The sequence below is a fragment of the Allokutzneria sp. NRRL B-24872 genome (assembly GCF_002155965.1).
Lineage (GTDB): Bacteria > Actinomycetota > Actinomycetes > Mycobacteriales > Pseudonocardiaceae > Allokutzneria.
In genome coordinates, this window is sequence record NZ_MUMH01000110.1 from 1 (window position 1) to 42,595 (window position 42,595).

The window sequence follows — 42,595 nt, forward strand, 5'->3', positions numbered from 1 at the left end:
GTACGCACAGCGCGATTGCTGATTTGCTGTCGTCGGTCAATAATTTTTCAGGCTTGAGGCAAGCCACGTTAGCCTCCGACGCGGTGCGAAATCTTGGAATGTTCGAGCCGTTTGGGCAGCTGGCTCACTTGCCAAATTCGACGACGAGCCCCGTTCAGCCTCGACGTCCTTTGCAGGTTTTTGATGCTCGCAGGGTTCCCGAGCTGATTGACGATCTCCTGGGTACACAAATGCGACCTGGTGTCGCCGACGAGACTGAAGAAGAAGTGCTTGAACTTGCATCCCTTAAGGGGGGAGGGGTCAGCACCTCTCAGGCGGTCGCGATTATTGTCGGGATACTGCTACTTGAACTGTCGATTGTCATGTACCTTAGTGGCCCTGCTGAGCAGCGCTTCATAAGCGATACCTTCGGATTCCCTGCAAATGTCGCTGGGTGGCTGATGTTCACTTTCTTTTCCTTTTCTCGTCGCAAGTGAGAGTGTTCTCCCGGTTTGTAGGCATGACGTCTTTTAGGAGGCGCGTTCCCTCCGTAGGCTGCTGGGCGTGACTGAGGAACATGGCGCGTGGAAGACGTTTGGCGAGCGGCTGGTCTACGACAACCGTTGGGTACAGGTGGGGCTGGTCGACGTCGAGGCCCCGAACGGCGAGCGGTGGGACTACCACGTGGTCCATCTCGCCCGCATCGCCATCGCCTTGATCGTCGATGACCAGGACCGGGCGCTGATGCTGTGGCGCTACCGCTTCGCCACCGAGCAGTGGGGCTACGAACTGCTTGGCGGCATGGTCGATGACGGCGAAGACGCGGCCATCACGGCGGCGCGTGAGGCGGCCGAGGAGAGCGGTTGGGAGCCGGTCGGCGAGCCGGAGCACCTGATCAGCTTCGAGCCGTTGCCCGGTCAGGTCACCGCGCCGGTGGACGTGTATTTGTGGCGTGCGGCGAAGCACATTGGCGACCCGACAGACACAGAGGAAGCCGGTCGCGTCGAGTGGGTTCCACTCAGCCGCGTCCCGGAATTGGCTCAACGGCAAGAACTTCTCGGCTCCGGGACTCTCGTTGCCTTGCTGCACTACCTCGCTTCACGCGGCGCCGGGCAGGACAAGGCTGCGGAGTCGCCGTAGCTCACGGTCGGACTTGATCTCCTTGCAGAGTTGTCGCGCCTGCCTGGCGTAGCTGTGTGCGGCGTCGCGGTCGCCTGCTGCGGCGTACGCGAACGCAAGGTCGACCAAGATCCGTGACTTGGCGCGAGCGAACTCCTTTGGCAAGCGAGACATGGCGTCGGTGAGCCGGTCGATCGCGTCCGGCTCACCGAGCTTTGCAAGCGCGTTGCCGCGCCAGCGGTCGAGGTGCGCTCCGCCGAGGAACAGGAACGGCAACTTCGGGTGCACGACTTCGTTGGGCAGCAACGAACTTGCGGTGTCGAACGCACGCAATGCGTCGACTCGCAGGCCGATCGTGGCGAGCCCTTCGCCATGCGCCGCCGCGAGCCATGCCCGAAAGCAGGGGAGGCGCGCCGCGTTCGGCGAGCGCACGCGCTTCGGCAAGCTGGTCGACGGCAAGGGCTGTCTCCCCGATGTCCACCAAGACGAAGGACTGTTCGGCGATCGCGTGTGCGAGCAGTTCTGTTGAACCGGCCTCGCGGGCGGCTGACTTCGCCCGCTCGTAGTGCGCCCACGCCTGGTTTGCGGCGTCGCGGTCCAGAGCTTCCCAACCGGCCAATGTGGACGCTTCGACGAGGACCCCGGCGAGCGCTTCGCGCTGCCCGCTGAGCGTGCCGAAGGTGAGCAGATCCTCAACCTGCTTGATGTGGCTGCGAAGCTAGTCGAGCAGCGAGGCGGCGCCGAACCTGCGGTCGACGTGCCGCGCATGGTCGACCTGGCGGCGGAACAGCTTGACGGTCTCAGCGTCGATGCTGCGCGCGACTTTGAGTCGCGTGCGCAGCTCGGTCGCTTCCTCGGTCTCCGGCTCGTCCGGGAACCCGAGTTCGGCGTTCGTCCGGCCGTAGATGTCGCGGAACAGCCGCCGGTAATGGGGAAGGCTGACCTGTTCGTGGCCGTTCTCCCAGCGCGACAGCTTCGTTTTCAGGCTCGTTGGCGACATCACCGACAAGCCGAGCGTTTCAGCTCGGCCGCGAAGCAAGCGGATCACAGAGTCGGCCGAGTAGCCGAGCTGCTTGCGCACTGCCTGAAGCCTGGTCTGGCCCATCATTTTTCTCCGGCTGGATAACCGTCCTGACCTGCGAGGTTATTCCTGGTTAACGGAGATGGGGTTAACCGCGGCCAACTGTAGAACTGCCCGCGGCTGCCGTTTCCTTGAGTCATGAACGGAAACGCAGTCAACCCGGAAACGGGCATCAAAGGACCACAGGCGTTGCCGCCTGCAAGGCGTCTACTGCCGCTTGCGGTCGGGGCGCGCATGGTCGATCACCATCGCAAGGTTGGCGTTCATCTGGTCGAGCCGCTCAGCAAGCTCGTCGATGCTGTCCTGGATGGCCGCCAAGCGGTCCGCCACGGGATCGCTGGTCTCATCCGCAGAGGGCGGCTGGTGGCCGCGCAGCAGCGATGCGAGGTGCTGCGGGTGCCAGTCGAGCGCGAGCGACAGCGCTTCAAGCGTCCGGGAGCCGCGTCGTCGCTGAGCGGTGTTGTACTGGATTTCGCGGATCATCGCTTGGGATACACCCGAGCGTTCCGCGAGTTCGCGCTGACGCAACCCGAGTTCCGTCAATCGCTCGTTGATCGCCTTCGCGACCGCCGTCCAGTCCTGCGACACGTATTCCTCCGCGCTCCGCCTCAGCGTCGAGATTAGCCGGATCACGCGATTCCGGGGGTCCGTGCGGCGCTAGCGCGCTGTTTTGGGACTCCTCTGCCTAAGAGTGCGCTTATATAAGCGCGCATACCCGTTAAATAAGCTTTCTCTTCATTGTTGGGAATCCTGACATGAGCACAGCCATGCCCAACGCCGGTCCTCCGGCGTTCTACACAGTCCGGGAAGCCGCGCGGATTCTGCGCGTGGACCCCGCGACCCTCTACCGAGCGATCCGGGAGGACGCCTTCCCCGCAGTGCGCGTGCGCACTCGCTACGTGGTGCCCGCTGCCGTGTTCGAGAAGCTGATTGCTGACGCCGCCGAGTCGGGTGGCTGCGTGGACGTCGCACGCATCGCCGCTGAGCGGCGAATGGCGCGTGAGGTTGCGCGTGTGACCGGGGGTGCACCGTGGTGAACCCGGACGACTTCTTCGAGGTGTTGGCGGCCGAACTGGACCGCTACGCCGATGTTCCTACCGATGTGCTGGCGGAGATCATGACTCGCGACGGGGCGTGCATGTGGCTCTACGCCAACGATTCCGAGCCGAAGTGGACCGGCGACGACCTGACGGACCGGGAGTTGGCCGCGCGGATCTGCGCGGGGTGCCCGGTGCGTCGCGAGTGCTTGGAGTTGGAGTTCCGCACTGCCGGGGAGTTCTCGCTCGGGGTGTGGGGAGCGCTGTGTGAGGACGACCGGCGCGCGGTGTATCCGATCTGGCTCGCGCGGCGGGCAAACTCGCCGGAGCGCGACGGGGGGCGGTCGTCATGACGTTCACCTTGACGCCGTTGGAGTTGTGCGCCGGATTGAGTGTCGTGTTGGCGCTGTTTCTGGTGTGGCGCAGTGGTTCTCGCAAGGCCAAGGCAGCGGCGGAAAAGGCCCGCAAGGGTGCTCGCTTGCTGTCGCTGACAGGTCGGGTTTTGGCGATGGCGGGGGTGATCGTGGGCGTGCAGTGGCTCGCGATCACGTACAAGGCGGACACGGTGCTGTTGCTGGTCGTGCTCGGGCTGCCCGCGTTGTTCTCCGCGTACACGCTCACCCGTGCTCTGACAGTGACCACTGTGGACAGTCGGAGCCGGAAGGGTGATCGGTGATGACCAGCCCGGGTCCTCGGGTGTGGGAGAGGGTGGCCGCCTTCGGGCGGCCACCCGCCACCCCCGCGAATGCGCTCGCCCGCGAAGCGGCCGAAGCAGCCGAACTGCGAGCCCACCAGTCCGATCCCGACGTAGTTGCCCTGCGAGTTGAGCGAGTGCGGACACAGGTTGACCGTCTGTGCTGGGCCGGAATCGTGCTTGGCTTGGCGTTCACGATGACCAACGTTCAGCAGTTCGCTGCCGCAGGGGCAGCAGCGTGGTCGCTTCCGTGGCTAGCGGCGTGGTTGTTGGACCCCACGGTTTCCCTTGTACTGCTTGCGATTCTGCGGGCAGAGCAGGTTACTGCTCGCTACCAGATCCGTACCGACGTGTGGGTGCGGCGCGCGAAGTGGTTCACGTTGGCCGCGACCTACGTCATGAACACCTGGGCGTCGTACGCGTCCGGGTCTCTCTCCGGGGTGGTGCTGCACTCGGTGCCGCCGTTGGTGGTGTTCGTCGCCGCTGAAGCGGTCACGGACCTGCGAGACAAGCTCACCGACGCGGTGACGGCAGCGTTCACGGAAGCCCACCGCCGTGCGGTGCCGCGCGCCGTGGTGAACGTCGGAGTGGAGGTTCATGAACCCGCGAGGCGTCCGGCACGCCGGGGGCGCGGTGATCGCCGCCGGACATCGTTCGGCGAGTACCTAACCGCCGCTCGGGACGCGTGGGCTCCGGGTGTAGCGGTGACTCCGGCGTGGGTCCGTGAGGTCACAGGCTGCTCGCGTGGCTTGTCGTCTCGGTTGGCCGCAGTTCTAGCTGCCGAGGTTGGCGAGCGCGCGGAGGGCGGTGACGTCCCATGAACGCGCACAACGGTCCCACCGTGAACGCGGGTGCACAGGGCTCGTTGCCGGTACGCGCTGTGCTCGACGGCGAGTTCGTGAACGACACCGTCCCGCCTGCAAGCGGTTCGTGGAAGGTGCGGTTGCGGACATGGTGGCTGCACTCGCCGCGTGTCCCGATGGCGTTGAAGAACCGCAGTTACGCCAAGGCCGCCGTGAAGGCGGGCGTGGTGGCCACGTTGCGGTCACCGTTCCGCTTCCTCGGTGCCGTTGTTCGGGGCGTGGTGGTCGCGGCGCGATGGTGGCGTTCGTGGGTGAAGGTGGCCGACTACCGGCACGCAGCCGAAGAGTCGGAGAAGTTGGCGGACAAAGTTCACCGAGATCCGCGAGCTGACGTTGTTTCGGTGGAAGGTCACCGCTGCACTCGTGGTGGCGGTTCTGGTTCTGGGGGCGGTCGCGGTGCTCGTCTACGGCCCCTCCGTGCTCTGGGCAGCGGCCGGAGTTCTCTCGGTCAGTCTGGCGATCCTGGGGCGACGGAAGGACGGCAGCCCGGGGCGCAAGGCAGTGTTGGCAGGTCCCCGGACGCTCACCTGGACGATGGACCCGCAAGTGTTGGTCGATGCGTTCCGGGACTCGAAGCTGATCGGCAAAGACGAAACCCTCCGCTTGGTCGAGCGCGCGACGCGCGTCGGCGACGGCTGGGCGGTCACGATGGATCTGCCCGCGACCCGCAAGGCCACCGACGTGATCAAGAACCGGGAAGCCCTGGCGTCCGCGCTCGCGGTCGACGAAGTTCAGCTGATCGTCGACCGGGTACGCGGCAAGGGTGGGCACGCGGGCAGGGTGGCTATGTGGGTTGCTGACGAAGACCCCTACGCCGCGCCGCCGTTGCGGACCCCGTTGTTGGGCGTAGAGCACTGGGATTCCTGGCGTCCGGTCCCGTTCGGGCGGGACGCGAGGGATCGGCGAATCGACCTTCCGCTGATCTGGACGTCGCTTTTGGTGGGGGCGATTCCTAGGCAGGGCAAGACATTCGCGACGCGGTTGGCAGCCGCGGCCTTGATCTTGGACACTCACGTGCGGCTCTATGTCGCGGATTTCAAGGCGGGAAAGGATTGGAGCGCCGCCGAGCAGGTCGCACACCGCTTCCTTGCCGGTGACGACGCCGAACACGTCCTGGCCCTGAAGGACTGGTTGGAAGAACTCGTCAGCGAAGTGCAGGGACGCTACGCGCGGATGCGTGAGTTGGACGATGTGGTGTGCCCGGAGTCGAAGATCACCCCGGCGATCTCCCGCGACACGTCGTTGAACATGCCCGTGACGGCGATCTTCATCGACGAAGTCCAAGTGCCCCTAGAGGATCGCACACTTGTTGTGGTGCAAGGGAAAAAGCTCACAGCCGGGGAGTACATCGGCGAGCTGCTGACCTGGCTGGCTAAGAAGGGGCCAGCGGCCGGGATCATCCTCGTGCTCGCAACGCAACGCCCGGACAGCAAGACCATCCCGTCCGGGTTGCGGGCGGTGCTGGGGTCGCGGTTCGCGCTGCGGGTGATGGACTGGCGAGACAGCAACATCGTCTTGGGCGAGCAGATGAACACCCGGGGCTATGACAGCAGCCGCCTACTCCCATCCCACAAGGGCGTGGGCATCCTGCGCCCGGACGGCGACACCCAAGCCGGAGCCGATGTGCTCGCGATGACGGTGCGCACCTACTACATGCCGAACGAGGACTGGCAGGCCATATGTCAGCGTGGGCGGGTACTTCGGGATGCGGCGGGGACACTGTCCGGGCACGCCGCTGGACAGGACTCCGTCCCGGTGCTCGATCGCGCTGCCGTGGCCAAGGTTCTCGGTGCCGCAACGGTCACCAACACCGAAGCGGCGAACGTGGTCGAGCTGCCGGAGCCGTTGGCGTCTGTTGTGGACTATCTGTCCGATGACCTCGAAGCCGGTGGGCGTGCGTTCGTGCCCACGGCTGAACTCGTCGAGGCGTTGGAGATTGAGGCGACCGGGTTCGGGCGGCAGATGGGTGAACTCGGCTGCCGCCCCACCCGCGAGCGGATCACCACCGAGCAAGGGACACGCCAGGTACGCGGCTACCTCACCGCCGAGATCCGCGCCGCAGTCCGGTCGTGCCGGGATGGAGTGATCCTCGACGGGGAGGTGGTCGACGATGACCTGTGACCTGTCACCAGCCGCCCCGGGAACCCGTCACCCCGTCTCAGGCGGTGTGACAGGTGAGAAAACGGGCTCGAACTGGGGAAATGACTCGTCGTGACGGGTGGGCCAGGTGACAGCCAACCCGTCACCATCGCCGGAACCACGCTCGTCCGCCCCGTTCGCCGAGACCTCCGGCGGACGGGGCGACGTGTCACCAGTCGAGTCCTCTGCGGTCGTCCTGGGCGGCTGTGCTTCGTCGTAGCGCAGCAACGTCCACAGCACGACGGCCTTCTCGCCCTTGGGCAACACCGCTTCCGGCGCGCTCATCCTGGCGACCAGGAACAGCAACACGAAGAACGGGATCTCGTAGAACTCCGCGATCTTCACCAGCACTGGCATCGGAGGCTTCCTCGACCCGAGTTCGTAACGACTCAACGAGCTGTAGTCGACCCCGGCAGCCGACGCAGTCTCACGGAGAGGCACGCCTCGCAGAGCACGCAGATCCCGTAGCAGCCCGCCTAGAACCGCGCAGTACGAACCGGGCTCGTCCGATGGCTGCTCAGGACTGTTGTCCGTCAAGGCCGACATGACTCCCTCTCACGTAGCTCGACAGCGATAGCCAGAAGCGCCCCATTGGCCCGGTACGGCGGTGCCGTGGCGCAGCCTCAAGGCTGGGCACCGCAGTGCCTAGACGAACGAACACCGCGCAACGCGGGCACTTGGGAAGCGGCTCACACGTCAACGGGGCCGCGAACATCCGCGCGTCGCACAGGGTCGTGTATTCGCCGGTGTGTGCCATCCCAGCGGCCATCTCTTCATCCGTGACCGCATGGTCAACGCCGTCATCGAGCGACGTCACCCACACCGAGTACAGGCGAGGCGGCATGACGTTCCTCCCGGACACGTTGGCGTTGGCCACGGTCGGGGACGAGCTGCCCGTTACGCAGTTCGTCCCCGACCGCGAGAGGTCCGGCGACGCGGGGCGGCGCGGATGACTTCGCCGGACCGGTCCGTGACGGCTGCGCGCAGCCATGACAGACTTAAATAAGCTTGTTGTAAGCGCAGTCGGGCCGTACACGACCTGCGCACGACATAGCGGCGACGCAGGCACGACCTGTCCACAGCGGAGGGCGACGCGATGCACCAGGAGAGCGGGTCGACGAAGCCGCCGCGCACGATGCTCGAACTGTTGATCAGACAGCGTCGGCAGACGTTCGAAGAGTTCGTCGAGTACGCCGAGACTTTCGCCCGCGAGCACGCAGAGCCCGGAACGCTCAGCGTCCGGCACCTACAACGCCTCGCGGCCGGACGACGGCCGGACGGAAAGCCACTCGGCCCGGTTCGACCCGCGACAGCTCGGCTTCTGGAACGCATCTTTGATATGGGCATCGGAGAACTGCTCGCCCCGCCTGCTCTGGCCAAGCAGGAAGACGACTCCAGTGTTGAACTGCGCCAGATGCTGAACGCCTCACGACGAGTGGACAGCCGCGTAGTTGAGCTGCTTCACGAGCAGCTGGCCGCGATTCGTCGCCTTGACCGACAGATGGGCGCGCTCGTCGCTCACGATGAAGTCCGGGTGAAGGTCGAGCAGGTCTCACGCCTGATGTCACACAGCCTTGCCCCCGACGTTCGTGCTCAACTGGCTGTGCTGATGGCTGAGTTGTCGACGTTGGCAGGCTGGCAAGCACTCGATCTCGGGAACGTGGTTGCTTCTTGGCAGTACTACGAGCGTGGTCGTGTGGCTGCTACCGAGTCGGCAAACGCGGCGTTCGAAGCGCACGTCATCGCGGAGCAAGCTTTCGTGCTTCTCGATGTCGGCAGGACAGCTGACGCCGTCGAGCTGTTGAGCGCTGTGCGGGTCAAGGCGAAGAACTCGGCTCCGCCGCTACTGCGATCCTGGCTCGCCGCCGCTCACGGTGAAGCACTCGCGGCCAGCGGTCAAAAGGGTGAGAGCCTTCGAGCCTTTGACAAGGCAGCGGCTTTACTGCCCTGCGAGACGATGAATGCCGACGGTCCGTATGTGGTGCTCGACCCCGTACACCTCGCTCGCTGGCGTGGACATGCGCTCGCACGTTTCGCTGATCCCGACGCGGTTGATGTGTTGACCGGAGCACTCGAACAACTCGATTCTTCATTCACGCGAGCAGAGACAGCGCTACGAGTCGACCTCGCAAATGCTCTTGTCGCCATCGGCGAACCTCGCGAGGCGTGTCGGCAAGCGAGCCGTGCGGGCGAGCTAGCGGCCGAGATCGGATCCGTTCGCCAGCAGCGCCGGATGCGTGATCTCACGGGCGCGATTGCTTAGTTCCTGCTGTCTACTGTGGACTCGCCCGGGTGCGAAATTCCTTTAGCCCATCGCGCAGCGGAGGCGAGAATGATCTACGTAGATATGTACAACGGCATGGTTTGCCTTCTTTGAAGGTAATGATTTCGCTCTATCGGCCGAGTACGCCGAATGCGCCAAGATCTTGCGCCGATATCGCTACGCCGCGTACCATCGTGACACCGTGTAGATGCTCATGTCGCCAGTGTTCCAGATACAGCTTCACCGGTGTTCGCCGGCCTACGGGGTTTGACCGGGATGTAGATCGGTTCCTGTACTCTACACGTCTTTGACTAGTCGCTAGAGTGGGGAGTTGGCAGGTGCCGGAGTACGATTTCTTATCCCTGTCTCCGCACGATTTTGAGCTTTTGATGCGCGATCTTCTCAGTGCTGAGTATGCAACTAACTTTGAGGCTTTCGCTTATGGTCCAGACGGTGGGGTGGATTTGCGTGGCCAGGTAGATAACAAGAAATTCGTCGTTCAGTGTAAGCACTACGCGCGATCAAAATTCTCAGACCTTAAACGCGCCGTGTCTAATGAAGTTGCGAAGATGAGAAAGGAAAGGCCGGATCGCTACCTGTTGGCGACGACGCAGGATTTGACTCGCGGCCAAAAAGATATTCTACTTGCCGAACTGGGGGCGCTAGTCGAGAGCTCTTCCGAAGTGCTATCGCGTTCGGATATTAACTACCTCCTCTCTGTTCATTCAAGTGTCGAAAGAAATCACTTTAAGCTATGGCTAGCTTCTTCTGTTGTCCTGCAGCGTATTGTCAACAGTGGCGTATGGGAGCGGTCAGAGGCGCTAATGGAGACTGTGCAGAGTAGAGTTCGCCTCTATGTCTCCAATGTCAGCCATGACCGGGCAGTGCAGATGCTTGCAAATTCCCACGTGGTTGCTATTACGGGTGCCCCGGGGGTTGGAAAGAGTATGCTTGCCGATATGCTTCTTCTCTCTCATTGGGAAGAGGGATGGCAAGTTGTTGTGATCGACTCGAACATCGCCGAAGGGTGGTCGGCGTGGGCGGCGGATCGTAAGCAGATATTCCTGTATGACGACTTTCTCGGGCAGACGGATTTTAGTGAACGATCGGTGAAGAACGAGCCAGCAAGTTTGACGAAGTTCATGGACCGCGTAGTTTCACATGCCGATAAGCGCATGGTTCTCACTACGCGCTCTCATGTTCTTCGGCAAGCTCAGTCGCGTAATGAACCGCTGGCGCGCTCAAACCTAGAGTTCTGGCAGTGTGTGGTTGAAATGACCGACTTCAATCTGCTGCAACGGGCTCATGTGCTGTATAACCACCTGTACTTTTCTGATAAACCTCGTTGGGTCGTGCAAGAAGTAGCACGAGATCTGGATTCCATCTGGTCTTTGGTTCGGCATTCAAACTTTACTCCCCGAATCGTCGAACTAATAATCCGTCGGCCGCACAGGAGTGGAAAATCTCTTGTACAGGCCATCGGAGCCGCATTTGAGCGTCCAGTCGAATTGTGGGGGTCCAAGTTTCGAAAATTCTTTGTCTTCGACAGCGCGGAACATTTTGCTTCATCTTGTTACCTTCCCTGTAAAGGGGGCGTCGGGGGATGACTTGAAGAAGGTGGCGACACTTGATTCGACGCCAATAGACTACAAAAATGCTTTGAAGGTTCTTGAAGGTAGCTGGATCACCATTGAGAAGCAAAGTGGTCGGGATATTGCAGTAGCGTTCGCTAATCCGAGTTGCCGAGACTTCGTGCTGTCGTTCTTGGATGAGAATCCAGATTACCTAGAAGTCTTGGCGTCCGATAATGTGGCGTTGCGCAATGTCTGCAATATTCTTATGTACGCAATCGCTGCAGTCGATGACCCGCCTACGTACAAGTTCGGTGGCCTTCGCCACTATGTCAAGAATAACGCCAATGAGTTGGCGAGTGTAGTTGCACGCTTGTTTTCCCGCGAGCAGCGCTCCGAGAAGTTCTTCTCGGGGACTGATGTAATACTAGGTGCTCTTCTGGAAGTAGAGAAAAATCTGTCGCTAGGCTGGGGTGACTGGCTGGCTAGGGCTGCTCTCGACGTAGGAGAGTCCGACGATAGATCGTATACGGTAGATTTCCAAAAAGCTTACAAGGTGCTTGCATTAATCTGTTCTTATGCGCGTGTGCGCGGTGGATCCCTGGGGGGCCAGAACGCTTTTCTGCTATGGTTCGAAGCTTGTCTGGAATCGGCGCAGGAAGATGCAGATTGGGTTGATCTTTACGATTTCTTTGTGGAGAACGACGGTCTTCCGGAATTGAGCTCGATTGACGTTAAATCTATGATCAAGTCCGCCGTCTTGGATTCAGTGGAAAGTGACCTAAGTAACCTGCATGCTAATTACAGCGGAGATCCCGAAGGGATGAGAGAGCGAATCCGGGAAATCAAGAGTATTGCAAGTCGTGTTGGTATTGACGACGGCGACATTGCTAGTCGAATTCGCTGGACTGAAGAACATGTAGCTGACTGGTTCGAGGAAGATCTATCCGGGTTGGCGGATGGTGAATCTGAAGATGTTGACTACTCGCTGAGATTTGTAGGTGGCGTGTCGCCTATGTCAGCCGTGTCTAGTTCTTCGGGGCGCAGTCTCGGTGTGGATGATACGAAGAGGCAATTGGAAGAAATGTTTAAGCAGCTATCCTAGTGAAACGTTGTAGTTTGACTAATGTATGGCACAACTTCGATGACGGGATGCTTCATTAATTAATAGTTGCGAGTGTTGTACTCATATCTGCTTGCGATCCTGGGGTCACCCTCGCTCTGTGGCGTCAGTACGCTGCTCGCAGGAGCATCCACAGTGGACCCACAGGGCATGAGTTTGGGCATGAACACTCATCGGTTCATGCCCGCAGAGCCATAGTCGGTGCCTTAGAAGAGCCCTTGTGCCCAGCTCGCAGTGGTGTTGCCTGGCTACCTAGCCGACTCAAAATCCGTCCAGTGTGCGTTCGAGTCGCACCGGGGGCACGTACTGCATCCACACAAGAAGCGCCTGCTCTCTGAGCAGGCGCTTTTTGATGTGTGGTCATGGTTTGGGTGATCCTTTCCGCGGTGCGAGCGATCTGGGGTAGATCGTCGGCGGGCAAGCGGATGGTGATGGTGACGTGGTGGCCGTCGTCAGTTAGGTGGACGGTCAATTGGGTGGCCTCGAACAATGCGCGAAGGAGCGGCTCAGGCGCGCTGGCGAGGTTGAGCGCCAAGTACGGGAGGCTGTCGAGCAGTGCAATGTCGGCCGTGCTGGGGAGCGCAGGATCGGGTTCGCCTGCTGTGTTGAGTTGGGCGATTGTCGCGAGGGCGGTGATCTTCTCGGCTTCCAGGTCGTTGTAGTTGCCGCGCAGAGCCTTGGTGAACGGGTCGTCGGGGTCTCCATCTTGGGCTTGGCGGAGGAGTGAGTTCTGCCGTCGTGTCGTGTCCGCGACGATCCGTTGCAGCCGTTCCCGATCGGCTTGTCGCTGGAGGGCAGCACGGTCGTCGACCCCAGCGAGATCTGCGGCGAGGTTCTCGTGCCGTTGGTGCCCGAACACGCGGTCCGCAAAGAACCGTGTGAACGCATCCAGTAGGGCGTCTTCGCGGATGTAGGTGGCCTTGGGGTGGCCTTGGTACTTGTCGGGGCATCCCCGGTTGTTGTTGCGGGGGTTGCACATGTAGTAGGCGCGTTCGTGCCGGAGGTTGCCGAACATCCGGCGCCCGCAGCAGCAGAAGACCATGCCGCGCAGCACGTACGTGCGAAGTGCCTGACGGTGCACATTGCGCTCGTTGTCGGCACGCGAACCGCGGCGAGCCTGGCTACGAGCGTTGAGTCCGTCGTACATCCATTTCGGAATCAGTGGCTGGTGGACCGGTTTGGGCGACCACACCCACTTGATGGGGTCGTTGACCTTGCCGCGCTTCGAACGCGACGCGCGCCGGTTGAACACTTGATACCCCGTGTACTTCGGATTGCGCAGGATCTCGTAGACGCTGGTCTTGCCCCACGCCTTGCGTGCTCGCTTGCCGCCGGGCGGCTCGGGCGGCGGATACCGCGTTGGATCGGCGTTGAGCCGTTCGGCGATGGTGTCGTAGCCGATCCCTTCGTGGTAGCGCCAGTTCGCGATCTGCGTGACCGTCTCCCCGTATAGGCCGTCCGGTTCCAACCGGGACTTGGTCAGCCCCTTCGCTGCCTTGGTCGGGTTGGGGTGCCGGAACTTCTTGGCTTTGTAGCCGTAGGGCGGTTTTCCGATGTTCCAGCCCTCACGGACGTGCGTGCACAGTCCGCCCCACGACTGTTCGAGGGTGTTGAGGACCTCGTACTCGGCGATCGATTGGTTGATCCGCCGTTGCAGCACGCGTTGCGCTCGACTGCCAGTCAGCGTGATGGGTTCGTTGGAGGCGAACAGTGGCACGTCGGCCTGTTCCAGCTCCCGTTCAATTGAGAGATTCTCGAAGGCTCGGCGCGCAACACGCGCGACAGATTCGCAGATCACCACGTCGAATCGCCGCCCGGGTTGCTTGGCTTCGGCCAGCAGGTCCGCAACTCCTCCATCACGGGGGATCGGGATGTCAAACCGCTCGTAGTTCTCGCCCCTACCGCGTTGGTTGAGCTCCATGCGACCGGATTCGACGTCGTAGAAGTGGGCGACGATCACCCACGCCTCGGGTATCGCGGTCCTGCAGTTACCGACCTGTCGCAGGATCGACTGCCGCGGATCTTGCTGGTCCTCGGTCGAGGTCCGCCCAAGAACCGCGACACGGACCTCATCGCGCATGAGCGCCGCGGTCGATGCACCCAGCGGCGACACCGCATAGTCGGAGAGGCCGGAGGGGCCTGACACGGGGACGTTGCCTGCCCCGAGTCGTTCGATTGCTGGCGGGGGCGGATTGACCACCAGGTCGTCGTCGGTGCTCATGGTTGCCTTCCCATCGTCTTGCGCCGCATCGCTCGTAAACCGGTCTGGCCCGCCGATCGCGCAGTCATGTCACGCGGCGCGCTCACCGTCCTGCTCTTCGGGTTGGCTGATCTGATTTCTTCGTTGATCCGCCCAGCGCAGGAGGTCTCGGATCACCGCTGCGATTTCGCCCCGTCTACGCGCGCCTTCGCCTCCGCTGATGGGGATCACTTCTCCGCTGAACCGTCGGCTCCCAACGGGCGGCTGCTTGTAGTGCCACGTCGAGGCAGCGGTGTCTTGCGTCTCCGCTTGACTGCCGGTGAAAGGCAGCACTGTCGCGCCATGCATGTAGTTGTCGGGGTGCCGCAGCGAGCTGGCCACAGGAGATGCGTCGTCCTGGTGTCTCCAGGAAGAGGGCTGGTTCACGGCTTGTGTCCCTTCGGCGGTGTCGACGTACACGGTCAGGGGCGACCCACTCAACGCAGCAACCAAGCGCCAGCGCTTGTAGGGCGCAGTCCACGCCCCTGCGTGAATAAGGTATTGCCTAATTAAGTTAGGTGCAACCTAACTCGCCTGTTGTGCGTTGGTGTGCCGCAGGATGCCTTCATGTCGTGCGGCAGTATTCGTTGTGGGCTTGGCGGACTTCCGGAAAGCCTTCAGGTACTCCACGCCCCACCGGGGGCGTTGAGTAGAAACGAGCTCGCGGAAGGCGTCGTAGTGGAGCTTCGGTGGCGGCTGAGGCAGGTGATGGCGTCTCGTGACGTCTGGACCGGCAAGGAGTTGCGCGACTTGCTTGCTACCCGCGCGGCCTACGCGCTGTCTGCACCATCGATCTCGGCGCTGATGAACCAGCCGCCGGTGCAGATGAAGACCGAGACGCTCCAGGCGTTGTGCACCGCGCTGAGGTGCACACCAAACGAGCTGTACGGCGTGACGTCAGCTCTGGAGGTGTCACTCGCCGAAGAGCCGGGAACGGAAGATCCGCCGAGCTGATAGTTGCCTTCCTAACGGTGCGTGCCTGCTGCTGCCCTGGCGAGAGCGGAATGTGATCAGCAAGCCATCGGCTCGGTGCCAGGGTGCAGCCTCTCCTGGACTTGACGATGCCACGCCAGCGCGAAGGTGATGCAGTTGGACTCGCTGCGATGGCTAGGTGTGCAGCCAGGTACGTGTCGGCCGCGTTTGCTCCATGCCATGGAGTCGGAACTCGCGAGGGCGTCGGCGTAGCGCGCGAGGCCGCTGATCTTGACGCCGAATCCGTGGAGTCGCAGACCGCGCGCTGCGAGGGTTCCCATGATCTGTTGTACCTCGGCTGTGTGCTGGCGGCGGCACACAGATCCCACGCCGACGAGCGGTTCAGCGTCGAGATTGATCCCCGCGCGTTCGTATAAGTCGGCGCACCGTTCGTAATCCGGGGGCGTGAAGCCCTGTAGGACCGGCACCCAGGGAAGCTCGGGGGCGAGGTCGCGGAGGCGGAGGAGGTTCTGCACAGTCCGCCGTTGGTGTTCGTGGACGGTGAGCCCGGTGCGCTTGAGGATGTGCGGCTCGCACATCCAGTCCTGGGGTGCGCACCATGCGAGGTTCCCGATTTCGGTGGTGTAGCGGCGGACCGCGTGCACGTAGCTAGGCGCGGGGGTGTGCCAGCCGCCGTGCAACTGCAATTCGCTGAAGCCGCCTGAGTCCAGTGCCCAGGTGGTCACTGCTCGCGGGAGAGTGCGGCGGCCGGCAAGTCGTCGGTGCGAGAGCAGGAGGGGGATGTCGGGAATGCGGGTCAGCCACGTGGGTTGGTGGATGCCGAGGTACATCTTCACGTCGGCACCACCTTGTGGTGGGTGCGGTCGCGGCATAGCTGCCGCTCGCCGCGAGCTGCACGCCGTGGGGGAGGCGGCTGCGGAGATCGGCGGTTGCCCACAGGGTTGTCCACAGATCCCCTTGGGGCTGTGGAACAGCCGCGATGAACGCAGCGCGTGGTCATGCCGCCCGCCGCGCTCGTGGGCGGTTGCTGCTCGTGGCGGCTACAACCTGCGTGGCTCGGTACGGCTCGGCAGCGCTGGCTGCCGAGGCGTGTTCGATGTCGTGCGCGGACTGAAAGACGAGCACGTCGTAGTGCGCGGTGAGCGCTCGCGGTACACCGCGCGCGGCGGCGCGGCGTTCGCCGAAGGAGACACGCGGGACGAGACGACCGCCGCGCAGCTCCGCAGTGAGCGCGATGCACCGCTCCACCAGAACCAAGCCCGCGGCCTGGCCGGCGGCGGCGACCGGCGAGGTGAGGTCGGCGAGTGAACCGTCCGCGTGTCGGCGGGGCCGCATGACGACGGCGAGATGCCCGCCGGTGCGCAGCAGTGGGGCGGAGTAGGCGAGGGTCGCCGCGAGGTTGCTGAGGCTGACCTCGATCGCCCCGGCGCGTCCACTTCCCGATCCCGCAACGCGATCTCGGCACCGTTTGGGTGCGGTGCGCAGGGAGGTGAGGACGAGTCCGACTCGGCCGATTGCACCGGCGGCGCGAACGGTCGCGAGCACGGCAGGCTCGGCCTCGACAACCGATCCGTCGGCTGGGTGGCCTGCGATCTTCGTGGCGTTGAGGGACGCGCGGGCGAGCGTCCACAGCCTCCGGCAGGTGGTCAGCCCAAATGCTTGACGGCCGGAGCGAACGGCCTCCACCACGACTGTGCCGGCTCCGCAGTCGGGGTCCAGGACGAGGTCGCCGAGGCGCGTGTAGGTCGTGATCGCGTGGGCAGCGACAGCGGGTGGGATGCGGTCGTCGTCGCGGTCGCTGCCGGCAACAAAGCCTCCGCGCCGCAGCTGCGCACTCGGGCTGAGCTGACCGGTCGCCCACACTGAGAGCGGCGTCGTCAGATGCTCCTCGACTGCCCGCAGGGTGCGCGGACGGCGTGCGGTGTGGCGTTCAGTCATCGGAGGTCTCCCGGGCGCAAGCGGTGGTGCCCGGCGCCGGTCGGCGGGTGAACAGCAGGAGGTCGTCGTGCACGACGACGGAACGACCGAGCGCCGACGAGCACTCGGAGGAGGCTGCGATGGACGCGAGCGCGACGCTGCGGGCAGGTACGCGCAGCAGTGCGATGCGATCGAGGAAGCGCAGTCCGGCGCGACGTGCGGCGGGCACGAGCGTTGCGGAGGAATCGGAAAGCGATCCCCGCGAATAATCACCGTGTGTGATGACCGCGAGGACGCCAGAGCGGGTGAGAAGCCGTACCCAGTGCGCCGGTCGGAGCGCGTCAGTTGCTGTCGGCTCGACCGTGATGATGATCAGGTCGTAGCGGTCCGGACTGCGTCCCGTCGCGGCCCCCGCGCTAGCTCCAAGTCCGGTCGATGGCGCGGCGTCTGAGTGGTCCGGACTCGGACTCGCCGAGCGCGGGGTGAGTCCGAGTCCGGACAGCGCCCCGCTCGACTCTTCCGTGCGATGGTCTGTCGGCGTGCCTTCAGCCCAGAGTCGGACATGCCGGCAGAGTCGGAGAACAGTCCGCGCTGTGCTGTGCAGGTCCTCGTATCGATGGCCGCGTCGGTGGCTGACGGCAGTCACCGACGAGTCGGGCGAAGCGCTTCCTGCGCCGAGCGCGACGAGCAGAACGTGCTGACAGGGCTGGCTGTAGCACGACACGATCTTCGACACGGCGGTCGTCAACCACGCCGAGGGATGCTGCGGCGCTTCCTGCTCACCCGCTTGGGCGCACAGCCACACGGTGGACAGCGGCCCGTGCGACTGGCGCCGGCCGCCCGTTCGACGAGTCCCTGTTCGCTCACTGTCCGACGCCACTCGCGGGAGAGCGGCGCGCCGCACTCCGCGCTCGCGAGTGACTTCACTTCGGAAGCCTTGATCAGAAGTTGCCATCGAAGTTCTCCTCCGTCGCGGCTGAACGTTGCATCCCTAAACTCCGATTTTCGAGCTGGTTTTGGACGCCCCGCCGAAAAAAATGTGGTGGCGTTGGCCAAGAGCGCATGCTGCGGCGTGGCAGGAGCCGACCTGTGGTGACTTCAGACGGCGTTGTCTCGTCGGCGTTACGCGTGCCCACTGGCCCCTGTCGTGTGCGCCCTGGAAGTGAACTCCAAGATTTTTGCAGTCACTCACGTGACCTTCATCCGCTCAGAGTGCTGCGCTGGCAACGTGAGTGCTAGAGACGCATCCAGTAGTGGCGCATCTGTGCAGCTCAGCTGCTACTAGTGGTACGCCCCCGGGTGTGGCGCCCCGCTCGTCGAGACGATCTTGAAATGTATCAAGAATGAGAGAAAATAGTAGCCAGCTAGTAGCTTCTAGGGGTCCATATAGTTGGCCGCTAGTAGCTACGTGGTATTTCCGTGGTACGGGTTGTGGCGTCCTGATGTCGATGGTTTTCGCATCGACTTCGCTGGAGCTATGACATGGAAGTCCGATCTGGTTTTCCTCGTGCTGGTACTACGGCTACTCCGAACGCGTTGGATATCGCACGGGATACGTTCGCCTGGCTGGTGACGGGGCCGCATCCGGTATCGCTGAATGGAAGACTCTTCCCGGGGTTGCCTCCTCGGCGCATTCCAGTTGATGAGGTTCGTGATCGATTGCTGAGCCGCGGATGTCCGCAGGCGACGCGGGATGCGGTGTGGGCGCATCTGGTGGCGCGCTCGCGCATGGAGGGCGCGACGTGGACGGTCGTCGCGGTCGGGGTGGCAGCGCCCGCGCTGGTGTCGGCCGCGGCCCGCTTGTCCCACCGGTTCGCCGGCGACGCGGCCGATGTGCACGCCGAAGTCGTGCGCGGCTTCCTTGATGCGCTCGCGACCATCGACCTCCGGCGGCCTCGGATCATGAGCCGGTTGAGATGGGCGGCGTACCGGTCCGGCTACGCCGCGCTCGCCGATGCGCTGGCGAGTCCGACTCCGGTCGCTCCGGGCTTTCGCTCGACTCCGCCGCACGCCCCGTGGGGGCATCCGGATCTGGTTCTTGCCCGTGCCGTCGCGGATGACGTCCTTACCCGCGAGGAGGCAGCGCTGATCGGTGCGACCCGGCTGGAGGACGTGCCCGTCGCCGACTGGGCCGCGCAACACGAGCTCGGTGAGTGGGCGGTCTACAAGATGCGCCGGCGAGCCGAGGTGAGGCTTGTCGCCTACCTGCGCGACGTCGCCGTGGAGTCCGATCCCACCGACCCCTTGCTCGACCAGGTCGCCGCTGCGGTAGCGCTTGCCCGCCCGCGCACGTCACCCAGAAAGTCACCTTCCGTGACGGTTCTCCGAGCGGGAGCGGCGAAGAAAAAGGGCGAAGACGTGTCCAAAACGGGCGCGATTTCCGGAGTTCAGGAGTGCGGGACACACCCGCGTTCATCTGGTCCTTCGGAGGGGTCCTCATGCTGACGATCCGTCGATCCTCCACAGCAACGCGCAACCGGCATCGCGCCGTGCCGAACACGCGGTCATCGAGCTGGCGCCGTCGATCCGTTGCCGGCGACTTTTCCATTGATCCGATGAATGCTGCCCGAGAGCGGTTCCTCGCCCCGTCGAGGTATCGGCTGAACGCGCTGTTGATCGTCGGGCTTGCGGCGGGTGTGCTGCTGGTGTCGGAACCGGTCGCTCACGCCGGCACGACGGTCCTGGCACTGGCGGCGTCGGTGAGCGATGTCCTGAACAACTTGCGCAACTGGCTCATGGGTCTTCTCGCTGGCCTTGCGACGGTGTTCCTGACGATCGGTGGCGTCCGGTACGTGATGGGCGGTGGCGATCCCGGCGAGGTCGAGAAGGCCAAGACCGCGTTCAAGAGCGCCGGGTGGGGTTACGGCCTGGCGACGCTCGCGCCGCTGATCGTGGAAATCCTCAAAGGGATCGTGGGGGCCTGACATGGCCACGCCGATCCCACTCCACCAGTCCGCGGGCCCGGTCGCGGGAACTGCCTGTCGAGCAATGGTGTCGCCAGGCGTCACCGTCGGTGCCTGGCCATCACGTGGATGGCGCTGGCGCGCGTGCGCGCTGGCGCTGAGCATCCTGGTGCTGCTGGTAGGGCTTGTTGTCGGCGCGACCGCGCAGCCGAGCACGCCGCGGCCCGATCCGTGTTCCGGGCCTGAACCCCGACCCGTGCCATGCGCTCCCGCCCCGAGCCGACCAACCCCACCGACACCCACGACGCCAGCACGGCCGACGACGACACCACGGACGCCATGCACCGGTGAGGACTGCATCCCGCAGCCCAAGCCGACGACGCCGCCAGCGCGGCCAACCCAACCAGGAACCGGGAACTCCAGCGGATCGGCGTGCGGCATCACCGATATCGGCGCGTGCATCACCGAGGCGGTCAACGACTTCTTCCGCGGCATCGTCGACGCAGCACTCACTCCGATCCTGGAGGCCATCGGCCACACCACGCTCTCCACACCGACGATCGACAACATCGCCGGCATCGGGGACCTGTGGAACACCTCGTGGGAGATCGTGGTCGCCGCCTACGGGGTCCTCATCCTCGTCGGCGGCATCGTCGTGATGAGCCACGAAAGCCTCCAGGCCCGCTACTCGATCAAGGAGATCGGGCCGCGTATCCCCGCCGCGTTCATCGCCTCGGCGCTGTCGCTGTTCTTCGTCGACAAGTTCATTCGCGTGGCCAACGGCGTGACCCTGGGGTTGCTCGGCAGCGGTGTGAACGCGCCATCGCTGGGCAGCACCCTCAAGACCGCGATCGGGGGTGTGCTCTCCGGCGGACTCTTCATCATTCTCGTCGGCCTCGTCCTGGTCGTCGTCTCGCTGGCACTGCTGATCGTCTACGCGTTCCGGGTCGTCACCACGTTGGTCCTGATCGTCGCCGCCCCGCTGTTCCTGATGGGCCATGCGCTTCCGCAGACCGATCCGCTGGCCCGGTGGTGGTGGAAGGCGATCACCGCGACGCTGGCGATTCAGGTCGTCCAAGCGCTGGTGTTGATGACAGCGGTGAGGACGTTCCTCGGCAGCGGCGCGCACTGGTTCAACGGCACGACCAGCGCGCTGGGATTGCTGGTGTCATCGATCGCGCTGTTCGTGATCCTGTTCAAGGTTCCCTTCTGGCTACTGCGCGCGGTCCGGGTGAGCTCTGGACGTTCTCTGGTCGCTGGCCTGGCCCGCGCTTTCGTCGCCGCGAAGGCATTCGGCATGGTCGCGGGACGCGCTGGCGCGCTCAGCACGGCGGGTTCCTCTCGGGGCGCCCGCGCAGCGACCAGCCGGCACGGCGGCCGTCCCTCTGGCGGTGGAGAGCCTGCAGACCCGCCGTGGCCTGCTGTGCCGCGCTTCGCGCCGTCCCCGGAGGTGCTTGCGCAGCGACTCAAGACTGCTCATGACGCCGACCGCGTTCGCGCGGCGCGACGGTCGCGGTTGCCGTCGCAGGAACCGCGATTCCTCCAGCCGCAACCGCAAGCGAGCACGCATGACCCGGCGTCCACACTGGCAACCCCGGGGCGGGTTGTACCGGACTTCAGTTCCCCACCGAGTCCCGCCACACCCACGCGGGCACAACGCCCGGGCTCGCTTCCACGCTTTCAGCCCCCCGCAAGCGCTGGGCGAGGCGCTGACGCGGCGCCCTCGATGCGGTCGGTCCGTGTCGCGTCGGTACCGGCGCTCATGCAGTTCCGCCCCGCCACAGCACCGACGCCGCCCTCGGCATCGCCACCGGCGACGTCCGCGCCCACCGCGCCGACGTTCCGTCCATCTCATCCCGAGCCCCGCTTGGGCGATGCCTACCGGCGCACCCAGTCCGTTCCGCCGCCGGTGTTTCGCGCACAGGAAGCCGATTCAGGAGGTGAAGGGACATGAGCCAATCCGTTCGGATTCCGGCGGATGTCGACCGTGAAGACCGCGTGATCGGTCCGCTCACCGCCCGCCAATTGCTGATCTTGGCTGTCACCGCTGTGGTGCTGTACGGGGCGTACAACCTCACCGGCACCGTCGTCCCTCTGCCGGTGTTCCTCGTCATCGCTGTTCCGATCGGGGTGACCGCCGCGGTCCTCGCGCTCGGTCAGCGCGACGGTGTCAGCCTGGATCGGCTCGCCCTTGCGGCACTGCGCCAGCGCATGAGTCCCCAGCACCGCGTCGCCGCACCGGAGGGCATCCGGCCCGTGCCCGAGTGGCTGGGCAGCCGGGTCGCCAGAACCAGCGGCACGGGCCGCTCCACAAGGAAGGGCAGCGCGGGCGCTGCCGCGTCGGTGGTCTCACCGGCCGCTCTACGTCTGCCCGCCGAAGCGGTCACCGACACCGGTGTGATCGACCTCGGCAAGGACGGTGTCGCCGTGGTCGCGGTCTGCTCGACGATCAACTTCAGTCTGCGCACTCCGGCCGAGCAGGAGTCGCTCGTCGCCACCTTCGGCCGGTATCTGCACTCGTTGACCGCGCCGGTGCAGGTGCTGGTGCGCGCGGAGCGGCTGGACCTCTCCGGTCAGATTGCCGAGCTGCGCGAGCAGGCTGGCGGTCTGCCGCACCCGGCGCTGGAGCGGGCGGCGCGCGAGCACGCCGAGTACCTGGACCAGCTCGGCCGCGCCACCGACTTGCTGCGCCGCCAGGTCCTGCTGATCCTGCGCGAACCGATGCTCACCACGGGGCCGACCGACGGGCTCGGCGGTGCCTCGCCGCTGGCGGCGTTGACGGCGAAACGCCGGACCGCCAAGCAGGCTGCCTCGGTCGACGACGCCACCCGCAGGGCTGCCGAAGCCCGGCTGGCCCGCCGGCTCGGCGAGGCCGTGGAACTGCTGTCGCCGTCGGGAATTGTGGTCACCCCGCTGGACGCCGGGCAGGCCACCGCGGTGCTCGCCGCGGCGTGCAACCCCGACATCGTGATCCCGCCGAACTCCGGTCTCGCCGCCTCGAACGAGGTGATCACCACCGCCCCGGAAGAAGGCTGGGACGCAAGCGCGTTCGGCCGCGCCGCGTTCCCCGCCGACGACGAGTTCGGCGAGGCCGAGGACGCCTGGGATGACGACGCCGAGGACCCCGATGACTACGCCGATGCTGCTGGGAGGTACCGCTGATGAACGGCAAAACCACGCGCTGCGGCCAGAAGGCGCAGGCCCCGCAATCCCCACCCACCAGCGCGAGCGCGTTCACCCCGGATGCCATTTCCGTCCGCCCCCGCGCGCTGGAAGTTGGCGGCGAATGGGTCGCGTCCTTCGCCGTCGTCGGCTACCCCCGCGAAGTCCACCCAGGTTGGCTTCAGCCGCTGCTGACCTATCCCGGCAGGGTCGACGTCTCGCTGCACATCGAGCCGATCGACCCGGTCACCGCGGCCAACAGGCTGAAGAAACAGCTATCGAAACTGGAGTCCGGCCGCCGGCACACCAGCGAGAAAGGACGGCTGATCGACCCGCACGTCGAAGCCGCCACCGAGGACGCCTACGACCTGTCCGCACGGGTCGCTCGTGGCGAAGGCAAGTTGTATCGGATGGGCCTGTACCTGACGGTGCACGCATCAACCGAAGATGGCCTCGGCGACGAGGTCGCGGCCATCCGGGCGCTGGCGGCGTCGCTGCTGCTGGACTGCAAGCCGACCACGTACCGCAGCCTGCAGGGCTGGATCACCAGCCTGCCCATGGGGCTCGACCTGGTCGGCATGAGGAGGACATTCGACACCAGCGCGTTGAGCGCGTCGTTCCCGTTCACCTCACCGGACTTGCCGCCACCGGACCCGACTTCGGTTGGTGCCCCGAGCGGCGTGCTCTACGGATTCAACGTCGGAAGCCAGGGCCTCGTGCACCATGATCGGTTCGCGCTGGACAACCACAACTCGGTGATTCTCGGACGTTCCGGCTCGGGGAAGAGCTATTTGGTGAAGTTGGAGCTGCTGCGGTCGTTGTACCGAGGGATCGAGATCCACGTCATCGACCCCGAGGACGAGTACGCGCGGCTCGCCGCCGCGGTCGGTGGTACCTACGTGCATCTCGGCGCCGAGCGGGTCCGCTTCAACCCCCTCGACTTGCCGATCTACACCCGTCCGGACGGGCGCCGCACCGCACCGCGCGACGCGCTGATCCGTCGGTCGCTTTTCCTGCACACCGTGATCTCGGTGCTGCTGGGAAGTGAACTCGAAGCGGCCGAACGCGCGGCACTGGACCGGGCGATCGCCGCGACCTACCAGCGCGCCGGCATCACCTCCGATCCCCGGACTTGGACCCGCCCAGCACCGCTGTTGGCCGACCTCGCCGAGGTACTCGCAGGCAGCGTTGAGCCCGCCGGGATCGAACTCGCGGCCCGTCTGCACCCCTACGTCGCCGGCGCGTTCTCCGGCCTGTTTTCCGGCCCGACCTCGACCCGCCCGGAAGGGCACCTGGTGGTGTTCTCGCTGCGGGATCTCGCCGACGAGATCAAGCCGATCGGCACGCTGTTGAACCTCGACGCGGTCTGGCGGCAGGTCTCCAACCCGGCCATCCGCAAGCGCCGATTGGTCGTGGTCGATGAGGCGTGGCTGTTGATGAAGGAACCTGCGGGCGCGGAGTTCCTGTTCCGGATGGCCAAGGCGAGCCGGAAGCACTGGGCGGGACTCACGGTCGCCACCCAGGACACCGCAGACGTCCTCGGCTCGGACCTCGGCCAGGCCGTCGTGGCCAACGCAGCCACCCAGGTGCTGCTCAGACAAGCCTCCCAAGCGATCGACGAGATCACCCGCACCTTCGACTTGTCCCTGGGGGAGAGGCAGTTCCTGCTCTCCGCCGACCGTGGTCAGGGGCTGTTGTCGACCGGGCGGCAGCGGGTGGCGTTCCAGTCCATCGCCTCCCCGGTCGAGCACGAGCTGGTGACATCCAACCCCGCAGAAATCGCCGGCTACGCCGGCACCGCGCAAGGCACCACGACCTCCTACGTCGAACTCGGCGCGGATGACACCGCAATCGCAGACTCACTCGACGACGGTGACACCTCGCAAATCGAACTCGACGCTGCCTGAGCGACCCCAATCGCAAGCGTTCATCCGTTCATTTCGAATCGCAACAAGGGGATACCCATGTCTACGTCACTGCCCATTTCCGCCACCGGCCGCCGGCCGGCTCGGCTGCTGACGCAGAACAGTGAAATGCGCCGGATCGGCGTGTGGAATTGGTCGTTGCCCGCCTGGGCTGGCCGCCTAGCCGATGGCCGCACCTATAACACGTGTCCCAGCGCCGGGATCTGTGCACAAGCGTGCTACGCCCGGCGCGGCACCTACACCTGGCCGGTGGTCCGTGCCAAGCACGAAGCGAACCTCGTGTACGTCCTCGACGACCTGGCCGGCTGGCAGGCCGCGATGGTCGCTGAACTCGGCGCGCGCAAGTTCCGCGGCGCCTGGGTGAGAATCCATGACAGTGGTGATTTCTTCAGCAGTTCCTATCTTCAGGCATGGCTGGATATCTGCCGGGCTCGGCCCGATGCGAACTTCTACGCCTATACCAAAGAGGTCGCCCGCTTTCGCGCGCTTGTTGAACCCGACCCTCCGCCAAATTTCTTGTGGGTCTATTCCTACGGTGGAATACAAGACGCTGCGCTGGATTCCGCCACTGATCGAGTCGCGGATGTGTTCCCCGATGAGGACGCGATCGCCGAGGCGGGCTGGGCCTCGCAGGAAGCCAGCGACCTGCTCGCGGTGCTCGGTCCACGGTTGGTCGGCGTGCCAGCCAACCGCATTCCCGCCCTTCTCAAACGGTTGGCGGGCCGCCGGTTCTCCTCCTGGCAAGCCGAGGTCGATGCCGAACGCGCCGTCCGCCGAGGCCGCCGACACCTGCAGCTCGTCGACAACACCCGCCCCGATCACAGCCAGCAGCTCGCGGGCAAGGCCAGCCCGGCGCATGCCGACCAGCCGCGCGCTGCGTGACCGCAGCTCGCGCCCGTCCGGTCGACCGCCGTCGTGGGGAGGTTCCCGATGTCCTGGTCAATCACTGCCGCACCCCTATCTGTACTCGTTGCTCCGCAGGTCGAGCTCGCCTCACCGGTTGGCGACTACCTGCGTGACCCGCTCGGCGCGGTCCGGAACGTGCTGGCGCACCTGCGCGACCTTGCCTTCACGTGGGGCCCGATCGTCGGGCCGGTGCTCGCGGTCGCCGTCACCGCCGCAGTCCTCGCGCGCCGCCGATGGCGCCGCCGCTACCACCAGCGCCTGGCAACCGATGCCCGCGTGATCACCGTGCTCGCGCCACCGACGGTTGACCCGTCCGGCGCGATCACCGTGTGGTCCAACCTGGTCGGCCTACTGCGGCCGGGATGGCGACGCCGATTCAGCGGGCAGCCGCACCTGAGCTTTGAGTTGACCTTCACCGCTGACGGCGTGCAGATCCGTCTATGGGTGCCCGGCGTGGTGCCGCCCGGCATGGTCGAGCGCGCGATCGAGGCCGCCTGGCCGGGCGCGCATACCCGCACCACCCCCGCCAAACCTCCGATCCCGACAACGGCGCCAGCAGGCCGGCGCGTCGAAGCGATCGGCGGCGAGCTGCGGCTGGCCCGCAGCGAGGCACTGCCGATCCGCACCGACCACGCGGCGGACCCGATCCGGGCCATGCTCGGCGCACCGGTCGGACTCGGCCCGCACGAGCGGGCCTGCGTGCAGATCCTCGCTCGCCCCGTCGCAGGCCACCGGGTGACCAAGGCACGCCGCGCGGCCCGGCGGGTGCACGCCGGCGGGTCGGTCCATCTGGTCGGCCGGCTGCTCGACGTCATCACGCCCGGCACGACGTCGAAGCCGTCGACCAGCACACGGAAACCGGGCCTGGATCGGCAGACCAGCCTGGAGTACGCCTCCCAGGACCGCGCCGTGGTCGAGAAGCTGCGGGCGATGCTGTTCGAAACCCTCATCCGCTACGCCGTGGCCACCACCGTTCCCGAGGACGCCACCTCGGGCGAGGTCCAGGCGGTGCGGGAGGTGCTGCGGGGCCGCGGGCACGCGATCGCCTCGGCGTTCGCCGCCTACTCCGAGCACAACTACTACCGGCGGGTCCGGCTGCGCCGCGATCCGGCTGTGGTGCTGGCCGAACGCCGCCTCGGCAAGGGCGACGTGCTCTCGATACCGGAACTGGCTGCGATCGCGCACCTGCCGATCGACGAGGGCGCCCCCGGTCTGCAGCGGGCCGGCGCGAAAGCTGTGCCGCCCCCGCCGGGCATCGCAGGCGTCGGCAGCCTGATCAAGCCCCTCGGGCTGTCGGACTCCGGGCATTCCCGCCCGGTCGGCCTGCACGTCGCCGACGCCCGCCACCACCTCCACATTCTCGGCGCCACCGGCTCCGGCAAGTCCGAGCTGATGGCACGGATGATCCTGGCCGACGCCGAGGCCAGCCGCGGCGTGGTTGTGGTCGACCCCAAGGGAGACCTCGTCTCGGACATCCTGATGCGGCTGCCTGAGGAGCTCGGCGAGAAGGTCGTGCTCTTCGACGCCGACTCTCCGAGTCGCCCACCGGTCCTCAACCCCTTGGAGGGAAAGGACAAGGACCGCGCCGTCGACAACCTTGTCAGTATCTTCTCCCGGATCTACGCCTCCTCGTGGGGGCCGCGCACCGACGACATTCTGCGCGCCGGCCTGCTCACGCTGACCTCGACGCCCGGCACCCCGACGCTGGTCGACCTGCCCAAGCTGTTGACCGTGCCGGCGTTCCGGCAACGGGCCTGCGACCAGATCGACGACGACGTGCTCAGGGGCTTCTGGTCCTGGTACGACGATCTGTCCGAAGCCAGCCGTGCACAGGTGATCGCGCCGCTGATGAACAAGCTCCGCGGGTTCCTCCTTCGCCCCTTCGTCCGCGCTGCCATCGCGGGAGGACCATCCACAGTGGACATGGACGACGTCCTCAATGCCGGCGGCATCTGCCTGGTGCGCATCGCCCGTGACGCGCTGGGCATGGAAACCGCACGGCTAGTCGGCTCGATCGTCGTCGCACGCACCTGGCAGGCAGCTACCCGACGCGCACACATCCCGCAGCGTCAGCGTCGCGATTGCGCCTTATACGTGGACGAATGCCACAACTTCCTGAACTTGGCCTATCCGTTGGAAGACATGCTCGCCGAGGCCCGCGGCTACCGGCTCGCCATGACGTTGGCGCACCAGTACCTCGGGCAGCTCCCAAGAGAACTCGAAGAAGGCATCAGCACCAACGCGCGCAGCAAGGTCTTCTTCAACGCCTCACCCGAGGATGCCAAGCGATTGGCACGACACACCGCGCCCAGACTGGGAGAGCACGACCTGTCCAATCTCGACGTCTACCACGCAGCCGCCCGGCTCGTCCTCGGCGGAGCAGAAGTGCCGGCCTTCACGACAGTCACAGAGAAGCTGCCGCCCGCCATTCCTGGCCGTGCCAAGAGAATCCGCCTGGCAGCCCGCGTCAACACACGCCCACCCGACAACGCACGCGGAGCCGACGACCAGCGGCAGAAGTCCACTGTGGACCCCCGCCGCGCAGCGTGATGAGCGTCCTCGCGGCTTGCTCCAGCAGCATATCCACTCGGCAAGCAGAGGTTCTCCGCTCAGCGAGCCTCGCACGATTGGAAGGAACGACCGTGATTACAAACCCCACACGACAATGGCAACTGCGCGGAAGCATGCCGCAGCGGCCCACACCCCGCGCCGCGACCACCGGTGCGCATCACGCCCAGCTCGCCAGACGTCTCACGCGACGAGACCGGTGGCTCGCTCGAATGTTGTTCGAGCACAAGATCTTCACCACCCAGCAGATCGTGGAACTCTGCTACCCCACCATGCGCGCGGCCAATCACCGCCTCCTGGACCTCTACCGGTGGCGCGTGGTCGACCGCTTCCGACCGTTCGTCAGCCGCGGAACCGCTCCCATGCACTACGTGCTCGACATCGCAGGCGCCGTGGCCCTGGCACAGGAAGACGGCCTCGACCCGAAGAGCCTCGACTACCGACACGAGCAAGCGATGGGGATGGCACACTCTCTCCGCCTCGCGCACACCGTCGGTACCAACGGAATTCTCACCTCGCTCGTCGCACGCAGCCAGCGGCCAGACGCGCGCGGACGACTGACCGCATGGTGGTCCGAGCTGCGCTGCGCGAGGCTGTTCGGCGACATGGTCCGCCCCGACGCCTACGGCCGATGGCGCGACGACGACGGCGACCACGTCGTCGAGTTCTTCGTCGAGTTCGACTTCGGCACAGAAGACCTCGGAAAGCTCAGCCGCAAGCTAATCGGCTACCACAAGCTTTCTGCCGCAACAGGAATCACAACACCAGTACTGGTGTGGCTCCCCACCACACGCCGCGAGACCAGCGCTCGCGCCGCGCTCGCGACCATGCTGTCCCACCTGGACCATCCCGCCCTCGTGCCCGTCGCGACGAGCGCAGCGGACCTCGTGGACAAGGACATCCAGCACGATCCCGCTGGCCCCCGCTGGCTGCCCATCTCCTGCGAACAGGCGCTCCCACCGCAGAGGTTGACCCTCGGCGAACTCGCTCGGCTCTGGCCCTACCTCACCCCGCCTGTACCTGGGCAGAGTGCGCTCGCAGGAACTGCTCAACCGACAGCAGCTCTGCTGGCCGCTCCCGACCCGCTGCCGCCAGCTCGGCCGCGAGATGTCTTCCGGCGGTGATCGATGAAGCTCGGGCTCGCCGCACTCGCGGTCATCATCACCATCACGTTCGTCATCGGCGGCATCGGCAATGCCGTGATGAACGTGTTGCTCGGCAGCGGTTCCTCCGAACCGAGCCACGAAGCGCTCGCCGAGATCCCTGCCGACTACTTGAGCCTCTACCGGGCAGCGGCCTCAGCGTGCCCAGGACTGGACTGGACCGTCCTCGCGGCGATCGGCGATGCCGAATCCAAACACGGCCGCGGCTCCGGCGTCGGCATCACCAGCGGCGAAAACGCCGCCGGCGCCGCTGGCCCCATGCAGTTTCTCAAAGCCACCTTCGGCAATGTCGTTGCACAGCACAGGATTCCACCCGGCGGCAGCACCCCCGCCTCACGCTACAACGCGCACGATGCGATCTACGCCGCGGCGTTCTACCTCTGCGACTCCGGCGCACCAAAGGACATCCGCAAAGCTCTCTTCGCCTACAACCACTCAAACCAGTACGTCGAATCCGTTCTCGCGCAAGCGAAACGCTACCAAAGCAGCACCACCGGAACCGGCGACTGCAACCAGATCCAGGCCGCCAGCCCGGCCGCCATCGCGGCGATCAGATTCGCCTGCGCCCAGCTCGGCCTGCCCTACGTCTGGGGCGGCAACGGCCCCGCCGCCGGCCATCGAGGCTTCGACTGCTCCGGCCTCACCAAAGCGGCCTACGCAGCCGCTGGCGTTCACCTTCCCCGCACCGCGCAGACGCAGTACAACGCAGGACCGCTCGTGCCAGAGGGACATCCTCTGCTGCCTGGCGATCTGATCTTCTACGGCACGCGCGGCAACGTCCATCATGTCGGCCTGTATTTGGGAGCCAGCAAGATGGTGCACGCTCCGACCTTCGGTCAACCGGTCCAGATCCGCATTTACCGTTGGAAGGGCGACGACTTCCTCACCGCCAGCCGTCCTTCGAACTAGAAATGTAGCTTCCGAGGCAAGATGAGCATTTCCTTGCGGACTTGAGCACCGGACGAGCATTTGCTCAAGTTCGGCGGACGTCATCCCCACACAGCCGACGTCCGCATCCGAAGCCTTCTCGCCGCTCGACAGGAAACGAACGCACTCTCACGGCCATGTCCGTATTTTGTCAATGGTTGCAGAAGGTCTGGCGAGCCAGTCACGCTCTACAGGCGAGAGTGGTGGAGCCTTCGCACCTGTCTCGACTCGACACCCACTACTAGGCGGGCGGTCTGCCGTATAGAGTCCGGTGAGTGCCGCCGGAGGACTCAACCCCAGGACCCGCTGGTCAGCCGGGCTCCGAGCTCACGGTGACGGGGACAGCTGTGGAGGTCCTCCGCCAGTGGCGGATAGCTACCCGCGCCGATGACCTCGATGGGTTCGCTGCTGTCGCCCAGCTCGACGACGCGGGCGCCAACACGGCTGACTTGTACGAGTGGCAGGCGGCCATGGCCGCCGCAGACGGGCTCGCACTCTACCGTGATGCCCTCGACGAGCAGGGTGTGCTAGACCCCGGCTGCGACGACTACATCCTGTGCGAGTGGCATGAGGACTGGGTTGTAGGCAGCGGGGACCTCATGGAACTTGTCTCGGGCAAACACCGAAGCGCGGATGTCGGCGCGTACACCACGGTGACCAAGCTGGCCGATGATGGCGGCGTCGCCCACTTGTTCAACCGGTGGTTCGCATTGGGGCAGAAGCCCATGTGTCGTCTGGTGACAACAGGCGGTCTCACCGCAGGTCCCGCGCGAGAGCTGAAGGCTCTGACTTCCCGGCTGCGGATGCTCAAAACCGAGAGGCGCGAACCGACCCTTACGTCGGACGAGACCAAGGTTGTCAGGCAGCTGCGCACGGCGATCATGACTTACGACAAAGGTACGGCTAAGCGCTGGAAACGCACTAAGTCGTATCCCGGGGTTGCGGAAGAAGATCAGGAACACGAGGTCAGGGCCTTCCTCGCCTCGTTGACCATCGTCACCGTCGAGGTGAACCAGGGCGTGGTCGGTGACGCCGCGCCCACCAAGTACGTCAAACCCGTCCTGGAGAAGATGGGTCGCGATGCAGTTGACTGCGCAGCGGTGTGGAAGGCGGTGTTGGGCCTTTTCCGCGAGCGGATGCAGTCGCGCGGGGAGACGACTTACGGCGATCTCCCCTTGGTTCTGCAGCGGGACCGCAGCGGAGGTCCGGAGCCGGACGTGCGTCGGCGAATTGCCCGCCGACTCGTCACGTTGGGAGACATCCAGATCGCCATCGAGACCGCCCTCGCCATCCCAGGCGCCTATCAACCCGTGCCGCCTGCCCTAGCCATCTCCCGGGTCGAGATCAAGATGACCCAGGGCGGGTGCTCCTCTAACGCGGTGAGCCGGGCCACTGCCCTGCGGATGGAGTACGAGGAGTACTGGCGTGACCAAGAGAGCGGAGATCCTAGGGCGCGGGTGGCGCGCCAGAACCTGGAGCGGCTGCTGCGTCGGGTCAGCGACCACGCGATGGGAGATTCCGAGCTCTCCGGCCACGGACTGTGGACTGCCGTGGACGACAAGCTGGTCGAACTACAGGAAGCGGGCAAGCTCCCGGCGGGCGTCGACAGCGAGATCGCCCTGGGCGGGCTCTGTGACCTGTCGAACCGGTGCCAGATCTGGTTCGGCCCGAGGTTCGACATCGACGCCGCCATCGCGGACCGTCGTTCAGCGGGGGTGACGCAGCCGTGATCGACCTGGAGAAGTCCGAGCTGGCGCTACTCCGCGAGGACCTCGCTTACCACCAGGCGCGGGTCCTGCTGCTGGTCGCGGCAGTTTCCGGTGCGGACGGGCACAGCAAGAAGCTCGACGGTTTGACCAAACTAGCTAAGCTCGACTTCCTGCTGCGTTACCCGGCGCTCGGGCCCGTGGTGCTCGACGAACTAGACCGGGCCGACCCACGCCTGCACCTGCCGCCAGACCCCGAAGCCTCCCCGACCGACGTAGAAGCGCCGATGATCAGGTACAAGTACGGGCCTTGGGACGACCGCTACTACGCCGTCCTCGGCGCGCTGATCGGCCGAGGCTTGCTGCGCTACGTCAAGGCCCGAAAGGGCAGCATGGCAGTCGCCCCGACCCCCGCAGGCCGAAAGGCAGCCGAGCGCCTGGCGGGCAGCGCCGAGTGGTCCAGCATTGCTGAGCGCAGCACCGCCATCGCGGAGGCCTCGTCCGGGCTGACCGGCCACGACCTCAAAGAACGGATCTACGACCGATTGGCTGACTTGATGGACCGCCCACACCGGCAGGAGATCCGGTGACGACACGCTTCCGACTCGACCTGGTTCGCCTCGACACCACCGAGGGCGCGGTCGAGTATCGCTTCCGCTCGGACCTAACCGTGCTCGCTGGCCCCACCGGGGTCGGGAAGACCACCCTGCTCGAACTGATCAAGTTCGGATTCGGGCTCGATGCCACGCTGGCGCCGGTCGCTGTGGAGCACATCGACTCGGTGACCCTCCACGTGCGAATCGGTGACGCGCAACTCCAGATTGCCCGCAGCCTCGACCGCGCCAAACGGCGTACGGTCCGGGTCACCGACTTGATCACCCAAGATCGCCTGCCCGACCACAACGTCGGCCTTGACGCCGAGCACTCCCTGAACTCGCTGCTGATGAAGTCATTGGGCCTGCGTGACGACCTGCGTGCCAGCTCCGAAAAGGGCAAGAAGGCAGGCAACCGCGTTACGTTCGCCGACATCCTGACGTACCTCTATATCCCGCAGCGGCAGATCAACCTCGATATTGCCTACAGCCAAGACAACTTCCGGGATCTCAAGCGCCGTACCGTCTTCGAGCTGCTGTACGGACTCACCGAAGCTGAGATCCTCGACCTGCGTGCCCAGGCCAACACACTTGCAAGCGAGATCGCCGTGGCTGAGGCACGGCACACAGCTGTTGTCGACTTCCTACACGAGAGCCGGACCAGGCAGCGAGAAGAAGCCGAAAGCCAGCTCCGCGCCGCCGAGGCGAGCGAAGCCGCAGCGGAACAGCAGCTTGCCCAGCTTCGAGACGAGCTGGACCCGGTGATCGACAGCAACACTCGCGCACTACGGGACTTGCTCTCCGACGCGGAGCGCGGTGCCGCAGACCTCGCCGCAGGCATCGCCGACATCAACCGCCGCCAGTCCCAGCTCGCCGCGGAACGCCGACGGGTCGAGGCAGACATGGACAGGCTCGGCCGCATGCGCGAGGCGAACCTTGTTCTCGCCAACATCGAGTTCAGGATGTGCCCGCGGTGCATGCAGTCGCTGGAGAACCGGGAGATCCCTGCCAACGCCTGCAGGGTGTGCCTCCAGCCAGACCCGGTCAATGACGGCGCCTCCGACGACCAGTACGAGATGAGGCAGTTGCGGGACCAGATTCAGGAGATGAGCGAGCAGATCGTTGCCCTGAGCAGCCAGAGGACAGTGGTCGAGCAGGCCGCGACTGAGAAGAACCGTCTGATTGACCTGCTCAACGTCCAGATCGAGCAGCGGACCGCCGAACGTATCAGCCCTCGCCTGCAAGCCTTCAGTGATGCCGCACAGGCATTGGCGAGCGCACGCAGCGAGCAACAGCGGTGGGAAGCCATCCTCCGCCAGTGGGACGTAGTGGCCGACCTCCGTCAACACGTGCGCACCCTCAGCTCCCAGCGCGCACAGTTGGAAGCCGACATCAAACAGGCGCAGCAGGCGCTGGACAAGCGGCGCACCGAGGTCATCAACGCACTCAGCGAGGAATTCGACGCCACCGTCCGAGCGATCGGAATCCCCGGCGTCAACTCCGCGACCATCGATCCCAAGAAGTACTTGCCAGTCATCAACGGCAACGTATTCTCCAAGAACAATCAATTGGGCGGCGGCCTGACAACTGCCACCCAGATCGCCTATTGGTGCTCGCTGGTCGCGGTCGCCCTGCGCACGTCCGATAGCCTCTACCCGCTGTTCCTCCTGATCGACAGCCCACGCATGGCGCTCAACACAGCCACTGGCCTCAGCCAGGCGATGTACCGAAGGCTCACTACCCTGGTTGGCACCTTGCCCGGTCGACTCCAGGTGATCATCGCTGACAACGAACTGCCCAAGGAGTACCGCGCCAGCTACGCCCAGATCGACTTCGACTACGCCGCCCCAACCATTTCCACCATCCCACACCCCGGCCCCAATGCAGTTCAGACCATCGAAGAAAGAACGTAGTGTGTTTGAACCGGCTCGAAGGGGCCAGGTTTCTACCGAGACGCCTGCCTGGCCAACGAAAACCACTTTGGCGGCGCCACTGGCCTCGCCGTCGGTTCGTGAGGTTTTCACGAACATCCGCACATGCCGCTGACCGGCCGCACTCGCCAGGGCAGCGAGTGCTCAAGTAGTGCGGAGACCTGCCGCAGACGGGCCGCTCACAGCGCACGGAACACCAGGTCATTCGATCAACTTTGTTCATGTTCACGCGGAACGTACAAGAATCAACTATTGGTCTGCACGTGTAGTTGGGTCGTCGTCTAGGTAGGGCCGGTACCGACGCTAATTTGTGTGAACTGTGAGCAATCCGGGCAATCTCGTTTCCGCCTTTGGTTTGTCACGAGGTAAGGCGGGGCATAGGTGTCGGTGGAGGAAATCGAGACTTTCTATTCTCCGAACGCTCCCAGGCGGCGCAGTCGGCCAGCCTCGCTGCGATCCAGGTGTCCTCGCGGAGTGGTTCTGGCAGCACGGTGTCCTCGTCCAGAAGTGCCGCTGACAGTTGCTCAGCCGACAGGCCGCTGGCACGGTTCAGGTTCGCGCCCTGGAGATTTGTGCCGGTGAGTGTGCTACCCGCGAATGACGCATTTCGCAGATCGGCCCCGTGCAGATGTGTTGTATTAAGGCGTGCCCTGTCCAAAAACGCGCCTCGCAGGTCTGCGAAGTTGAGGATCGTGCCCGTTAGATCGGCGCCGCGAAAGTCCACTCGTCGCAGATCGGAGTCGGTTAGAAACATCCGGGTTAATCGCGGTGCGTCCTTGAACTCCATTTCCCGGATGCTCACTCCGGCAAGAGCTGTCCGGATCAGCTTGGGTCGGTGCGGTTCCGCCCGAACCGGTCGACGGGCCAGCACGGTCATCACGGCCTGAACATCCTGGTCAGGCTGAGTTCTCGGCTCCGGCATACCTGGTTGCGTGGCGCGCTGCCATGGTGGCTTGAGGTAGTCGCCCACTTCCAAGCGCGGCGCGGACGCCCGTTCGCAGACGAACGCGCACAACACCTCCAGGACGGTGGCATGGTCGGGCGCCGACTCGGCCATGACGTGTTCCAGCGAGTAGATGCCGCCCAGGCGCTCCTGCACGGTGTCGCCGGCGAGCTGGGTTATCGCCTTGGTGAACCGGTCGGTAACCTGACCGCGCCTGGTGAGAGCGAAGGTGCGCGCGGCGAATGCGACACCAATCGCGGTGATCGCTCCGCCGCAGCCGAGCAGGACGGACTGCCGAACGGCGTTGATTGCGTCAGCACGCTCCTTTCCGGGTAGCGAGCGGACGGTGTCGCCGGCGACGAACCACGCGACGGGTCCTAGCAACAGGACAACCACAGCCACCACGGCGAGCAGCGCTCCTACAGCGGCGAGCCCTCGCATCACCCCATGCGGTGCGCGCCGACGTTGCCCACGGCTCCTACCCAACCTGCCACCCCGCAACTGTGATCACCTGCCCCGCAGTCCTCCAGCGTTTCGTAGCCGCCCTGAATGATCAAGCCTTCAGGCCATGCTCGCGCTCGCCATGGGGCTGTTAGGCGGCTGACGAGCGTTGTCGGTGGTGCTGGCTACCGTGCGGGCGTGACAGTGTTGTGGTCGGTGAACCCGGACGACGAACTGCGTATCCCATTACCAGTTCCAGCGTGGTTGGTGTTGTCGGACGTCTCCGCACATGCGGTGCGGCTCTACTGCCTCTACCAACTAGCGCTTCGCAACTACAGGCGTCCGTCTACACACCTTCCTCAAGGACCTGACGACCTTGCTTCCGTACTGCAAATTGACGTCGAGCAGTACCTCTCCGTTCATCAGGAACTACTAGACATCGGCGCCGTGGAGGAAGCGCACGACGTTGACGAGGCCGGCGAGGTCGAGAGCACTCTTGTCGTGCACGAGCTGAGCCCGACCCAGCGAGTTGAGGCGGACAGGCGAGAGCGTTGGCGCCAGGAGCAGCTTGCCGAACGCCGCGCTGCGGAGGAGGCGAGTCGCCGAACTGCACCAGCTGCCGAGGGCTTCGTGTACGTCATCGCGCAGGTCGGAACGACACGGGTGAAGATCGGATACACGCGGAACGTGGCCCGCAGACTGAAGGGGCTACAGACCAGCAATCCCTACAAGCTGGAGGTGCTCTGGCACGCGCCCGGGGACATGCGCCTGGAAGAAGCCCTTCACAAGAAATTCGCGAAACGCCGAACTCAGGGCGAGTGGTTCGATTTCGGGCACCTTAATCCAGTAAAAGCTGTTGAAGCGGCCTTAAGTAAGATTAAGCTCCACGGGGGCGCTGAAAGCTTCCCTGGAACGTGAGCTTTCTTTGCTGTGAGCATCCTCAAGCTCGGCTGAGTTGGTACTCAATCTCGGCCTCCACTCGTGGCATTGCCTCTGCGGTAAAACCCTCGGGTAGTAACCTTAATGCGTGAGGTAGGGGCTGAGATCCGGTGGTGAATCCTTCAATGCGACCTTTGGCTTTGCGTAGGGGATCGGGCGAAACGTAAACAAGATTCAGCCAATCCAGCATGAAGTGGGCCTCGTAAGCATCTCGACCGATTCCGTGATGCAGTAGGCGAGTTTCAGAGTCAATCCGGATTCCGCCGTCTGATGTCTTCGCTGCGTAGTGGGCGAGCATCAGAATGAACAGAATTTCCGTGTCCTCAAGGACGTGAATCCAACCCTTAGTGAAGAAATCCACTGGAAGGCTAAAAATGTCAACATCCGTACTTTTTGGAAGTTCGTATTTGATGTTCGGACCGTTGCGGCGAGTACCGGCTTCGTTCTGCAGTCGGAAGTTCTCGTACCTCTTCAAGCCTCTGAGATGAGCGTTGGGCAGAGCGATGAGGTCAGCGCCCACCAGACGATCGAGAGTGTTCCGAAGCTGGCGAAGCTTCTTGTCTGCCACGTTCATGAAGATCCGGCCCGACATGGCGGGACGCGCATCGGAGGCAAGCAAATCCACCCAGGACTGCCCAGAACCGGCGGCCCTGAGGGGCCTGGGGTTCGCGGGGTGCGTTCCCTGCCGACCGCGAGCCTGCGCCTCGAACAGGCCGGTGAGGAACAGCCGCAGACTGGCTCCGCGGGGGCTTACGAGCTGCGCTGCCGGCGGACGAAGTTCACGGGGCGGCAACCGGCGGTCAGACCAGTCCCCCGGTGGCGCGTCGACCTGGTAGACGAAGTCCTTCCGGACTCGCACCTCGGTGAACGACGGCTTGGTCGCCAGGTCTGCCAGCGCGGCCGTCGCCTTCGCGACCGACCCACGCATGGAGTCCAGCCGGGCAAGCCGGTCGCGGAGGTCTTTGCGCTCTCGCTCCGTTGGAGCACGGGAGTCGTTGATCAACTTCTGCCCAGTTTCGGATTCTTGTCCTGAACGTCTTGACCCGCCCGTATTACCTTGGATTCCTTTTAACAGTCTCCAGAATCCTGGCGGTTCAGGACGCGAACAAGCCTACACGCATCTGCCCAACCCGTCGTGCACCATGTCGTCATCGCCGAGGACAGCTGGCCGCCCGCCGACCCCGGCGGGCGGCCTCCGGGTAGCCGCCCGAAGGCCGCCCTAGGCATCCACCCACTAGCGACGGAGCGACGCCATGCCTCGAAGACTACGACGAGACGAACCTTCCGACCGCGGCAAGCCCGACAGCAACGACGGCGCCTCGGATCGCCTTCCCCTACGTTGGGCGGTCATCGGGTCCCTCTCGATCGCCGCGGCAGCGACCGGACTGGCGGCGAACGGGTCACCCGGTGCGATCACTCTCGGGCTCGGAGTAGCCGCCGTTCTGCACAAGTTGATCGCCTGATCTTCACCATGACTGGGCGGCGTGTGCGGGCCCATGTCGAGCGAGGCCCGCGCACGCCGCCAGGTCATCGCGATGAGCGAAGTCGGAGAACCAGATCGACGTCTCCTACGCGAACGGGTCCTCGTGGCAAGCTCGTCCGGACAACCGTGGCTCCGGTCGGCGTTACTTCCGCAGATGCGAGATTGAGAGCCCTAGAGCCATGTCAGGGCGGGCCTTCCAAACAGGCCCTTGGGTTCCTATGTGAACTGCAGCCGCCTCTGCGGTCAAGAAGACCACTGATCGAAAAAAACCTAGGCAGTCAATGGAGTCGCTGAGCCGGAGAGTCGGATTCGCCCTCGCCTTGGCTGAAGAACTTCGATCACGGACCGCTGCGAGGACTGGTGATGCGGTAATCTACTCATTCCCATGTGCGACGTCATGTCGGATTTCGATCCACTGGGAGAGCACTTGTCGGACGTGTTTCGGCTCGACTACGAAGCTCCCGGAGCCTCGCCCTCCTCGTTGCTTCCACGTCCACTGGGGCTGAGGGTCGAAACCTGTTCTGCCAAGCAGAGCCTTAAGGTTGTCTGGATTCGGCGTGGAAAACCTCTTTAGTGCCGTCTTGAAGTCGGTTTCCCACTGCGTTGCGGCGCCCGCCACCAGTGCCGATCCGCTGGCCTTCTGCAACTCAGTCAGGACAACGTCCCGCAGTGCCTGAGCAACGTCCTGGACGAACGCCTGCCACGTCGCAACTGCTGTGACGATGACACCCCGGTTTACTGAAGTCTCCACCCGTCGGCGGCCAGGCGTTCCACTGCCAGCCGCGCGATGGACCGCGACCATGTTGTCACAGTGGGCCATCGAGTTGGTGAAGTTGTCGACTGCGGTCTGCATGTCCATAGTGACTCGCTCTCGATGGGAATTTGGAACCAACATGTCCCACCAGTAGGCAGTCGTAGTAGTGGAGTAACCAGACCGTGCCAAATCAGATGCTCATCTGTGTTGACTGATCAGCTAGATTTAGTTGAGGGTCGGCTGTGTCGGCTGTTTCGATATGGGTGCGGTCAAGCTTATGATTCGACTCCACTTGTGTCGTCGAATAGTTTGTACATATTGCTGCGTTGCATGCCCGATTCTTTGGAAATTCTCAGTCGTGGAATTTTTGCGGCATCGGCAGCAAGGATGGCTTCGCGGCGCTTGGCTCGCGCCTCGCGCTGCCTCGCGAGTAGATCATCAACTTCCTCGTCTAGTTCCCTCTGTTTGGTGCGAGCTTTTTCTAGCCTATTCTTAATGTCTTCGAGCTCGGCGCGGATAGTGCGAAGTCGAAGGACTTCCTCTGAATCCTCGCTCATGATGCTTTCCCTCTATCTTTGTTGGAGCGCACGACGGCGTTCGTTGGCGGCATGTCTGCGATACATGTCTACCATGCTCCTAGGTATGACAGTCGGTGTGTACCGCCTGCACAGAGCTCTCGGTAATGTCTGACGGCTGCCGAACGCCGCGGCAAGCTGGTCCCGGTAGGTAGTTGGCGAGGTCGGAATTGCTGACGTAGGGCCGCAGGATCATGACCGTCCGGTTGCAGTCACCGCCTCAGCAAGCATTTCCCGCACGACACGATCAAGTTGCTGTGCGCCGCTGTACTGCATGCGGCCCACGGCGGTCATGACCGCGTCATCATTGAGCCCGTCCAACCACGTCCGAATAACCGCGGGGTCAACTCGTTGATGATGTAGAGCGAGAATCTCTGTGAGGCTCTGTCGGGCGGTCTCCGCCTGAATTCGCCACAACGACCGCTGCACAGCTGACTTCTCAGATGCCGCGGACAACGCAGCGCGCACATTTTCGTGACCGATCGTGATATCCAGGCCTGGTGGAAGCTGGCTGACGTCGCTGGTTCCGGCTATCAGATGAGGGATCGCCGTCGTGCGAGTCCATTCCTGCAGGGCGCCCAGCTCTTTCATCACGATATGCCAGGTCTTGGTATGAGGCCGTTGAATCGACACCTCGGGCAAGATGGTGAGGGGAACCTGCTTGCCACTTGGCCCGGCCGCGAGAACGTCCCCAACTTGCAAAGGCCCACCCACCATGGTGGTCACAGCCGGTTCTGGCGCGTCGAGGATGACCCGGCCCAAGCGCACTGCTGCTATAGCGGGGGTGCGATGCTTCGCCAGATTGGTGTGCTCGGCCAGCACGCGCATCGGATGGTTGTCGATGTCCACGCGCTGATACGGCTGAAGATGACGAAGGCGACGTACCAGTGGCTCACCGTCGTGCAAGGGAAGAAGATCACGGCGGCGGCGCTGTCTCAACCATTCGACGAACTTCGCCTCACTGGTTGCCGCCGGCATCTCGATTGCCCTTGCCTCGTCGTCAGTGAGTGCTCGGCCGAGCAGATATTCAACCTCAGCGAAGATCGTATGTTCAATCAGGGCGCGCAACTGAGTCATCGCGTCTGCTGCGTACCGAGCTACGGCAGCGGGCAGCGGCGCGAGCTTTTTAACCCGCACCTCGACAATCTGGCCGTCGACAATGTTCTCCAGCGTGAATGGTCCTGGGTCCAGAAAGTAGTCATAAAGCACCTCGCCAGCGCGACCAATGAGTGCGTCGACGTGGGCAAGGGTGTACGCGGTATGGAACTGATGCTCGGGCAGCCACGAGTAGTCGCGTCCGGGCGGAGTCATCGCAGCAGACTAAGCCACGTGCGCCGGGCCGACCTCTGGATTTCCGTACCTCCGACGTCGCCGCCCCCTCGGACAGGACTCGCTAAGCGGCGCAGGCCGGACGCGCTGGGTTGGGGGACGCGGGCGCTGATCGTCCACTGGCACCTGCGTGCCCTCAAGTGTGGCCCTGACTGAATGCCTGCTCGGATGTTGTTGCCACACAGTCGTTCTACGTCGATTAACTTCGGGGGCTAGAAGTTGTTCGGCAGGCGCCAGGTGATGGGGCAGATGCGCACGGGGCGGCGTGCCAGCGCGAGCGAGGACGATCGCAGCGGCGTTGCGCTCGCCGCACTTACGCGGTGTGGTCGTGGTCAGCGGCCGGTGGGGAGATTGTCCTCGCGGTGCCTCATTGCGTGACCTGGTACCACTTGATTTCGGAGTGCCACCATGTGCTTTCTGCCGTCAGCGTAAGGGATTTGGTAGTGACAGACTGCGAGCCACTGGCCGTCCACGCTGCGAAACCAGCCGCTTACCATCGCGCGAACCTCAAGCGTGAGGTCCAGTCCTTCGCCGACCACACGGCGCTGGACTCCCGGGGGATGCGGGAACGCAACCGCCAAGTCGATCCATGACGGGGTCAACGTCGCACGCCAGCCGTGGTTGTTGTTCCCGGTCATCTTGGTGTACGGGGTGATGAGATCATCCATGTGCGCCACCGGTTCTAGCGTGAGACAGGCGAAACGCGATACGCCGCAAAGCTGAACTCCGCCGCGAGCGCCGCTTGCCCTGAAGTGATCAAGAGCCACCAACTGTCCACATCGGACGCGGCGCACGCCGAGCACCCCACCCTCAGGACACCGTCCGCCGCAACGACCGCGGTGTAGCCACTCGTTGCGAGTGCGTGCGCTCCTCTCGTGCAGCGAGTGGGCAGCAGCACGACTCGATTGCCGCAGCTGTCGATCCGGTATCCAGCCGGGCATGTGATCGAGAAGGCGTTGGGGGCACGGGAGAACACCGGAGTTACCTTCATCCTGTCGGCCGGGCATGTGTGATCAGCCGGCGTGCGGGGGTTGCTTCGGAGCTCGGTAGGCACATGCGAACCGAGCGCGGGCGGGCGGCGGCTGCTCGGCCGGTGGCGTGGATGTCGACCTCGCGGTGGGTGAGGTGGCCGTCCCCGGCTCCGGCACCGTGCCAGCGGGTGTTGGCGCAGCGCAGGTGAACGTCGGCGGAGGGCCAGGGGCCCAGGGGCAGGAGCACGGTTCCGCGTTGGCGCACGCGTGCGGAGAGCTTGCGGACCTGGGCGGGGCTGAGCGTGGTGGTGCCGGTGAAGGCGACGAGGTCGATGCCGTCGGCGAGCGCGGCGACGACCTCGCCGAGCTGGGTTCCCGGGCGGGGCACCAGGGCCATGCGCTGCACGGCGATCCCGGC

The 42,595-nt window shown here is 64.5% G+C and carries 37 protein-coding genes, 1 tRNA gene and 3 pseudogenes; 25 read left to right on the forward strand and 16 right to left on the reverse strand.

Annotated elements, in window-relative coordinates; genetic code table 11:
• Window positions 1-476: hypothetical protein (locus tag CCN37_RS40130; protein WP_168200868.1), on the forward strand; the 476-nt coding region annotated here is incomplete at its 5' end.
• 67 nt (window positions 477-543) lie between these two features.
• Entirely contained in the window at window positions 544-1,119 is a 576-nt protein-coding gene (locus CCN37_RS26420) for an NUDIX domain-containing protein (RefSeq protein WP_086825876.1), read from the forward strand.
• Here CCN37_RS26420 and CCN37_RS42425 read toward each other — a convergent pair.
• The 3 genes from CCN37_RS42425 to CCN37_RS26430 all read right to left on the reverse strand — a co-directional run bounded on the left by CCN37_RS42425 (window position 1,078) and on the right by CCN37_RS26430 (window position 2,767).
• Window positions 1,078-1,557 carry a hypothetical protein gene (locus CCN37_RS42425; protein WP_371505053.1) on the reverse strand — a complete coding sequence of 160 codons (480 nt, stop codon included), beginning with the start codon at window positions 1,555-1,557 and terminating at the stop codon, window positions 1,078-1,080. The genes CCN37_RS26420 and CCN37_RS42425 overlap by 42 nt on opposite strands.
• 259 nt (window positions 1,558-1,816) lie before the next feature.
• Complete coding sequence (locus CCN37_RS42430) at window positions 1,817-2,179, reverse strand: hypothetical protein (RefSeq protein ID WP_371505055.1); 363 nt, start codon at window positions 2,177-2,179, stop codon at window positions 1,817-1,819.
• A 207-nt stretch (window positions 2,180-2,386) separates the two neighbouring features.
• Window positions 2,387-2,767 (reverse strand): helix-turn-helix domain-containing protein, encoded by a 381-nt coding sequence (locus tag CCN37_RS26430; RefSeq protein WP_086825878.1) that lies wholly within the window; start codon window positions 2,765-2,767, stop codon window positions 2,387-2,389.
• A gap of 167 nt (window positions 2,768-2,934) precedes the next feature.
• Between CCN37_RS26430 and CCN37_RS26435 the strand changes: the two genes are divergently transcribed.
• The 5 genes and pseudogenes from CCN37_RS26435 (at window position 2,935) to CCN37_RS26455 (ending at window position 6,894) form a co-directional block, all read left to right on the forward strand.
• On the forward strand, window positions 2,935-3,216 hold the full coding sequence (locus CCN37_RS26435) for a helix-turn-helix domain-containing protein (protein WP_246843324.1): 282 nt from the start codon (window positions 2,935-2,937) through the stop codon (window positions 3,214-3,216).
• Window positions 3,213-3,569, forward strand: a complete 357-nt coding sequence (locus tag CCN37_RS26440) for a WhiB family transcriptional regulator (protein WP_371505058.1) — start codon at window positions 3,213-3,215, stop codon at window positions 3,567-3,569. The genes CCN37_RS26435 and CCN37_RS26440 overlap by 4 nt, the downstream gene beginning before the upstream one ends.
• Window positions 3,566-3,892: a hypothetical protein gene (locus CCN37_RS26445; RefSeq protein WP_086825882.1), complete on the forward strand. Its 327-nt coding sequence runs from the start codon at window positions 3,566-3,568 to the stop codon at window positions 3,890-3,892. The genes CCN37_RS26440 and CCN37_RS26445 overlap by 4 nt, the downstream gene beginning before the upstream one ends.
• The gene (locus CCN37_RS26450; protein ID WP_086825930.1) at window positions 3,892-4,731 is read left to right on the forward strand and encodes a hypothetical protein; all 840 of its coding nucleotides are present in this window, start codon (window positions 3,892-3,894) and stop codon (window positions 4,729-4,731) included. The genes CCN37_RS26445 and CCN37_RS26450 overlap by 1 nt, the downstream gene beginning before the upstream one ends.
• Window positions 4,728-6,894: pseudogene (locus tag CCN37_RS26455) on the forward strand (FtsK/SpoIIIE domain-containing protein). The gene CCN37_RS26450 and the pseudogene CCN37_RS26455 overlap by 4 nt, the downstream one beginning before the upstream one ends.
• A gap of 27 nt (window positions 6,895-6,921) precedes the next feature.
• On the opposite strand, the gene CCN37_RS42090 reads toward CCN37_RS26455, so the two are convergent.
• Window positions 6,922-7,458, reverse strand: a complete 537-nt coding sequence (locus tag CCN37_RS42090) for a helix-turn-helix domain-containing protein (protein ID WP_086825884.1) — start codon at window positions 7,456-7,458, stop codon at window positions 6,922-6,924.
• A 550-nt stretch (window positions 7,459-8,008) separates the two neighbouring features.
• Here CCN37_RS42090 and CCN37_RS26465 point away from each other — a divergent pair.
• The 4 genes from CCN37_RS26465 to CCN37_RS40135 all read left to right on the forward strand — a co-directional run bounded on the left by CCN37_RS26465 (window position 8,009) and on the right by CCN37_RS40135 (window position 12,171).
• Window positions 8,009-9,175: a hypothetical protein gene (locus CCN37_RS26465; RefSeq protein WP_246843327.1), complete on the forward strand. Its 1,167-nt coding sequence runs from the start codon at window positions 8,009-8,011 to the stop codon at window positions 9,173-9,175.
• Between the two features lie 338 nt (window positions 9,176-9,513).
• Window positions 9,514-10,782 (forward strand): restriction endonuclease, encoded by a 1,269-nt coding sequence (locus CCN37_RS26470; protein ID WP_086825886.1) that lies wholly within the window; start codon window positions 9,514-9,516, stop codon window positions 10,780-10,782.
• 1 nt (window position 10,783) lies between these two features.
• Entirely contained in the window at window positions 10,784-11,851 is a 1,068-nt protein-coding gene (locus tag CCN37_RS39200) for a hypothetical protein (protein WP_143261816.1), read from the forward strand.
• A gap of 232 nt (window positions 11,852-12,083) precedes the next feature.
• Window positions 12,084-12,171, forward strand: a tRNA-Leu gene (locus CCN37_RS40135).
• A 635-nt stretch (window positions 12,172-12,806) separates the two neighbouring features.
• Here the strand turns inward: CCN37_RS40135 and CCN37_RS41665 are convergent.
• Window positions 12,807-14,090, reverse strand: a pseudogene (locus CCN37_RS41665) (recombinase family protein); the annotation flags it as partial.
• Between the two features lie 69 nt (window positions 14,091-14,159).
• The gene (locus CCN37_RS39205) at window positions 14,160-14,528 is read right to left on the reverse strand and encodes a hypothetical protein (protein WP_143261817.1); all 369 of its coding nucleotides are present in this window, start codon (window positions 14,526-14,528) and stop codon (window positions 14,160-14,162) included.
• A gap of 129 nt (window positions 14,529-14,657) precedes the next feature.
• On the opposite strand from CCN37_RS39205, the gene CCN37_RS26480 reads away from it, so the two are divergent.
• Complete coding sequence (locus tag CCN37_RS26480; RefSeq protein ID WP_246843328.1) at window positions 14,658-15,062, forward strand: helix-turn-helix transcriptional regulator; 405 nt, start codon at window positions 14,658-14,660, stop codon at window positions 15,060-15,062.
• Window positions 15,063-15,118: 56 nt separating this feature from the next.
• Here CCN37_RS26480 and CCN37_RS26485 read toward each other — a convergent pair whose 3' ends face one another.
• The 3 genes from CCN37_RS26485 to CCN37_RS26495 form a co-directional block, all read right to left on the reverse strand.
• Entirely contained in the window at window positions 15,119-15,871 is a 753-nt protein-coding gene (locus tag CCN37_RS26485) for a hypothetical protein (RefSeq protein WP_246843331.1), read from the reverse strand.
• Window positions 15,872-16,037: 166 nt separating this feature from the next.
• The gene (locus CCN37_RS26490) at window positions 16,038-16,979 is read right to left on the reverse strand and encodes a site-specific DNA-methyltransferase (protein WP_143261818.1); all 942 of its coding nucleotides are present in this window, start codon (window positions 16,977-16,979) and stop codon (window positions 16,038-16,040) included.
• Window positions 16,972-17,187 (reverse strand): hypothetical protein, encoded by a 216-nt coding sequence (locus CCN37_RS26495; protein ID WP_086825894.1) that lies wholly within the window; start codon window positions 17,185-17,187, stop codon window positions 16,972-16,974. The genes CCN37_RS26490 and CCN37_RS26495 overlap by 8 nt, the downstream gene beginning before the upstream one ends.
• Before the next feature lie 1,307 nt (window positions 17,188-18,494).
• Here CCN37_RS26495 and CCN37_RS26500 point away from each other — a divergent pair.
• The 12 genes from CCN37_RS26500 to CCN37_RS26555 all read left to right on the forward strand — a co-directional run bounded on the left by CCN37_RS26500 (window position 18,495) and on the right by CCN37_RS26555 (window position 34,724).
• The gene (locus CCN37_RS26500; RefSeq protein WP_246843329.1) at window positions 18,495-19,403 is read left to right on the forward strand and encodes a hypothetical protein; all 909 of its coding nucleotides are present in this window, start codon (window positions 18,495-18,497) and stop codon (window positions 19,401-19,403) included.
• A complete protein-coding gene (locus CCN37_RS26505) occupies window positions 19,397-19,882 on the forward strand; it encodes a pilin (RefSeq protein ID WP_371505064.1) in 486 nt (161 codons plus the stop codon). Before CCN37_RS26500 ends, CCN37_RS26505 begins: the two co-directional genes overlap by 7 nt.
• Before the next feature lies 1 nt (window position 19,883).
• On the forward strand, window positions 19,884-21,815 hold the full coding sequence (locus tag CCN37_RS26510) for a hypothetical protein (RefSeq protein ID WP_086825899.1): 1,932 nt from the start codon (window positions 19,884-19,886) through the stop codon (window positions 21,813-21,815).
• Complete coding sequence (locus CCN37_RS26515; RefSeq protein ID WP_086825902.1) at window positions 21,812-23,023, forward strand: PrgI family protein; 1,212 nt, start codon at window positions 21,812-21,814, stop codon at window positions 23,021-23,023. The genes CCN37_RS26510 and CCN37_RS26515 overlap by 4 nt, the downstream gene beginning before the upstream one ends.
• Window positions 23,023-24,930, forward strand: coding sequence for a VirB4 family type IV secretion system protein (locus tag CCN37_RS26520; RefSeq protein WP_086825904.1), 1,908 nt, complete (start codon window positions 23,023-23,025; stop codon window positions 24,928-24,930). The genes CCN37_RS26515 and CCN37_RS26520 overlap by 1 nt, the downstream gene beginning before the upstream one ends.
• Before the next feature lie 57 nt (window positions 24,931-24,987).
• The gene (locus CCN37_RS26525; protein WP_086825906.1) at window positions 24,988-25,830 is read left to right on the forward strand and encodes a hypothetical protein; all 843 of its coding nucleotides are present in this window, start codon (window positions 24,988-24,990) and stop codon (window positions 25,828-25,830) included.
• A gap of 48 nt (window positions 25,831-25,878) precedes the next feature.
• Window positions 25,879-28,404, forward strand: coding sequence for a type IV secretion system DNA-binding domain-containing protein (locus tag CCN37_RS26530; RefSeq protein WP_086825908.1), 2,526 nt, complete (start codon window positions 25,879-25,881; stop codon window positions 28,402-28,404).
• A 77-nt stretch (window positions 28,405-28,481) separates the two neighbouring features.
• Window positions 28,482-29,546, forward strand: a complete 1,065-nt coding sequence (locus CCN37_RS26535; RefSeq protein WP_246843330.1) for a replication-relaxation family protein — start codon at window positions 28,482-28,484, stop codon at window positions 29,544-29,546.
• Window positions 29,547-29,549: 3 nt separating this feature from the next.
• Window positions 29,550-30,494 carry a bifunctional lytic transglycosylase/C40 family peptidase gene (locus CCN37_RS26540; RefSeq protein WP_086825912.1) on the forward strand — a complete coding sequence of 315 codons (945 nt, stop codon included), beginning with the start codon at window positions 29,550-29,552 and terminating at the stop codon, window positions 30,492-30,494.
• A 365-nt stretch (window positions 30,495-30,859) separates the two neighbouring features.
• Entirely contained in the window at window positions 30,860-32,242 is a 1,383-nt protein-coding gene (locus CCN37_RS26545) for a hypothetical protein (protein WP_086825915.1), read from the forward strand.
• Complete coding sequence (locus tag CCN37_RS41090) at window positions 32,239-32,808, forward strand: hypothetical protein (protein WP_210408212.1); 570 nt, start codon at window positions 32,239-32,241, stop codon at window positions 32,806-32,808. Before CCN37_RS26545 ends, CCN37_RS41090 begins: the two co-directional genes overlap by 4 nt.
• Window positions 32,805-34,724: an AAA family ATPase gene (locus CCN37_RS26555; RefSeq protein WP_086825917.1), complete on the forward strand. Its 1,920-nt coding sequence runs from the start codon at window positions 32,805-32,807 to the stop codon at window positions 34,722-34,724. The genes CCN37_RS41090 and CCN37_RS26555 overlap by 4 nt, the downstream gene beginning before the upstream one ends.
• A 376-nt stretch (window positions 34,725-35,100) precedes the next feature.
• Here the strand turns inward: CCN37_RS26555 and CCN37_RS26560 are convergent, their stop codons facing one another.
• Window positions 35,101-36,090, reverse strand: a complete 990-nt coding sequence (locus CCN37_RS26560; protein WP_168200870.1) for a pentapeptide repeat-containing protein — start codon at window positions 36,088-36,090, stop codon at window positions 35,101-35,103.
• A 234-nt stretch (window positions 36,091-36,324) separates the two neighbouring features.
• Between CCN37_RS26560 and CCN37_RS26565 the strand changes: the two genes are divergently transcribed.
• A complete protein-coding gene (locus CCN37_RS26565) occupies window positions 36,325-37,044 on the forward strand; it encodes a GIY-YIG nuclease family protein (protein ID WP_168200871.1) in 720 nt (239 codons plus the stop codon).
• 22 nt (window positions 37,045-37,066) lie between these two features.
• Here the strand turns inward: CCN37_RS26565 and CCN37_RS39210 are convergent, their stop codons facing one another.
• The 6 genes and pseudogenes from CCN37_RS39210 to CCN37_RS26575 form a co-directional block, all read right to left on the reverse strand.
• On the reverse strand, window positions 37,067-38,068 hold the full coding sequence (locus CCN37_RS39210; protein WP_143261820.1) for a hypothetical protein: 1,002 nt from the start codon (window positions 38,066-38,068) through the stop codon (window positions 37,067-37,069).
• 853 nt (window positions 38,069-38,921) lie between these two features.
• Window positions 38,922-39,407, reverse strand: coding sequence for a hypothetical protein (locus CCN37_RS39215; protein WP_143261821.1), 486 nt, complete (start codon window positions 39,405-39,407; stop codon window positions 38,922-38,924).
• A 170-nt stretch (window positions 39,408-39,577) separates the two neighbouring features.
• Window positions 39,578-39,859, reverse strand: a complete 282-nt coding sequence (locus CCN37_RS39220; protein ID WP_143261822.1) for a hypothetical protein — start codon at window positions 39,857-39,859, stop codon at window positions 39,578-39,580.
• 210 nt (window positions 39,860-40,069) lie between these two features.
• The gene (locus tag CCN37_RS26570; protein WP_086825923.1) at window positions 40,070-41,188 is read right to left on the reverse strand and encodes a hypothetical protein; all 1,119 of its coding nucleotides are present in this window, start codon (window positions 41,186-41,188) and stop codon (window positions 40,070-40,072) included.
• Window positions 41,189-41,538: 350 nt separating this feature from the next.
• Complete coding sequence (locus tag CCN37_RS39225) at window positions 41,539-41,874, reverse strand: hypothetical protein (RefSeq protein ID WP_143261823.1); 336 nt, start codon at window positions 41,872-41,874, stop codon at window positions 41,539-41,541.
• A gap of 319 nt (window positions 41,875-42,193) precedes the next feature.
• A pseudogene (locus CCN37_RS26575) lies at window positions 42,194-42,595 on the reverse strand (hypothetical protein); the annotation flags it as partial.

Coding starts and splice junctions, on each gene's coding strand:
- CCN37_RS26435 (WP_246843324.1), top strand. CDS start 2,935: ATGAGCACAGCCATGCCCAACGCCGGTCCTCCGGCGTTCTACACAGTC.
- CCN37_RS26445 (WP_086825882.1), top strand. CDS start 3,566: ATGACGTTCACCTTGACGCCGTTGGAGTTGTGCGCCGGATTGAGTGTC.
- CCN37_RS26450 (WP_086825930.1), top strand. CDS start 3,892: ATGACCAGCCCGGGTCCTCGGGTGTGGGAGAGGGTGGCCGCCTTCGGG.
- CCN37_RS42090 (WP_086825884.1), bottom strand. CDS start 7,458: ATGTCGGCCTTGACGGACAACAGTCCTGAGCAGCCATCGGACGAGCCC.
- CCN37_RS26465 (WP_246843327.1), top strand. CDS start 8,009: ATGCACCAGGAGAGCGGGTCGACGAAGCCGCCGCGCACGATGCTCGAA.
- CCN37_RS26485 (WP_246843331.1), bottom strand. CDS start 15,871: ATGTACCTCGGCATCCACCAACCCACGTGGCTGACCCGCATTCCCGAC.
- CCN37_RS26490 (WP_143261818.1), bottom strand. CDS start 16,979: ATGACTGAACGCCACACCGCACGCCGTCCGCGCACCCTGCGGGCAGTC.
- CCN37_RS26505 (WP_371505064.1), top strand. CDS start 19,397: ATGCTGACGATCCGTCGATCCTCCACAGCAACGCGCAACCGGCATCGC.
- CCN37_RS26510 (WP_086825899.1), top strand. CDS start 19,884: ATGGCCACGCCGATCCCACTCCACCAGTCCGCGGGCCCGGTCGCGGGA.
- CCN37_RS26515 (WP_086825902.1), top strand. CDS start 21,812: ATGAGCCAATCCGTTCGGATTCCGGCGGATGTCGACCGTGAAGACCGC.
- CCN37_RS26520 (WP_086825904.1), top strand. CDS start 23,023: ATGAACGGCAAAACCACGCGCTGCGGCCAGAAGGCGCAGGCCCCGCAA.
- CCN37_RS26525 (WP_086825906.1), top strand. CDS start 24,988: ATGTCTACGTCACTGCCCATTTCCGCCACCGGCCGCCGGCCGGCTCGG.
- CCN37_RS26530 (WP_086825908.1), top strand. CDS start 25,879: ATGTCCTGGTCAATCACTGCCGCACCCCTATCTGTACTCGTTGCTCCG.
- CCN37_RS26540 (WP_086825912.1), top strand. CDS start 29,550: ATGAAGCTCGGGCTCGCCGCACTCGCGGTCATCATCACCATCACGTTC.
- CCN37_RS39215 (WP_143261821.1), bottom strand. CDS start 39,407: ATGGACATGCAGACCGCAGTCGACAACTTCACCAACTCGATGGCCCAC.
- CCN37_RS39220 (WP_143261822.1), bottom strand. CDS start 39,859: ATGAGCGAGGATTCAGAGGAAGTCCTTCGACTTCGCACTATCCGCGCC.
- CCN37_RS26570 (WP_086825923.1), bottom strand. CDS start 41,188: ATGACTCCGCCCGGACGCGACTACTCGTGGCTGCCCGAGCATCAGTTC.
- CCN37_RS39225 (WP_143261823.1), bottom strand. CDS start 41,874: ATGGATGATCTCATCACCCCGTACACCAAGATGACCGGGAACAACAAC.